47 protein-coding genes (2 of these 47 cut by a window edge) are annotated in these 57,671 nt (G+C 37.5%); 32 read left to right on the top strand and 15 right to left on the bottom strand.

All coding sequences use genetic code 11. The features are described from left to right. From LPB89_RS16805 to LPB89_RS16780, 6 genes are all read left to right on the top strand, one after another. A protein-coding gene (locus tag LPB89_RS16805) for an alpha/beta hydrolase (protein ID WP_230702844.1) crosses the window boundary here: on the top strand, nt 1–100 show its end. It extends 782 nt beyond the left edge of the window; the window shows 100 of its 882 coding nt (coding positions 783–882); its start codon lies off the left edge, out of view; its stop codon occupies nt 98–100. 713 nt (nt 101–813) lie between these two features. Further along, complete coding sequence (locus LPB89_RS16800; RefSeq protein ID WP_230702843.1) at nt 814–1,128, top strand: hypothetical protein; 315 nt, start codon at nt 814–816, stop codon at nt 1,126–1,128. Nucleotides 1,129–1,273: 145 nt separating this feature from the next. Next, a complete protein-coding gene (locus tag LPB89_RS16795; RefSeq protein ID WP_230702842.1) occupies nt 1,274–1,846 on the top strand; it encodes a 2'-5' RNA ligase family protein in 573 nt (190 codons plus the stop codon). Between the two features lie 162 nt (nt 1,847–2,008). Next, entirely contained in the window at nt 2,009–2,932 is a 924-nt protein-coding gene (locus LPB89_RS16790; protein ID WP_230702841.1) for an AraC family transcriptional regulator, read from the top strand. 161 nt (nt 2,933–3,093) lie between these two features. Next, a complete protein-coding gene (locus tag LPB89_RS16785; protein WP_230702840.1) occupies nt 3,094–3,819 on the top strand; it encodes an SDR family oxidoreductase in 726 nt (241 codons plus the stop codon). A 147-nt stretch (nt 3,820–3,966) separates the two neighbouring features. Then, nucleotides 3,967–4,731, top strand: coding sequence for an SDR family NAD(P)-dependent oxidoreductase (locus LPB89_RS16780; protein WP_230702839.1), 765 nt, complete (start codon nt 3,967–3,969; stop codon nt 4,729–4,731). Nucleotides 4,732–5,001: 270 nt separating this feature from the next. Here LPB89_RS16780 and LPB89_RS16775 read toward each other — a convergent pair whose 3' ends face one another. The 3 genes from LPB89_RS16775 to LPB89_RS16765 form a co-directional block, all read right to left on the bottom strand. Then, nucleotides 5,002–5,475, bottom strand: a complete 474-nt coding sequence (locus LPB89_RS16775) for a hypothetical protein (RefSeq protein WP_230702838.1) — start codon at nt 5,473–5,475, stop codon at nt 5,002–5,004. A gap of 89 nt (nt 5,476–5,564) precedes the next feature. Further along, nucleotides 5,565–6,263 (bottom strand): LytTR family DNA-binding domain-containing protein, encoded by a 699-nt coding sequence (locus LPB89_RS16770; protein ID WP_230702837.1) that lies wholly within the window; start codon nt 6,261–6,263, stop codon nt 5,565–5,567. Continuing rightward, nucleotides 6,260–7,300, bottom strand: a complete 1,041-nt coding sequence (locus tag LPB89_RS16765) for a sensor histidine kinase (RefSeq protein ID WP_230702836.1) — start codon at nt 7,298–7,300, stop codon at nt 6,260–6,262. Before LPB89_RS16765 ends, LPB89_RS16770 begins: the two co-directional genes overlap by 4 nt. Nucleotides 7,301–7,465: 165 nt before the next feature. On the opposite strand from LPB89_RS16765, the gene LPB89_RS16760 reads away from it, so the two are divergent. The 4 genes from LPB89_RS16760 (at nt 7,466) to LPB89_RS16745 (ending at nt 15,142) form a co-directional block, all read left to right on the top strand. Then, entirely contained in the window at nt 7,466–8,851 is a 1,386-nt protein-coding gene (locus LPB89_RS16760; RefSeq protein ID WP_230702835.1) for a TolC family protein, read from the top strand. A gap of 12 nt (nt 8,852–8,863) precedes the next feature. Beyond that, entirely contained in the window at nt 8,864–12,160 is a 3,297-nt protein-coding gene (locus LPB89_RS16755) for an efflux RND transporter permease subunit (RefSeq protein ID WP_230702834.1), read from the top strand. A 73-nt stretch (nt 12,161–12,233) separates the two neighbouring features. After that, a complete protein-coding gene (locus LPB89_RS16750; protein WP_370635560.1) occupies nt 12,234–13,322 on the top strand; it encodes an efflux RND transporter periplasmic adaptor subunit in 1,089 nt (362 codons plus the stop codon). Nucleotides 13,323–14,149: 827 nt separating this feature from the next. Next, nucleotides 14,150–15,142 (top strand): T9SS type A sorting domain-containing protein, encoded by a 993-nt coding sequence (locus LPB89_RS16745; protein ID WP_230702832.1) that lies wholly within the window; start codon nt 14,150–14,152, stop codon nt 15,140–15,142. Nucleotides 15,143–16,698: 1,556 nt separating this feature from the next. Here the strand turns inward: LPB89_RS16745 and LPB89_RS16740 are convergent. Further along, nucleotides 16,699–16,923 (bottom strand): hypothetical protein, encoded by a 225-nt coding sequence (locus LPB89_RS16740; RefSeq protein WP_230702831.1) that lies wholly within the window; start codon nt 16,921–16,923, stop codon nt 16,699–16,701. A gap of 233 nt (nt 16,924–17,156) precedes the next feature. On the opposite strand from LPB89_RS16740, the gene LPB89_RS16735 reads away from it, so the two are divergent. The 12 genes from LPB89_RS16735 to LPB89_RS16680 all read left to right on the top strand — a co-directional run bounded on the left by LPB89_RS16735 (nt 17,157) and on the right by LPB89_RS16680 (nt 29,210). Then, nucleotides 17,157–17,570, top strand: coding sequence for a hypothetical protein (locus tag LPB89_RS16735; protein WP_230702830.1), 414 nt, complete (start codon nt 17,157–17,159; stop codon nt 17,568–17,570). A 60-nt stretch (nt 17,571–17,630) separates the two neighbouring features. Continuing rightward, a complete protein-coding gene (locus LPB89_RS16730) occupies nt 17,631–18,056 on the top strand; it encodes a response regulator (RefSeq protein ID WP_230702829.1) in 426 nt (141 codons plus the stop codon). A gap of 262 nt (nt 18,057–18,318) precedes the next feature. Beyond that, nucleotides 18,319–18,912, top strand: coding sequence for a TetR/AcrR family transcriptional regulator (locus LPB89_RS16725; RefSeq protein WP_230702828.1), 594 nt, complete (start codon nt 18,319–18,321; stop codon nt 18,910–18,912). Between the two features lie 244 nt (nt 18,913–19,156). Beyond that, complete coding sequence (locus LPB89_RS16720; RefSeq protein WP_127336675.1) at nt 19,157–20,371, top strand: efflux RND transporter periplasmic adaptor subunit; 1,215 nt, start codon at nt 19,157–19,159, stop codon at nt 20,369–20,371. Between the two features lie 11 nt (nt 20,372–20,382). Further along, on the top strand, nt 20,383–23,547 hold the full coding sequence (locus LPB89_RS16715; RefSeq protein WP_127336676.1) for an efflux RND transporter permease subunit: 3,165 nt from the start codon (nt 20,383–20,385) through the stop codon (nt 23,545–23,547). Nucleotides 23,548–23,678: 131 nt separating this feature from the next. Further along, entirely contained in the window at nt 23,679–25,097 is a 1,419-nt protein-coding gene (locus LPB89_RS16710) for a TolC family protein (protein WP_230702827.1), read from the top strand. Between the two features lie 672 nt (nt 25,098–25,769). Next, nucleotides 25,770–26,375, top strand: coding sequence for a Crp/Fnr family transcriptional regulator (locus LPB89_RS16705; protein ID WP_230702826.1), 606 nt, complete (start codon nt 25,770–25,772; stop codon nt 26,373–26,375). A 63-nt stretch (nt 26,376–26,438) separates the two neighbouring features. After that, entirely contained in the window at nt 26,439–27,167 is a 729-nt protein-coding gene (locus LPB89_RS16700) for a GNAT family N-acetyltransferase (RefSeq protein ID WP_230702825.1), read from the top strand. A 470-nt stretch (nt 27,168–27,637) separates the two neighbouring features. Next, entirely contained in the window at nt 27,638–28,018 is a 381-nt protein-coding gene (locus LPB89_RS16695; RefSeq protein WP_230702824.1) for a DoxX family protein, read from the top strand. An 11-nt stretch (nt 28,019–28,029) separates the two neighbouring features. Then, a complete protein-coding gene (locus tag LPB89_RS16690; protein WP_230702823.1) occupies nt 28,030–28,239 on the top strand; it encodes a hypothetical protein in 210 nt (69 codons plus the stop codon). A gap of 68 nt (nt 28,240–28,307) precedes the next feature. Next, complete coding sequence (locus LPB89_RS16685) at nt 28,308–28,685, top strand: glyoxalase/bleomycin resistance/extradiol dioxygenase family protein (protein WP_230702822.1); 378 nt, start codon at nt 28,308–28,310, stop codon at nt 28,683–28,685. Nucleotides 28,686–28,703: 18 nt separating this feature from the next. Then, nucleotides 28,704–29,210, top strand: a complete 507-nt coding sequence (locus LPB89_RS16680; RefSeq protein WP_230702821.1) for a DinB family protein — start codon at nt 28,704–28,706, stop codon at nt 29,208–29,210. 167 nt (nt 29,211–29,377) lie between these two features. On the opposite strand, the gene LPB89_RS16675 is transcribed toward LPB89_RS16680, so the two are convergent. Next, nucleotides 29,378–29,539, bottom strand: coding sequence for a DUF1328 family protein (locus LPB89_RS16675; protein WP_047777346.1), 162 nt, complete (start codon nt 29,537–29,539; stop codon nt 29,378–29,380). Nucleotides 29,540–29,938: 399 nt separating this feature from the next. Here LPB89_RS16675 and LPB89_RS16670 point away from each other — a divergent pair, with 399 nt between their 5' ends. From LPB89_RS16670 to LPB89_RS16640, 7 genes are all read left to right on the top strand, one after another. Next, on the top strand, nt 29,939–32,209 hold the full coding sequence (locus LPB89_RS16670; RefSeq protein ID WP_230702820.1) for a glycosyltransferase: 2,271 nt from the start codon (nt 29,939–29,941) through the stop codon (nt 32,207–32,209). Nucleotides 32,210–32,489: 280 nt separating this feature from the next. Beyond that, nucleotides 32,490–33,248, top strand: coding sequence for an ABC transporter permease (locus tag LPB89_RS16665; protein WP_127336683.1), 759 nt, complete (start codon nt 32,490–32,492; stop codon nt 33,246–33,248). A 2-nt stretch (nt 33,249–33,250) separates the two neighbouring features. Continuing rightward, nucleotides 33,251–34,030: an ABC transporter ATP-binding protein gene (locus LPB89_RS16660; RefSeq protein ID WP_230702819.1), complete on the top strand. Its 780-nt coding sequence runs from the start codon at nt 33,251–33,253 to the stop codon at nt 34,028–34,030. A gap of 24 nt (nt 34,031–34,054) precedes the next feature. After that, entirely contained in the window at nt 34,055–34,882 is an 828-nt protein-coding gene (locus tag LPB89_RS16655; protein ID WP_230702818.1) for an MlaD family protein, read from the top strand. A 122-nt stretch (nt 34,883–35,004) separates the two neighbouring features. Further along, entirely contained in the window at nt 35,005–37,815 is a 2,811-nt protein-coding gene (locus LPB89_RS16650) for an AsmA family protein (RefSeq protein ID WP_230702817.1), read from the top strand. A 5-nt stretch (nt 37,816–37,820) separates the two neighbouring features. After that, entirely contained in the window at nt 37,821–38,309 is a 489-nt protein-coding gene (locus LPB89_RS16645; RefSeq protein WP_230702816.1) for a low affinity iron permease family protein, read from the top strand. Then, the gene (locus LPB89_RS16640) at nt 38,306–39,505 is read left to right on the top strand and encodes an FAD-binding oxidoreductase (RefSeq protein WP_230702815.1); all 1,200 of its coding nucleotides are present in this window, start codon (nt 38,306–38,308) and stop codon (nt 39,503–39,505) included. The genes LPB89_RS16645 and LPB89_RS16640 overlap by 4 nt, the downstream gene beginning before the upstream one ends. Before the next feature lie 326 nt (nt 39,506–39,831). On the opposite strand, the gene LPB89_RS16635 is transcribed toward LPB89_RS16640, so the two are convergent. Then, nucleotides 39,832–40,782 carry a bifunctional helix-turn-helix transcriptional regulator/GNAT family N-acetyltransferase gene (locus LPB89_RS16635; RefSeq protein WP_230702814.1) on the bottom strand — a complete coding sequence of 317 codons (951 nt, stop codon included), beginning with the start codon at nt 40,780–40,782 and terminating at the stop codon, nt 39,832–39,834. A gap of 170 nt (nt 40,783–40,952) precedes the next feature. Then, nucleotides 40,953–41,978, bottom strand: a complete 1,026-nt coding sequence (locus tag LPB89_RS16630) for an AraC family transcriptional regulator (RefSeq protein WP_230702813.1) — start codon at nt 41,976–41,978, stop codon at nt 40,953–40,955. Nucleotides 41,979–42,178: 200 nt separating this feature from the next. On the opposite strand from LPB89_RS16630, the gene LPB89_RS16625 reads away from it, so the two are divergent. Continuing rightward, the gene (locus LPB89_RS16625; protein ID WP_230702812.1) at nt 42,179–42,676 is read left to right on the top strand and encodes a DNA-deoxyinosine glycosylase; all 498 of its coding nucleotides are present in this window, start codon (nt 42,179–42,181) and stop codon (nt 42,674–42,676) included. A gap of 251 nt (nt 42,677–42,927) precedes the next feature. After that, nucleotides 42,928–43,362, top strand: a complete 435-nt coding sequence (locus LPB89_RS16620; protein ID WP_230702811.1) for a DUF6526 family protein — start codon at nt 42,928–42,930, stop codon at nt 43,360–43,362. Between the two features lie 215 nt (nt 43,363–43,577). Here LPB89_RS16620 and LPB89_RS16615 read toward each other — a convergent pair whose 3' ends face one another. From LPB89_RS16615 to LPB89_RS16590, 6 genes are all read right to left on the bottom strand, one after another. Next, the gene (locus tag LPB89_RS16615; RefSeq protein WP_230702810.1) at nt 43,578–45,596 is read right to left on the bottom strand and encodes a glycoside hydrolase family 97 protein; all 2,019 of its coding nucleotides are present in this window, start codon (nt 45,594–45,596) and stop codon (nt 43,578–43,580) included. Nucleotides 45,597–45,621: 25 nt separating this feature from the next. After that, nucleotides 45,622–46,866, bottom strand: a complete 1,245-nt coding sequence (locus LPB89_RS16610) for a glycoside hydrolase family 71/99-like protein (RefSeq protein ID WP_230702809.1) — start codon at nt 46,864–46,866, stop codon at nt 45,622–45,624. Nucleotides 46,867–47,110: 244 nt separating this feature from the next. Beyond that, entirely contained in the window at nt 47,111–48,622 is a 1,512-nt protein-coding gene (locus tag LPB89_RS16605; RefSeq protein ID WP_230702808.1) for a RagB/SusD family nutrient uptake outer membrane protein, read from the bottom strand. A gap of 28 nt (nt 48,623–48,650) precedes the next feature. After that, nucleotides 48,651–51,650, bottom strand: coding sequence for a TonB-dependent receptor (locus LPB89_RS16600; protein ID WP_230702807.1), 3,000 nt, complete (start codon nt 51,648–51,650; stop codon nt 48,651–48,653). A 29-nt stretch (nt 51,651–51,679) separates the two neighbouring features. Continuing rightward, nucleotides 51,680–52,762, bottom strand: coding sequence for a hypothetical protein (locus LPB89_RS16595; protein ID WP_230702806.1), 1,083 nt, complete (start codon nt 52,760–52,762; stop codon nt 51,680–51,682). 8 nt (nt 52,763–52,770) lie between these two features. Beyond that, complete coding sequence (locus tag LPB89_RS16590) at nt 52,771–53,292, bottom strand: DUF5004 domain-containing protein (protein ID WP_230702805.1); 522 nt, start codon at nt 53,290–53,292, stop codon at nt 52,771–52,773. A gap of 481 nt (nt 53,293–53,773) precedes the next feature. Between LPB89_RS16590 and LPB89_RS16585 the strand changes: the two genes are divergently transcribed. Then, nucleotides 53,774–55,372, top strand: coding sequence for a DUF6377 domain-containing protein (locus tag LPB89_RS16585; RefSeq protein WP_230702804.1), 1,599 nt, complete (start codon nt 53,774–53,776; stop codon nt 55,370–55,372). Nucleotides 55,373–55,519: 147 nt separating this feature from the next. On the opposite strand, the gene LPB89_RS16580 is transcribed toward LPB89_RS16585, so the two are convergent. Continuing rightward, nucleotides 55,520–56,743 carry a sterol desaturase family protein gene (locus LPB89_RS16580; RefSeq protein WP_230702803.1) on the bottom strand — a complete coding sequence of 408 codons (1,224 nt, stop codon included), beginning with the start codon at nt 56,741–56,743 and terminating at the stop codon, nt 55,520–55,522. A gap of 127 nt (nt 56,744–56,870) precedes the next feature. Beyond that, nucleotides 56,871–57,671, bottom strand: the 3' portion of a protein-coding gene (locus LPB89_RS16575; RefSeq protein ID WP_230702802.1) for a Glu/Leu/Phe/Val dehydrogenase. 486 nt of this gene lie beyond the right edge of the window; only the last 801 of its 1,287 coding nucleotides appear in the window; the start codon falls outside the window, past its right edge — the gene reads right to left on this strand; it ends in the stop codon at nt 56,871–56,873.

Raw genomic sequence — 57,671 nt, 5'->3', positions numbered from 1 at the left:
ATATGAAAATGGCGGTCACGGTTTCGGACTGGGAATTGGAGACACTAATAAATACTGGACTAAACAATGTGAAGACTGGCTGAAAAGCAATAAATTTTGAGTACAGGTTTAATCGGTGAATCGTTTGATCGTTTATTTGTTTTATTGGGTAATTGTGTAACCGAAAAATTAAACCACTAAACGAACAGATGCCTCAACCATTAAACGATTAAACAAAAAAAAGTCTATAGATCCGGCTAAACAAATAACCAGATCGATAGACCACAGAAAAATAGACTTTCTTGTATTTTTGCAAATTTATACAAAGCTACCCACGATCAGATGAATGTGTCAATTTTCCTTTAACTAAATTGTTTTTCTCCAAAAAAACATTCACACAGAAACCTCAGTACTGACTGAAAAGGCAAAAAACATAGATCAGCTTCAGCTCCTGTGACGCAAATTTACATGGTCTTTTAGTGAAATAATTACGGCTTTCCACATTCTAACAAAATATTTCCAATACTTTATAATTTTACAATTGTAGTTTCCTCTAAAAGATCACGTTAGCACTTTTGCAAACACATCAATTTTTCCAATAATTATTAAAAAAAACTGAGACCGATACAAAACCCTAAACCCTAAAACCTGAAACTCCAAACTCCAAACTTGAAACCTGAAACTTGAAACATGAAACTTGAAACATGAAACTTGAAACATGAAACTTGAAACTTGAAACTTGAAACCTGAAACCTGAAACTTGAAAAAATCTTAATCCAGGTTAAGTTCCAATTGCTTTTAAACCAATAAATTTGTGCATCAAACTACTTGATTATGAAAACACTCGAATTCCTAATACTCGGAAAAAATGAAGCCATTTTAACCATACTGCTAAGACTTGTCAATGCTAATGAAAACTGGAATGCCGTAGGCTTTAATGATGAAAATGCGGCTCAGGACTATTTCCTGAAAAACAAAATTGATATGGTTTTACTGAGTTCCGCCATCGAAGATCATGTCGAAAAAGCGTTCACCACTTTTTGTTTAAAACACCAGCCCGAAGTAGAAGTAATAGAACATTTTGGCGGTGGCAGCGGATTACTGCAATCCGAAATCTACCACAGGCTACATCTGAAAGGAAAATTATAGCTGAGTTCGGAGTTTCATGTTTCAAGTTTCATGTTTCAGGCTCAAAATTCCCATTTTCAAATTATCCAATTATCTCATTTTCCAATTATCAAATTATCTCATTTTCAAATTATCTCATTTTCAAATTCCAACCAAAACCCCTCAGATGGAGAAAAAGTATTCTGTTGCAATTTATCCCTCACAGGAGGTAATTGACGCTGTCAAAAAGCTGAAAGATTATCTGGAAACCAAAATTGGCTGGTACAACAGTAAAAATTCGACGGGCCATATTACGATCTGTGAATTTACGATTGACGATTCTCAAATAGAAATGTACAAACAAAAACTTTTGCAAATCTGCGATACCTTCACGCCTTTCCAGGTTTATCTGGATCATTTTGCGTCTTATGAAAATAGCGGCGCCTTTTTTATTGCTCCGAATCAAGATTCCAAAAACAATTTAAAGCCTGTTATGAGAAAAACGCAGGACGTTTTAAAACCTTTAAAACCTTCAAAATTTAAAACAAGCGATGATCCTCACCTGTCTGTTGGCCGAAAATTAACTCCTGAAAATCTTAAAATAGCATCGCAGCTTTTTACCACCATTGGTATTGATTTTTTATGCTGTGAAATTGTTTTGCGGGAATTGGATCCTGTTAAGAGACAGTTTTTTGTCATTGATACTTTTTCTTTTGGCAGCAATCCGCAACCGGAATTAGTCCAGGGGAGTTTGTTTTGAAATTGGATAATTGGATAATTGGATAATTTGAAAATGAGATAATTTCGAAAACCCGAAACTTCAAACCTGAAACTTTAAACTTTAAACTTCAAACTTGAAACATGAAACTTCAAACCTTAAACCCAAAACAAATTTCGTATATTTGAATTTTACAATTCACTTATGAAATCACTAGATTCATTTTACCAGGACATTACCGAAGGCTCAGCTGTTGAGCCGAGTTCTTTATTACCCAACGACATTAAAAAGGAAATTGGTCATTTTAATGTGTTTAATATAAAAGAATTATTAGACAGGCTTCAGGGGAAATCCATTATGCCCTATGACCGGAGGGCTTATTATAAAATAAGTTTAATAAAAGGAAAAAACAGGGCTGAATATGCCGACAAAATCATTGAAATAGAGCAACATGCACTCTTGTTTGCCACTCCAAAAATCCCTTATAATTATCTTCCGCAGGATACCAATCAATCGGGACAGTTTTGTGTGTTTACCGGTGAATTCCTTTCTAAAAACAAAAGCGGAATCGACCTTGATGAACTTCCTATTTTTGCAACGGACGGTTATCCTGTTTTTCAGCTTTCCGATGAGGAAGTTATAGAAGTCGAACTGATATTCAATAAAATACAAAAAGAAATCAATTCAGATTACGTCTACAAATATGATTTGATCCGGAATTATGTTGCCGAATTAATTCACTTCGGGCAAAAACTACAGCCATTAACAGCCTTATATTCGAAACACAATTCTGCTGCAAGGGTTTCTTCTTTATTTGCTGAATTGTTAGAACGACAATTTCCAATAGAATCACCACATCAGCGACTGGTGCTCAGGACAGCCAAGGATTTTGCCGACCGGTTGTCTGTACATGTCAATCACTTAAATAAGGTTTTAAAAGAAAACACCGGAAAAACGACCACGGAACTAATCAGCAGCCGACTGACCAACGAGGCCAAAATCCTTTTAAAACAAACCGACTGGAACATCTCTGAAATAGCGTATTCTTTAGGATTTGAAGAACTCGCACATTTCTCTAATTTCTTTAAAAAGCAAACTTCCTTTACGCCCTTAGCTTTCAGAAGTTAATTTTAGATTGAAATTTTGAGTTTGGAGTTTGGAATTTGGAATTTGGAATTTGACATTTAAAACTTCCTGATTTGAATTTCGCAAACTTCGGTTTGATATTTACAATTTCCCTTTACTACTTTGCTCCTACCTTTGTCTTATCAATTTAAAAGATCGAAAAGATGAATTTATCAAACAACAAAATTTTAATCACCGGTGGAGCAAGCGGCATCGGGCTTGGACTTACACAACGATTTATTGAAGAAAACAATACGGTCATTATTTGTGGCAGAAGAGAATCGGTTTTGAATGAAGTTAAGGCTCAGTTTCCATCTGTACTAACTAAAGTATGTGATTTGTCTGTTGAAGCAGAGCGTGTGGCCCTTTACGAATGGATTAAGGAAAATCACAGCGACTTAAATGTACTTATCAACAATGCAGGAATTCAAAAATGGGTTTCGGTCACAGATCCCGGTTTTTACGAAAGTATGAAAGCTGAAATCACTACCAATATTGAAGCACCCCTGCATCTGACTTCCTTATTTGCGAATCTAGAATCACTTACCGCAGTGATGAATGTAACTTCCGGGCTGGCTTTTTCACCTTTTGCAAAAATTCCGGTGTACTCGGCAACAAAAGCTTTTTTTCGTTCGTTTACCCTTTCCCTTCGTCATATCCTGAAATCAAAGAATATTGAAGTGATCGAAATCATTCCGCCTGCACTGAACACGGATCTTGGCGGAGTTGGGCTGCACGATGCACATCCGAGCGTGAGCAGTTTTATCGAATCTATATTTGAGCAATTGAAGGAAGGAAAAGATGAACTGACTTTTGGAACCAGCGAAACACGATTACACGCAAGCGCTGAAGATTTGAGAAATTATTTTAAGGCCATGCATTCTAATTAAGAAACATTCTCTATGTGTTTGTTTCTCTCGCAGATTGGGCAGATTCAGGGGATTTTTTAAGATTTAATTCTATAATCTATAATCTTTACTCTATAATCTACCCTATTACATTCATACAAATAATCAAATTTTAAAAACAAATACAAAATGGCAGTAAATACAAAAATCGCTCTGGTAACAGGCGGAAGCAGAGGTTTGGGGAAAAATATGGCTTTGGCTATAGCAAAAAAAGGAATCAACGTGATTCTGACATACAACAGTAAAAAAGAAGAAGCGGAAGATACCGTAAAAGAAATCGAAGGTTTGGGACAAAAAGCCGTTGCAATTCAGTTGAATGTGGCTGAATCAGGCAGTTTTGATTCTTTCTTTGAAGAAGTAAAAACAGCTTTAAAAAGCACTTTTTCCACCGACAAATTTGATTTTCTGGTAAACAATGCCGGAATCGGAATTCATAAACCTTATATCGAAACTACGGAAGCAGATTTTGATGAATTGAGTAATATTCAGTTGAAAGGACCGTTTTTCCTAACTCAAAAAGCATTAGCCATCATGAATGATGGTGGTGGAATCGTAAACATTTCTACCGGTCTGGCAAGATTTTCTTTCCCGGGTTACTCGGCTTATGCTTCTATGAAAGGCGGAATCGAAACGCTGACTAAGTATCAGGCAAAAGAATTGGGCGAAAGAAAAATAAAAGTCAATGTAGTAGCTCCGGGCGCCATTGAAACTGATTTTGGACATGGAGCCGTGAGAGACAACGAGCAATTAAACCAGCATATCGCTTCTCTAACCGCCTTAGGAAGAGTTGGACTACCGGATGATATTGGCGGTGTGGTTGCCTTTTTATGTACGGAAGATGCCCGCTGGGTAAACGCGCAGCGTATTGAGGTCTCCGGCGGGATGATGTTGTAAATTGTTAGATGTTAGATGTTAGATGTTAGATGTTAGATGTTGATGTTTTTAAACCCGACAGGTTTTTCAAACCTGTCGGGTTTGATAATCTAAATGTATTTCTAAGTGTTTTAAAACACCAACGTTTAAACCTGACAGGTTTTAAAAACCTGTCAGGTTTAACACCTAAATCTATTATTCCGTATCCTAATTACAAAACAAAACCCGTCAGGTTTTAAAACCTGACGGGTTTGTCATTTGAATATATTGAGTTAGTAAGAATTCCTGTTTTTAATCTTTTTGAATAATGACATCAAAACCTCCGTTTTTATCGAAGACCACATCATAAAATTTGTTTTCCTTTTCTATTCCGACTTCGTAGGTTGTTTTATTTTTATAGTCAACGACTACTGCGATTTCCCGAATGGCCTGTGCGGAATAATTATTTTTCAGGTACGCCTGCGCTTTTGGCGGAAGCTGGCTCAGCGGAATTTGTAGTTCATACGCTTTTAAAACTCCTAAATTGTCATAAACAGCTAATGCTTTGGCGGTACTGGTGGCATTAAACTTAGCTTCATACCGGATTTCATCATTATCGTCTCCCACATATTCTATCGACCAGACCGGAACTTTGCCAGGATATTCTTTTTCAAAAGTAAACCTGACTTTTTCAGGCGGGGTAATTACTCCTGTTGGCATGATTCCGTTTTGTGCCATCCCGAAACTGCTGCAAAAAAGGGTGAAGGCAAAAATTAAGTTTTTCATGATTTCAATTTTTAAATTAAATCCTCTTTTAAATGCGTACTAAAACTACTACTTTTAAATGAATTTAAAATGAATTTCTGTAAAACTTTTTATTTTTTTAACCGATCTGATAGTTCCCGTTTATACGTAATCCCGATTGGCAATTTCTCTTTTTTTATAATGACAAAATCTTTCTCCGTCGCTTCAATTTTATCAATAGCTACGATATACGATTTGTGAATGCGCATAAAATTTTTCTCCGGCAGGCATTTCTCCAGTTCACTTGTTGTAATAGAAGCCAGATACGTTCTTTTGGTTGTATACAATTTTACATAATTTCCGAAACTCTGGGCATACAAAAGATGATCCAGCTCCAGATCTACATGGTATCCGTCTACTTTCACGCTAACGGAATTGACCACCACTTCTTCTTCCTTTGCTTTTACATTTTCAGTGGCAAAAAACCGGTCAATCGCTTTCAGGAATCTCGGGAAATAAATGGGTTTCAACAAATAGTCAATAACACCGTAATCATAACTTTCGAGTGCAAATTCAGAATAGGCAGTCGTTAAGATCGTTTTAGGATGCACAGGAAGAATCTTTAAAAGTTCCATACCCGAAATCTCCGGCATGTTGATATCCAGAAACATCAGATCGACTTTGTTTTCGCGAAGGTAATTCATGGCTTCAATGCCATTATACCCCTGGAAAACAAGCTCCAGATTTGGATTTTGCTTAATATAATTCGCCAGCACATAATGCGCTGCCGGTTCATCATCTACAATAATACATTTTTTGGATTCTATCATTCTCCGAACTTTTTCAGCTGTAATTTCAAATCAACTATATACGTATTTTTATTGTCCTGAATATTCAGTTTATAGTCTTTCCCATAAATCAGGTTCAGACGCTCGATTGTATTTTTCAAACCTATTTTCGTCGACACCACATCCGTTTTCTTGGTTGGAATCGAATTGACTACATGCAGGTGCAGCAAGCCGTTTTCGACCGTAACAATAATGCGTACAAAACATTTTTCGATGGCGCAGGTTCCGTGTTTAAAGGAATTTTCAATAAAAGCAATCAACAGCATTGGTGATACTTTATAGGCGTTTTCGTTGTCAATTTTACAGTCGTAGGTAATGTCACAACGATAGCCCACCCTTTCTTTTTCAAGCTGTACATAACTGTTTATAAATTCCAGTTCGTCTTCTAAAGATACACATTGTTTATTATTACTTTCCAGCTGATAACGCATTAGCTGTGAAACTTTCATAATCAGGTCCGGTGTCCGGTCCGGAAATTCCAGGCTGATTCCGTATAACGTATTGAAGGTATTGAATAGAAAATGCGGATTCAGCTGCCCTTTCAGTGAGTTCAGCTGCATCTGGTTGAACAACAATGTTTCATCGGTTTGTTTTCTGTGAATTCTGTAGAACTTAAAAACAATAATCGGGCTCAGTATACAAACAAGTGTTCCTAAAACGCTGGCGAGCTGGTACACATAACTTCTCTGATGTGAATTCTGGTACAAACGGCAATTGCTGAACATATCCAGCATGGTTATTTCGTATAAGACAATTGAAAACACAAACACTCCAAACAGCGTCAGTAAGATGTAGCTTACGGGTCTTCTGGTTTTGAAAAGTATGGGCAACAGTAAAAAACGGTTGAACTGGGCGTGCATGTATAAAATAAAATAGAAAAACACACCCATTGAGATGGAAGTAAAAGAACTAAATAACATCCAGTCATTTTTTAACGTATAGATCGTAAATGAAAAGGCAACAACGGCAATTTCCTGCCACCATTTGTTATCCAATATGTTATCAAATTTTTTATTCATTTTTTAAACTTAAAATAGTGTACAAATTAACCACAAATTTTTATTTTATTTTTTTAATAAATGACCAATTCAATTGGTCATTTATAATCGCAGTACATCATTTAAGATGACAAAAATCATTGCAAGTAAAATAATTTTGTTTCATAATTTGATACCACGAATTTTATGTACTTCAAAAAAATTACTTTATTATTTTTCTTGATTTTTGCCGCTCTTGGTTATTCACAAACCCTGTCTTTAAAAGAAGCTATAAAAACGGGACTCGAAAACTACGGTTCAATCAAAGCAAAAAACAACTACACCAATGCTTCGCGGGAGACGCTCAAACAATCGAAACGCGATTATTTACCCAACCTGAACCTTTCGGCTCAACAGGATTACGGAACCATCAACGGACAAAACGGTGCCTTGTATGGTTTCAACGGATTAGGAACGGCTTCTTCAGGACCGGCTTTACCGGATCAAAACTGGAATTCGGCTTTTGGGGCACTTTATTTAGTCAATATGAACTGGGATTTTTTCACTTTCGGAAAAGCGAAAGAAAAAATCAATCTGGCTAAAATAGACGTTCGTACCAAAGAAACCGATCTAAAGCAGGAAATGTTTCAACAGGAAATCAGGATTTCTGCTGCTTACCTTAATTTACTCGCAAGTCAGCGTTTATTAATTTCACAGCAAAAGAATTTAAGCCGCGCAGAAGTTTTCAAAAGAACCGCTGCTGCAAGGGTAAAGAACGGATTATTGGCCGGAGTTGATTCTACTTTAGCGACAGCCGAAGTTTCGAAAGCTAAAATTGCGCTGAACCTCGCGAGAAATTTCGTGAAGGAACAAAACAATAAATTAGTCGATCTGATGGGTGTTGCTCCTCAGGATTTTGCTGCCGATACGCTTTTTGTCAACAATATTCCGAAAGCATTATTACTGGCTGAAAAAACGACTGACAGCCTTCATCCGTTACTTCAGTTATACAAAACCCGAATTGATTACAGCAATCAGCAGGCAAAATTATACAAACGCTTTTATTACCCTACCATGACCGCTTTTGGTGTTCTGCAGACAAGAGCTTCAGGATTTCAGTCTGATTATATTACCGATCAGACGGCTTTTACCAGAAATTACTGGGATGGTGTAAATCCCGACCGCTCTAACTATCTGGTTGGAATCGGAATCAGCTGGAACCTTACTACCCCGTTTCGAATGAGCAAACAGGTAAGCGCCCAGAAGTTTGTTTCGCAGGCTTTGCAGGAAGAATACAACCAGGCAGACCGCGAACTGAAGTCGCAAATGAATTTTGCCGATGATAAGATCAAAATTACGCTGGACAATTATGCCGAAGCACCAATTCAGGTAGATGCGGCGAAAAAAGCCTACCTGCAAAAATCGACTTTATACAAAAACGGATTAACGGATCTTACCGATTTAACACAAATCATGTATACGCTAAACCGGGCCGAAATTGATCGTGATATTACGAACAACAATGTGTGGCAATCGTATTTGCTAAAAGTGGCCGCAACAGGCAATTTTGACTTATTTATAAATGAATTTTAATTATAGATCGTAATGAATTTAATACGTTTCGCACTCCGCAAACCCATCTCCATCCTGGTAATGGTTGCCGGTTTATTTTTCTTCGGAATTGGCGCCATCAAGGACATTAAGGTAGATATTCTTCCTAAAATGAACCTGCCGGTAATTTATATTGCGCATCCTTTCGGAGGGTATACCCCGGACCAGATGGAAGCTTATTTTGCTAAAACATATGTCAACATTTTACCTTTTGCCAATGGTGTAAAATCGGTAGAGACCAAAAATATTCAGGGGTTAATGATCATGAAATTAACCTACTATGAAAACACCAACATGGCGCAGGCAGCGGCCGAGCTGAGTTCCCTTTCAAACAGGATTCAGGCCGCCTTTCCTCCGGGAACGCAGCCTCCGTTTATCATTCGTTTTGATGCTTCTTCCTTACCGATCGGACAATTGGTTCTGAGCAGTAAGATCAGGTCGAATAACGAATTGCAGGATTTAGCCAACGTTTACGTTCGTGCCTCGTTTACGTCGATTCCCGGTTTATTATCTCCGGCACCTTTCGGCGGAAGCCCAAGAACCATCGAGGTGAACGTAGATCCCGATTTATTGCGTTCGCACAATATGACTCCGGATCAGATAGTTGAGGCAATCCGCATCAACAACCAGACCGCTCCTTCGGGGAATGTCAGAATGGGTGATGTCAATTATATTACGCCAACCAACAATACGATTAAAGAAGTTAAGGATTTTGAACAGATTCCATTGTTTAAAGGCGGCGTTCAAAACCTGAAATTAGGCGATGTTGCGACTGTAAAAGATGGTGCCGATATTACGGCCGGTTATGCTTTGGTAAACGGAAAACGTTCCGTGTATATCAGTATTGCGAAAGCGGGAGATGCTTCGACCTGGGATGTGGTACAGAAATTGAAAGCGGAATTGCCTAAAATTCAGAGTACACTACCGGAAGACGTAAAATTATCTTATGAATTTGACCAGTCGGTGTATGTAATCAATTCGGTAAAAAGTTTGATTACAGAAGGAATTATCGGAGCAGTTTTAACCGGATTAATGGTTTTACTTTTCCTTGGTGACAGACGTGCGGCTTTAATTGTAATCTTAACCATTCCAATTTCGATTATTTCGGGAGTTTTATTCCTTAAATTATTCGGACAAACGATCAACTTAATGTCTTTAAGCGGACTGGCACTGGCAATTGGTATTTTGGTGGATGAAAGTACGGTCACGATCGAAAATATTCACCAGCATCTTGACATGGGAAAACCGAAGGCACTCGCTATTTGGGATGCCTGTCAGGAAATTGCTTTGCCTAAGTTATTGATCTTGCTTTGTATCCTTGCCGTTTTTGCCCCTGCCTTTACGATGGTGGGTATTCCCGGAGCGTTGTTTTTGCCTTTGGCGATGGCAATTGGATTCTCAATGGTGATTTCGTTTTTACTTTCCCAGACTTTTGTTCCTGTAATGGCGAACTGGCTGATGAAAGCACATCCGAAACACGAACACGGACCAAATATTACAGATGATGAAGCCGAATTTAACGATTGTGGCTTAACACCGGAATCGGAGAAAGACCTGATTACGCAGAAAAAAGCATATGTTGCAAAGACAGATACGGACAACAATGGAAAAATTGGTGCTTTCGAACGCTTCAGAATCCGTTTCATGAGAACGTTAGATCGTTTATTCCCTTATAAAAAAATAACCGCTCTAGTCTATCTTATCGGAATTACGGTGCTGGCCGTGGTCTTTATTTCTTTTATCGGAAAAGATGTTTTCCCGAAAGTAAATTCAAGCCAGTTTCAGTTAAGAATGCGTGCTCCCGACGGAACCCGTCTGGAACGTACCGAAGAGAAAGCTATTATTGTACTGAAGGAATTGCAAAAAATGGTGGGCAAGGAACATATCGGAATCTCTTCTGTTTATGTGGGGCAACACCCGTCTTTATTCTCGATCAACCCGATTTATTTGTTCATGGCAGGTTCGCATGAAGCTGTATTTCAGGTAAGCTTAAAAGAATACCATACCGATATGGATGACTTTAAAGACGACTTCAGAGCGCGAATTAAAAAAGTGCTTCCGGATGTAAAACTTTCTTTTGAGCCAATCGAACTGACCGACAAAGTGTTGAGTCAGGGTTCCCCTACTCCAATCGAAGTCCGTATTGCCGGAAAGGATAAAAAACGAAATGAATTATACGCCAATCAGATTGTAGAAAAGCTGAAAAAATTCGCTTATTTCAGAGATGTGCAAATTGGTCAGCCGATTCACTATCCGGCCATGAATATTGATATTGACAGAACCCGTGCCGCTGAACTGGGTGTGGATATGAATGATATTTCAAGATCACTGGTCGCTTCAACTTCATCTTCCAGATATACCGAGAAAAATACCTGGGTTGACGAAAGAGCCGGATTATCATACAACGTTCAGGTGCAGGTGCCTTTGAACAAAATGAAAAGCAAAACCGATATTGGAGAAATTCCGGTATTGAAAAATTCGCTTCGTCCTGTATTAAGTGACGTTGCCAAAATTACACCCGGATTTGTAAGTGGTGAAAATGACAATTTAGGGGCCATGCCATACATTACCGTTACAGCCAACATTAGCCAGACCGATTTAGGGACAGCAGTAAAAGATGTGGATGCAACAATAAACTCATTGGGAGAATTACCGAGGGGGTTATTCATCACCCCAATTGGAATGAGTAAGGTATTGGTAGAAACATTAAGCAGTTTACAGGTAGGATTATTGGTTGCCATATTTGTAATCTTCTTAATGCTGGCCGCTAATTTTCAATCGTTTAAAGTGTCGCTGGTGATCTTAACCACAGTTCCGGCGGTTGTTTTAGGAGCGTTATTGATGCTGACGCTGACAGGTTCAACGTTAAACTTACAATCGTATATGGGTATCATTATGTCGGTTGGGGTTTCTATCGCCAATGCCGTTTTACTGGTCACCAATGCAGAACAATTGCGAAAACGAAACGGAAACGCCCTAGAATCGGCCCGTGAAGCAGCAGCATTGCGTCTTCGTCCGATTATCATGACTTCTGTGGCGATGATTGCGGGAATGTTGCCAATGGCTATCGGACACGGAGAAGGCGGCGATCAGGTGTCCCCTTTGGGTAGAGCCGTTATTGGCGGATTATTATTCTCCACCTTTGCGGTATTGTTAATCCTCCCGCTTATCTTTGCCTGGGCGCAGGAACATACCACGACACAATCGGTTTCCTTAGATCCTGAAGACGAAGAAAGCATCCATTATATCTCATCCTTAAAATCAGAAAATGAAATCACCGCTAAAAAATAATTTGTTGAAAACAAATACCAATAAATTAAAAGGTGATCACATTAATGACCTTTCTAAAATAACTTTTCCATTTATGAAAAATAAAATTATACAATCGACCGCATTATTTTTTACAGCTGTATTTTTTCTAGCCAGTTGTAATTCGAAGAAAGAAGAAACGGTTACTCCGGAACTGGAGCCAAAAACAGAAACTTTCCTGTTACAAAAAGAAAAGCTAACGACAGAATTGCGTTTACCGGCGGAATTAACCGGTTTTCAACAAGTAGATTTATATGCCAAAGTAAGCAGTTTCGTAAAACTACTGAAAGCCGATATTGGAACTCAGGTAAAAAAAGGACAGCTTCTGATTGTTCTGGAAGCGCCTGAAATCAGCTCACAACTGGCTGCAGCCGAATCGAGATTAAAATCAATGGAAGCTATTTACACGACCAGCAAAAGTACCTACAACCGTTTGTACGAAACGAGCAAAGTGGAAGGAACGATTTCTAAAAACGATCTGGAAATGGCCAGCGGGAAGAAAAACTCCGATTATGCCCAATATCAGGCCGCAGTGGCAGCACACAAAGAAGTGTCGATCATGAGAGGCTATCTTGAAATCCGCGCGCCTTTCGATGGTGTTGTGGCAGCAAGAAACGTGAATTTAGGAACCTATGTCGGTCCGTCAGGAAAAGGCTCTGATTTGCCTTTACTAACGATTCAGCAACAAGACAAATTGCGTTTGGCCGTTTCGGTTCCGGAATTGTACACGGGCTATTTGCACAATGGTGACGAAATGAGCTTTAATGTGAAATCGTTACCGGAAACATTCAAAGCTACGATCACGAGAATGTCGGGCGCTTTAGATTTAAAATTGCGTTCGGAACGTGTAGAAATGGACGTTCATAATACGACTAAAAACTTATTACCGGGAATGGTGGCCGAAGTGCTTTTGCCGCTTAACGCGAAAGACAGCACGTTTGTAATCCCAAAATCGGCGTTGGTAAATTCTGCCGAAGGTACTTTTGTAATCAAAGTCCTGAATCATAAAGCCACACGCGTTGACGTAAAAAGAGGAAGAGAAATCGATGATAAAATTGAAATCTTCGGCGATCTGAATCCGCAAGATAAACTCGTGAAAATTGCCAGCGAAGAAACTAAGGAAGGCGACATTATAAACGAATAACCTGCGTTTTAGTCTTCATTTTAGTGATTACCAAAAACTGTACGCAATCAAGTGCGGCATTTTAGGTCAGTGATGATTTAAAATGCAAATTTAATTTACATAAGGGACAGCACCAACCAAAGTGCTGTCCTTTTTTTTGGGCGGGTTTCGCAGAGATTCACAAAGTTACACGGAGATTCGCAAAGTTTTAAGATTATTCCTCAAACGCCGATTGTCACCCTGAGCGAAGTCGAAGGCTTATGAAACCTAAAGATTCCTATAATGGTACCCGATTGTCAATCCGAGCAAATTCGAAAGATCATGAAAGTAACTTTGAAAAAATCACGCAAAGACGCAAAGGCGCAAAGTTTAAAATTATTTCTCGATCCCTATTTGTCACCCTGAGCGAAGTCGAAGGCTTATAAAACCAAAACCTAAACATTCCTATAATGGTACCCGATTGTCAACCTGAGCGAAGTCGGAGGTTTATGAAACCAAAATCTTAAGTTATTAAATCACTTCAATAGTTTATAATAAGGCAGTAAAAAAGGCTTTAGCCAAAAACTTCCATATTGAGATCAAGCAGAAACCTATTCATAAAAATAGTTAAAGCACTTGGATCTTTTCTTAAAATCTATTTAGTTGTTATTTCCTGCAATACAACCCTTTTTTTAAACGTTTTTCCTATAAAAAATATCTTTTTTTTTGAAAGAAAAAAAATCCAAATAACTATTCTTTAAAGCATATTACATTGTAAGGAAACTTTGTATAAATTCTTTAATTAACATTTTTTTATACTGTTAAAATTTCTAAATTGCGGTACAAAATTTAATCCTAAAAACATTTCTATGAAAATGAAAATTACTCTTTCTACATTTCTTTTACTGGCAATTTCAGCAGTACAATCGCAGAACATTACAATCCCGGATGCAAAATTCAAAGCCTTTTTAGTTGGAAAAACAGAAATTAACACAGATGCTGATGCTGAAATAAGCAAAACCGAAGCGGAAGCGTTTACAGGATATATGGATTGCAGCTGGTCATCAATTGCAAATTTATCCGGAATTGAAGCTTTTATAAACCTTACCGGATTAAATACCAATTATAACAACTTAACGGTTTTAGATTTAAGCAGTAATACAAAACTGGAATCAGTATATGCTGTTGGAAATTATTTAACTGCGTTGAATACGTCAGCACTTGTGAATTTAGAAACGTTGGAGTGTGGGACTAATAAAATTACCTCATTAAATCTTGCTAACAATACTAAACTGGAAAGATTAAGAACAGGATCAAACCTGCTTACCGCATTAGATTTATCTAAAAATTTAGCGCTTTACGATCTTGGTTGCGAGAATAATAAAATTGTGGATATTGATATTAGTTTAAATGTGAAACTAACTTCTATTGATTGCAGAGCTAATAAACTTAGGTCTTTGAACTTGGACAACGGAAAAACACTTTTCTTTAATTTAATGAAAGCCAGTGGAAACGCGGAGTTAAGCTGTATACAGGTTGATGATCTGAATAGTGTTAGAACTACAACATGGGTTTACGATAAAACTGTAAATTTCAGTATTGATTGTAAATACAATCTGGGTCTGAATGATGTTGTTTTAAATAATACCATCAAAGTTTATCCAAATCCTGCAAGCCACACGGTTTCTATTAGTTCTCCGGATCCTATCGATGTAGTAAAAATTTATTCTTCTACGGGTGCTTTGGTAAAAACTATAGCGAATCCTACTCAGGTAGAAGTATCCAGCTGGTCTAAAGGGGTTTACTTTTTTGTTTTCCAGGTTGGAGATCAATATTTAAACAAAGAAATTATTGTAAAATAATTCATAATGTACATAGCTGCATTTTAAAAACTAATCTTAAAATGCAGATTACAATTTTCCTGAAAGGGCGATACTTTATATGTATCGCCCTTTTTTCATGGAAGGTTTCACAGAGATTCGCGAAATGGCGCGGAGATTCACAAAGTTTCTATTCCGTTTTTTAAAACAGCTTTGAATAAATCACGCAAAGGCGCAAAAACGCAAAGTTTTAAGCTTATTCCTCAAACCCCAATTGTCAACCTGAGCAAAGCCGAAGGCTTATGAAAACACAAATAAATAAACAAGTGGAGCAATTTTAGAAAAATCCCGCAAAGGCAAAAGGCGCAAAGCTTAAAGATTATTCCTCAAACCCCAATTGTCACCCTGAGCGAAGTCGAAGGCTTATGAAAACAAAAAATAAACAAACAAGTGGGAGCAATTTTAGAAAAATCACGCAAAGGCGCAAAAACGTAAAGCTTTAAGCTTATTCCTCAAACCCCAATTGTTACCCTGAGCGAAGTCGAAGGCTTATGAAAACAAAAATAATCCCGCAAAAGACACAAAGTTTTTATTCTCAATGTTTGTCATTTCGACGAAGGAGAAATCTTCGCAAGTGGCTCGACAAAGATTGGATTCTCGTTGCGGAGTTACCTAGTAAAGTTTTTTCTATCATATAAGTGATAAAAGAAAATGTAAGTTTTATCCTTTTTTAAGGTTCAAAAGGTTCAATAGCCTCCAACTTTAGCTGAAGGGATTTTGTATGGCGTGAATCAGGGCCTTAGCCAAATGCGCGTATTTTGGCTAAAGCCTTTTTACTACTTCGTTATAAACCTCCAGCTAAAGCAGGAGGCTATTAAAAAATGATACTGTTTAAAATGATTTTCTTAAACATTTTATATAAGAGTCGCAAAGTTTTAAGCTTATTCCTCAAGCCACAATTATCACCCTGAGCGAAGTCGAAGGCTTATGAAAACAGAAAATAAATAAACAAATGGAGCAATTTTAGAAAAATCACGCAAAGGCGCAAAGTCGCAAAGTTTTAAGCTTATTTCTCAAACCCCAATTGTCACCCTGAGCGAAGTCGAAGGATTATGAAAACAGAAATAATCCCGCAAAGACACAAAGTTTTTATTCTCAATGTTTGTCATTTCGACGAAGGAGAAATCTTCGCAAGTGGCTCGACAAAGATTGGATTCTCGTTTCGGAGATACTAGTAATTTTTTTTTCTACCAGATAAGTGATAAAAGAAAATTTAAGTTTTATCCTTTTTTAAGTTTCAAAAGGTTCAATAGCCTCCAACTTTAGCTGAAGGGATTTTGTATGTTGTGAATCAGGGCTTTAGCCAAATGCGCGTATTTTGGCTAAAGCCTTTTTACTACTTCGTTATAAACCTCCAGCTAAAGCAGGAGGCTATTAAAAAATTGATACTGTTTAAAATGATTTTCTAAACATTTATTTAGTAGCTATTTCTTGCGCTGCATTCAATAATAAAAAACAAATATATAATTTGCCAAAAAACCTCGACCATATTAAAGATCGAGGTTTCTCATTTTAAAAATAATACCAAAGAAAAAACCTTATTCAGCCTCCAGATAAGGATTTAAAATTTCGGCTAATTCATTCAGCCAGTAAAAGTTGTTTTCAATTCCGTTTTGGCGAGTTTCCTTTTCCCGCATCACACCTAAGGCGAGTGTATAATTTACCTGTCGGATTACCTTAGCCATATCCTTCGGTGCTATGGTGTGGTGAAAAAAATCAATTAGCCTTGCTTCAGCTTCTTTTGAAAAAGTGTTTGTACTCATATCTTCCATTTTTAGTGAATATAAAAGCTGTTTCCAGGCAATTTTAATATTAACCCTTTGATGAAAATGTGACAAATTTTTTCTTTTTATTATTTTGTCACAGCTTCAAAAGTTAGCATTTGGAATAAAGTAGTAATCGTTAGCTATCCACAAAGACTTCTTCTCTTCAATCTTTTTCATAACTTCGCTTTAACTCTAGTGATGTACTATCTTTACTTAAAAATCAAAACCAAATGATCAGAATTGAATTTGAAGAGCCTAATGTAGAAGTTTGCAATTGCTGCAATAATGAGATTATTAGACTCACTCGATTTGTTTTTAAAGATGAAGATGCATTTGCTGTTTATTATTTAAAATTTACGAAAGGGCATAATGATAAATTTGTAACCGGAATAATTAGTATTGGTGACTGGGGAACAGATTATCCTAAAAATAGATTTGCATTTCCATTTAGAATCTGGACCAATGATAATAATTATGAGGTAGGTTTAATGGATAAAGATGAATCAGAGTGGCAGCAAGATTTACTTGGAATTATTTTAGACAGGAAAGATGCGTTAAATCATCCTTGGATCAAGGAAGTATTCCACATTACAGATCATATTGTAGATGAAGATAAAGTGTTGATTGAATATTTTAATGAATAAAGCACAAATTATAAAAATTGTGTACTCAATTAAATAAACTACCTTCACCAAAAACACCAAATGAACAAAGGCGGGCCGATTATTATTATAGAAGACGATTTAGATGATCAGGAAATTTTAACTGATATTTTTACAGAGCTTAATTATAAAAATGAAATCATCTTTTTTGCTGAAGGCGAAAAAGCTTTAGAGTACCTGACCTCTACAGATATTGAGCCTTTTATTATTTTCTCTGATATCAATATGCCCAAGTTAAGCGGTATGGAATTACGGGAAAAAATTCATGAAAATGAAGATTTAAGACTGAAATCAATTCCGTATTTATTTTTTTCTACGAGTGCAGAACAAAAGCATGTTATTGATGCTTATTCAAAATCTATTCAGGGATTTTTTGTTAAACCTTCGGACTATAAAGAGATAAAGCAAACCATCAAAACAATTGTAAGTTACTGGGAAATGTGTGTGTCACCAAACTATGTTAAGTAGATAAACTTCTTTTGTAACTTTTTAATCAATAAACATTCCTTAAAAATCATATTGAGGACATGAATTTGTGCCGAAATTTACATTTCAATTGCTTGTCCTCAAAATATTATTTTTTATACAAACTCCTATTTATAAGGCTTTCCAAGCTTTCTCATCTCACTCTATACCACAATAAGAAAATATTATAATGAAATTATATGATAATCAGAAAAACTGCCATACATTTGCCTAACGGTGTTAAACAATTTAATACTTAATCAAAATGGCAAGTAAAGATCGTATTTTAAGACAAAAAGAAGAGACAAGAACTAACATTCTTGAGGCTGCTTACGCTATCGTCAAAGAAGAAGGATGGCAGGGTCTGAGTATGAGAAAGATTGCTGACAAGATTGAATACACTGCTCCTATCATCTATGAATACTTTTCGAATAAGGAAGCAATTTTAAATGAACTAACAGGAAAAGGTTTTATTAAGTTAGCAAAAGAACTGCAGGAAGCCCAGGATAAATTTGAAAAACCGGAAGAACAGTTAGAAGCCATGTGGATGGCGTATTGGGATTTCGCCTTTACAGATACCGAAATGTATCAGGTAATGTTTGGGGTACAAATGAACTGTTGTTCCCAACAATGCTCGGCTCAGGAAAGACCATATAAATTATTTACTTCCGTTATTGCTGAAATTATGAAAGACAGCAATCCAAGTGAAGAAATCATCAAACAAAAGTATTTTACTTTCTTTTCTGTTATTCATGGTTTAATTGCCATTAACATCATTAACAAAAGTGATATCATGGCAACTATCAATGCACAAATCTTAAAAGATGCCATTAGTGGTATCATAAAATCAATACAATAAAAAAAATTTCATTTTTACTTAACAGTGATAAATGATTTAATAGGTAATTTAGCAAACTATTTTTTTACTACTTTACTTAACAGTGTTAGAAAATTTAATAGAGTAATATAGGGCTTTTTTTCTGCATTACTTAACAGTGATAAATAATTTAATACCTATTATGAAATAGATTTAGCAAGCAAAGAATATATGGAATTTAACACCAACTTACTTAACGATGTTAGAAAATTTAATAACCTTAGAAATGAATTCAGATAATACCCAAAATAAATTTTTAAAAAACGAGAATGTCCAACAAATTAAAACCAATATTAAAATGAAAAACGTAATTATAACCAGCTTTATCCTGGCACTGGTACTGAGTAGTTGTGCTGATAAATCCCAGGCACCAGCTGCTGCACCTGCACCGCTTTTACCTGTTTCGGTAATCACAAGTGCTAACACAACTACTGATGCTGAATATCCTGCTGCTATACAAGGAACTGTAGATGTAGAAATCCGTCCACAGGTAAGTGGAAACTTAGACCGCGTCCTGGTAGATGAAGGAGCTTATGTTTCTAAAGGTCAGACTTTATTCAAAATAAACGAACGTCCTTTCCGTGAGCAGTTAAACAATGCTTTGGCCAGCCTTCACGCTTATGAAGCTGCTTTGATCAACGCTCAGTTAGAAGTAGATAAATTGACTCCTTTAGTACAAAACAAAGTAGTTTCCGACTATCAGCTGAAAACGGCAAAAGCATCTCAGAAAATTGCCGCTGCCAACATCGAGCAGGCAAAAGCAATGGTAGCATCAGCTAAAATCAATTTAGGTTATACGAATGTTACAGCTCCTGTAAGCGGTTACATTGGAAGATTGCCTAAAAAACAAGGAAGCCTCGTTTCTGCCACAGATGTTGAAGCTTTAACAACGCTTTCTGATGTACATGAAGTTTTTGCTTACTTCTCTTTAAGTGAAACAGATTTCATCAACTTTAAATCGCAATATGCCGGAAACAGCATTGGAGATAAAATCAAAAAATTACCTCCGGTTTCTTTAATATTAGCCGATAACAATGCCTACCCGCAAACCGGAAAAATTGATATGGTGGATGGTCAGTTTGATAAAACTACCGGTGCTATTACCTTAAGAGCTACTTTCCCAAATGCAAACGGAACTTTACGTTCTGGAAATACGGGTAAAATTAGATTAGGACTTCAGCATGACGATGCTATCTTGGTTCCGCAGTCGGCTACGATTGAAATGCAGGATAAAGTTTTCGTCTTTACTGTAGGAACTGACAATAAAGTAACCAAAATGCCAATTACCGTAATCGGTAAAAGCGGTACCAACTATCTTATTAAGGATGGTGTAAAATCGGGTGACCAGATTGTATTGAGCGGTATCGACAAACTTCAGGAAGGTCAGTTGATTCAGCCTGAGAAATCTGCCAAGGTTGCACAAATAACTAACAAAAAATAATTTTTACGAAAATGTTCAAAATATTTATACAAAGACCCGTACTGGCAACCGTTATCTCCATTTTACTGGTGATCCTGGGAGTACTTGGACTTACAAAGTTGCCTTTACAACAGTTTCCTGATATTGCGCCGCCATCAGTTTTGGTAACGGCGGTTTATCCGGGAGCGAATGCAGAAACGGTTTTACGTTCTGTAGCCCCTTCTCTGGAAGAATCTATAAACGGGGTTGAAAACATGACATACATGAGTTCAACAGCCAGTAATGACGGTACTTTAGCAATTACAGTTTTCTTCAAACTGGGTACAGATGCCGATCAGGCTGCTGTAAACGTTCAGAACAGGGTTGCACAGGCTACCAGCCAGCTGCCTTCAGAGGTGGTACAGCAAGGTGTCATCACGGCCAAACAACAAAACAGTTTTATTATGGCAATCGGTATGTATACCGAAGACGAAGCCAAATACGACCAGACTTTTGTTGCCAATTATGCACAAATTAATATTATTCCTGAAATCAAACGTATTCCGGGTGTAGGTTCGGCTGCTATTTTTGGTGGTACTAAAGATTACTCCATGCGTGTCTGGTTAAACCCTACACAAATGTCGACTCATAATGTTACGCCAAATGAAGTGATGGCCGCTATTCAGGACAAAAGTTTAGAGGCTGCTCCGGGTAAATTTGGAGAAAGAAGTAAAGAAGTTTTCGAATACGTTATTAAATACAAAGGAAAATTAACGAAACCGGAAGATTACCAAAACATTGCCATTCGTTCGAATGCTGATGGTTCGGTGCTTCGCCTGAAAGATGTGGCGCGAGTAGAACTTGGTGCTTACTCGTACAACAGTTTAACACGTCTTAATGGTAAAAAAGGAGTTGTAATTGGTATTATCCAATTGGCAGGTTCGAACTCTAATGATATTCAGGTTGCGATCAACAAATTGATGGTTAAAGCCTCAAAAGATTTTCCTTCGGGAATAAAACACAATATTTTCTATAGTACAAAAGTTTCTTTGGATCAGTCTATTGAGCAGGTGGAGCATACTTTGATTGAAGCTTTTATCTTGGTATTTATTGTGGTATTTATTTTCCTTCAGGACTTTAGATCGACATTAATCCCGGCGATTGCTGTTCCGGTAGCAATTTTAGGAACGTTCTTTTTCATGCAGTTATTCGGATTCTCGATTAACCTTCTGACACTTTTTGCTTTAATCCTGGCGATTGGTATTGTGGTCGATGATGCTATTGTGGTCGTCGAGGCCGTGCATGCTAAAATGGAGCATAAACATCTGTCTCCAAAAGCAGCAACTCATGAAGCAATGCACGAAATTACGGGTGCTATTATCTCGATTACGCTGGTAATGGCTGCTGTATTCCTGCCGGTAGGTTTTATGGAAGGTTCGACCGGTGTATTCTACCGCCAGTTCGCTTTCACAATGGCCATTGCAATTGTAATTTCAGCTGTAAATGCCCTTACATTAAGCCCTGCCCTTGCCGCTTTATTCTTAAAAGATAATCATGCGGCACACGACGGAGAAACTCCATATGTTAAACAAGGATTCAAAGAAAAATTCTTTACGGGATTTAACAACAGTTTCAATGCTTTAACCAACCGTTATGTGGGTGGATTAAAATTCTTAATCCGTAACAAATGGGTGAGTTTAGGAGGTTTGGCTTTAATTACTTTCGCTACAGTTGTAATGGTTAAAACAACTCCTGCCGGATTTATTCCGACAGAAGATCAGGGATTTATTGCGATTGCGGTGAATACGCCTTCAGGAACATCACTTGATGGAACCCAGAAAGTAATGACGCAGGCAGAAAATACGTTAAGAGGTCTTGATGCTTCAAGATTTGTAACGGCAATATCCGGTTTCAACTTATTGACGAATTCTACAAGTCCTTCTTCAGCAGTTGTTTTCGTATTGCTGAAACCAAATGAAGAACGTGGGGATATCAAAAATATCGACGAAATCATGAATCAGGTTCGTGGCAAATTAGGCGCGATTTCAGGAGGAAGTTTCTTCGTATTCAGTTTCCCAACCGTACCGGGTTTTAGTAATGTTGAAGCTTTGGATTTAGTACTACAGGATAAAACCGGCGGTAAACTGGATAAGTTTAGCGGAATTTCACAAACGTTCATTGGAGAATTAATGAAACGTCCGGAAATTGCTGTAGCCTTTACCAGTTTCAAAGCTGATTATCCACAATTACAATTGGATATCAACGATGAGAAAGCCGATCAGTTAGGCGTAAAAGTCAAAGATATACTTCAGACGATGCAGGCTTATTTTGGTAGTGCACAAGCCTCCGACTTTAACCGATTTGGTAAATATTACCGAGTGGTAGTTCAGGCAGATATTGCCGACAGAGCAGATCCGTCCGCTATTGACCGTGTATTTGTCAAAAACAAAAACGGAGAAATGGTTCCGATCAATACTTTGGTAAAACTAACCCGTATTTACGGTTCGGAAACCGCTTCAAGATATAACCTGTTCAACTCCATTTCAATCAATGCGATTCCAAAACCGGGATTTAGTTCGGGAGATGCCATCAAAGCGATTGAAGAAGTGGCAGCACAGCAATTACCTGCAGGGTACAGTTATGAGTTCTCAGGACAAACCCGTGAAGAAATTTCTTCCGGAGGGCAATCGGCAACCATTTTCTTATTGTGTCTGATATTCATCTATTTCTTACTTGCTGCACAATATGAAAGTTACATTTTGCCTCTGGCCGTAATCTTATCCATTCCTGCAGGTATTTTTGGAGTATTCGTAGCGATTGGTTTAACCGGAATCGAAAATAACATTTACGTACAGGTTGCACTGGTAATGCTTATCGGACTGCTCGCCAAGAATGCGATTCTGATCGTCGAGTTCGCGGTACAAAAAAGAAAATCAGGTCAGGCATTGGTCAAAGCTTCCATAGATGCCGCCAAACTGCGTTTACGTCCGATTATCATGACATCATTAGCTTTCGTTGTTGGATTGATTCCGATGATGAGTGCCAAAGGCCCATCGGCTCAGGGTAACCACTCAATTAGTATTGGTGCCGCCGGAGGTATGATTTCGGGAGTAATTCTGGGCTTGTTTATCATCCCTGTTTTATTCATCGTATTCCAGTATTTACAAGAAAAAGTTACCGGAAAACCGATAGCTGTAATTCATAACGAAGAAAAATAAAAAATGGAAAATTATATAACGACAATACTGGTGACCATTATTACGGGCATCGCTTACATATCCTATAAAATTTCAAGAGATCTTGACACCAGAAAAGATACTTGTAAAGAAATTTAATGACAACATATAAAATGAAAAAGTATATAACCAAAATCGTGATGGTCGCTTTCCTGATCGTTACAGTAATATCCTGTAAGGTTTCGAAGGATATTGAAACTCCAAAAGATGCATTTCCTGAAAATTTCAGGAGTGCATCGGTTTCAAACGACACAACAAGTATCGGCGATGTGGAGTGGAAAAATTTCTTTACGGAAAAAGATATTATCGAATTAATCGATAGTGCAGTGACCCGAAATAATGATTTACAAATCGCTGTTAAAAACATCGAAATTGCACAGTACAGATTCACACAATCGAAATGGAACAATGTTCCTCAGGTAAATTTATCCGTAACAGCAAGTACCAGTAATCCGTCTGACAATAGTTTTACAGGAAAAAACCTGAGTCAGGCTTTAGGACAGAAACACATTGACGATTATTCTGCCGGAGCGACACTTTCCTGGGAAGCTGATATCTGGGGTAAAATCCGTAGTCAGAAAAAAGGGGCTTTCGCCAGTTACCTGCAATCGGAAGAAGTAAAAAAAGCATTGCAGACTACTATTGTAGCCAATGTTTCTAAAGGATATTACAATCTTTTGATGCTGGATGCGCAATTGGAAATCGCTAAGAAAAATGTACAATTGAATGACAGTACCACAAACATCATCAAATTAAAATACGATGCCGGACAGGTTACTTCATTGGCCATTCAACAATCAGAGGCACAGAAGTTAATTGCAGCGCAACTGGTTCCTCTATTGGAACAAAATATTGCGATTCAGGAAAATGCTTTAAGTGTATTGACAGGATCTTTTCCGAATGCTAAAAGAAGAAGTATTCTTTTAAGTTCAATTGAAGTAAAAAACAATACCGCAATCGGAATTCCGTCTTCACTAGTAAGCAGAAGACCAGATGTAAAAAGTGCCGAATTAGCTTTAAAAATAGCCAATGCCAATGTTGGAATTACAAAAGCCGACTTGTATCCATCCCTTAAGATTACGGCTCAGGGCGGCGTGAATTCTTTCGAAACCAGTAACTGGTTCAACATTCCGGCTTCTTTATTCGGAACTGTTGCAGGAGGTTTAACCCAGCCTTTACTCAATAACAAAAGAGTAAGAACACAATACAATATTGCAAAAGCCGAAAGAGAAAAAGCGGTTTTGAGTTTCAGACAAGCTGTTCTGGTAGCTGTCAGCGAAGTATCTGATGCTTTGGTGAAAGTGGAGAAACTGGAACAACAAAAAACTTTTCTTGAGGAACGTGTCAAAACATTACAGCTGGCCATCAAAAATTCGAATCTGTTATTCAAAAACGGAATGGCCGAATATTTGGAAGTCATCACGGCACAGGCTAATTTATTGCAAAGTGAATTAGAACTGGCTAACTTAAAAAGAGAACAATTAGCTGCCAATACCGAGTTATATCGCGCATTGGGCGGAGGTTGGAGATAATACCCGTTTTTTAATTATTTATTTGAGTGACGCTGCAGGATTTCGGTTCTGCAGCGTTTTTTTTTTGCTGTTGACAGGGCACGCGGATGACGGGTCTTCGACTTCGCTCAGACTGACAATCGAAACTTCAATTAAATACGTTTTTTCAACACAATTTTGTCATCCTGAGGAACGAAGGATCACAACAGAAACGCTGCAATCAAAATCTCGTGTGTCATCCTGAGCGAAGTCGAAGGAACGGTGGTTACTCCATTGCGGGTCTTCGACTTCGCTCAGACTGACAATCGAAGCTCAACTAAATACGTTTTTTCAACACAATCTTGTCATCCTGAGGAACGAAGGATCACAACTGAAACGCTGCAATCAAAATCACGTGTGTCATCCTGAGCGAAGTCGAAGGAACGGTGGTTACTCACATTGCGGGTCTTCGACTTCGCTCAGACTGACAATCGAAACTTCAATTAAATACGGTTTTTCAACACAATTTTGTCATCCTGAGGAACGAAGGATCACATCAGAAACGCTGCAATCAAAATCACGTGTGTCATCCTGAGCGAAGTCGAAGGAACGGTGGTTACTCACATTGCGGGTTTTCGACTTCGCTCAGACTGACAATCGAAGCCCAACTAAATATTATTTCTTTATTTTTGATACGTAAAAAAACTTCTTCAAATGTCAATCGACCAAAATAAACACCTTCAAAACTTAAAAACAGAATTTAACAGCTACGCTCCTGTCTCTGATAAATCCTGGAAATTGATTGAAAACATCATAGCATTTCAGTCAGTCAAAAAAGGAGAATTACTTTTAAGAAATGGTCAAATAGCCAAAGAACTTTATTTTATCTGCAAAGGCATTTTACGGGCTTATATTACCGACAAAGAAGGAAACATTTACAACAAAAATATTTTTACTGAAGGTTCGTTTGCAGGCTCTAAAGCTTCATCCTTACAGCAAATCCCTTCGGATTTTTCGATAGAAGCCCTTGAAGATGCGGTTCTTATCCGAATTGATTACCAAAAATACCGCGAACTGATTTTTCAACAGGACGATCTTAAAAATTTCTATATCGCTTATCTGGAAAAAAACTGGGTGATCGAAAAAGAACAAAGGGAAATCTCTTTAGTTATGGAAAATGCCACTGAAAGATATCTTCAGTTTCTCTCTAAGCATCCCGATATTTCGAACCGGATTCCCCTGCTCCATATCGCTTCGCATTTAGGGATCACGCCAACCCAATTAAGCCGGATCCGAAAAAGTCTGGAAAAAGATTTCTAATCAACATATGTAAAGGTTTTAGACAAAAACGAAACTTACCTTTACGCTATAATTTATTACGAAATGAAAAATAGCACTCTGATCCGCGAGAATATTGATAACCTGACCGGTTTATGGAAAACGGTTGGAACTCCTTTTGAATCCTATCATAAAAATGAAAATTTAGAATACTGCCAAATCGAAAATTCAGGCTGGCCCAACAAGTTATGGTTTCGTACCGATATTTCAGAAAGCGATGCCGAAAATGCAATCGAAATTATGCAGGAGAATCCAGGTCTGGTCCTTCCCTATTTTGATATCCATCACAGCAACTCAGATAAAATTCTGGAAGACAAAGGACTGACGGTCAAAACAGAACAAGTGGCCATGGTTTTGAAACTAGATCAAAAATTTAGCTACGAGTCCAATTTAGTTTTCAAAAGGGTTACTACTAAAGACGACGCCGAAATCTGGGCAGATTTATATCCGAACGCTTTTGGTTATGTCATTAGTAAAGAAATTCTGGTTGAAAATTACCATCAGGTTCAATTTTATTTATTTTCACTGGATAAGCAACCCATAGGAACCTGCATGTTATTTCAAACCGGAAACACTATTGGAATTCACGGTGTCGGAGTAATTCCGGAAATGAGACGAAAAGGTTTTGCCGAAGAAATTATGAAATTTGCCCTTAATCTTTCCATCGATCTTAAAGCCGAGTATGCTTTACTGCAGGCTTCCGCAATGGGGAAAGACATTTATACGCGATTGGGCTTTGAAGATTTGTTTGTCATCAAAAATTATATTTTTTAATTAAATTCCAAACTTTAGAAAAAATTCCAAATTTTAAATTCCAAATTCCAAGTCAGCGCCCCGAACCTTTGAACCTTTGAACCTTTGAACCTTTGCAACTTCAAAAAAAATTCCAGGTTACAAATTCCAAATTCCAACTCAGCGCCCCCCGAACCTTTGAACCTTTGCAACTCTGAACCTTTGCCTCTTCAAAAAAAATTCCAGGTTACAAATTCCAAATTCCAACTCAGCGCCCCAGAACCTTTGAACCTTTGCAACTCTGAACCTTTGCACCTTCAAAAAAAAATCCAGATTACAAATTCCAACTCAGCGCCCCCGAACCTCTGAACCTTTGAAACTCTGAACCTTTGCACCTTCAAAAAAAACTGTCTTAAATGCCCCTAAAATAGTCGCAAATACGTATTCGAAAAAAGAATAACAATAGTAGATTTGTATTAAATATTTAACTTAACTATTTAAAAAACAAACCAATGAAGAAAGCAAAAATTATTTTCTGGATTACCACTATTATTATTTTTCTATTTGAAGGCGTGATGCCGGCTCTTACTTCCCAGTCCGAACTGGCAAAAGAAGGGATCAGGCACTTAGGCTATCCGGAATATTTCGGTAATGCTTTGGTGGTTTTTAAAGTACTGGGTGTTTTGGCGCTGGTTATTCCGCAAGTGCCAAACAGAATCAAGGAATGGGCATATGCCGGTTTTACTTTTGACTTTTTATTTGCCTCCATAAGCCATTTTGCAGTAGACGGATTTGGATTTCAGTCGTTTTTCCCATTAATCATTCTGGTTATCCTGCTGATTTCTTATTTCTACTATCATAAAATTGAGCGACATAAAAATATCGCGTTATAAACTTCCAGACAATGATCGAAGTTTTTAAAACAAATGTTCAGGAAACGGAGCAGTCAAAAATGATTGTGATGAAGCTTCTTGAACATTTTCCAAACAGCGTCATTAATTTTGACCTTGAAGATTGCGATAAAATTTTGAGAATTCATGCAGTCTCTATTTCAAACAAAAGAATAATTGAAGTTCTTAACTCGTATGGATATCAATGTGAAGTATTGTTATAACTTACCAAATCGTGCTTTTAAACACTCATTTAAAACGTTACCTGTTGTTAATCCTTAATGCTATAACTATGAAATTACCTGTCGGCCATCAGACCATAATGCCTTATTTAATTTTAGAGGGCGCATTACAATTTATAGATTTTACCAAAAATGTTTTTAAGGCCGAAACATCCGGTCAGCAATCGCTTCGGGACGACGGAACTGTAATGCATGCCGAAATACGTATTGACGGAAGTACTATGATGGTTACAGACGCCTCTGAGGACTGGAAAAAACAAACGGCAAACTTATTTGTATACGTACCGGATGCCGATGCAACTTTTGAAAAAGCAGTACAAGCCGGTGCAACAGTTCTTATGCCGCCAGGTGATCAGGATTATGGCAGAGCCTGTGGGGTAACGGATCCGTTTGGTAATGTCTGGTGGATTACAGCTGTAAAAAAATAATTTCTAAATCAGAAAAAAATGAAAACAGAAATTCAAAAAGATATAATCGAAACCTTCAAAGAGCTAAACCATAAACTTGGTTCTTTTTCTGAAACAGAATTAAATACGATCCCTTTTGAAGGAAGCTGGACGGCCGGGCAAGTCATACAGCACTTGATTATGGGATGTTCCGGATTTCCGGAAATGTGTGCAGGAAAAACTGAGAAAACCTCCAGAAAGCCAGACGAAAAGATAAAAGAGATAGAAACGCTTTTCTTTAATTATGACATAAAAATGAAATCCCCGGAATACATTATTCCACCGGATATAACATACAACAAAAATTCACTGACCCTATCCTTATTAAAAATAGAAAAAGAATTATTGACTGTTTCCGAAAAGTATGATTTAACCTTAACCGCTCTGGACTCTGAAGTTCCCGGATTTGGCAAATTCACCCTGTACGAATGGGTAAGCTTTGCGCTCATTCATATCAAAAGACATTTAAGTCAGCTGCAGGAAATTTCGAAGATGGTGATAGCATGAGGGGGAGTTTAGTCTCAGTCGCAGTTTTCAGTCACAGTCACAGTTTTCGGTAAAATTATCCCATTATCAAATTATCTAATTATCTAATTCTCCCATTTTACAAAAAATTAAAAGCGTCGTAAGTAAAACTCACGACGCTTTTAATTTATAAGGTTAATGAATTATCACTAAACTTTTGTTCTTCCGCTTATTAATGAGATAACGAATAACACTAAAAATATGAAGAATAAAACTTTTGCAATACTAGCTGCTCCGGCGGCAATTCCACCAAAGCCAAATATTCCGGCTATTATAGCAAGAATAATAAAAATGACTGTCCAACGTAACATATGATTTGTTTTTTTAGTTTATAAAATGACTTATGAGGTCTGATTTGTTATATCAAATTTCATTTTAAAAAACAGCTTCGTTTAACTCAATCCGTTTTTTTTTTATCGCAATCAACTATTAAACACAATAATTCTTAAAATTCGGCAGGATTATCAGAATTTCTCTTTTTGCCTTACAGAATTCCCATGTAAACGCTTTAGAGTTAATTTTTTAGTGGATTGGATTAATCGTGGCTTTGGCTTAGTTTTAATTTTAATCATTATTAAATTAAAAGCCACAAAAATGGAATTGGCTATAAAACAATACGTTAAATGCAACAGCTGTTTTAAAACCGATGCCAAGAATGGGGTGCCTCTGAACCTTTAAAGATTTATTAAACGAATTAAAAAATAATCCCAATGAAAGCAATATCAACTAAATCAAAAATAGTTTTTCTATCTACTTTCCCACCAACACAATGTGGAATAGCTACTTATACGCAGGATACAATCAAAGGAATTACCGATGTTTTTGGTAAATCGGTTACTTGTGAAATTTGTGAACTGGTCGACAAACCAAATACAAAATCAAAACAGGCCTTTACCTTAAACACAAAAAACAGAGAAGAATATACTTCAGTTGCTCAGAAAATAAACAAGGACGACAGTGTAAAACTAGTTCATATCCAGCATGAGTTTGGCTTGTTCGGAGGAAATTACGGAGATCATCTGCTGGATTTTCTTAACGAGATCAAAAAACCCGTGACTTATACTTTTCACAGTGTGATCCCGAATCCAAATGATGAATTGAAAACTTTCGTAAAACTGCTTTTGAACTACAGCAATTCTGTTTTTGTAATGACCAACCAATCTGAAGAAATACTGATCAGAGATTACGGCATTGCAAAAGATATCATTACTTGTGTGCCTCACGGAACTCACGTAGTTGTTTACGAACCTCCTTATATAGCAAAAGAAAAATTCAACATTCAGGACAGACTGGTACTGTCTACTTTTGGTCTTTTGGGTGAAGGAAAGAATATTGAAACAGGCTTAAAAGCATTACCTAAAATTATAGAAAACACGCCAAATGCGCTTTACCTAATCATTGGAAAAACGCATCCTAATAATGTTATTAACGGAGTGGATACCTACAGAAACAAGTTAGAGGAAATGGTAGCCGATTTAAACTTACAGGATCATGTGAGATTTATAAACGAATACCTGGATACAGACCAGCTTTTAGAGTACCTGAAAGCAACTGACATTTATATGTTTACCTCTAAAGATCCTAACCAGGCCGTAAGCGGAACATTTTCGTACGCCATGAGCTGTGCCTGTCCGATTGTAGCATCAAAAATTCCGCATACCAAAGAGGTACTGACTTCTGACTCCGGAATTTTGGTTGACATTGGAGATGAAGATCAATTTGCTGAAGCAGCCATTAAATTACTTTCGGATGAAAATCTAAGAGAAGAAATGGGGAAAAGCTCCTTCAGAAAAACCAGAGCCTCTTCGTGGGAAAATGTAGGGATCATCCACATGAATACCTATAAAAAACTGATGGATAAAACGTATGAAATTAAATACAGCTATCCTTCCATTCAATTGGCTCACGTCAAAAAAATGACTACGGAGCTGGGAATGATTCAGTTCAGCAAAATTTCTGTTCCTGATCTTTCTTCAGGTTATACACTGGATGATAATGCGCGCGCACTTGTGGCACTTTGTATGCATTACAAACTAACCGAAGACAAGGACGATTTACCATACATCTTAATTTACCTGGATTTCATCGAGCGTTGTCAGAAACCAAAAGGTAATTTCATCAATTATGTAGATGAGAACAACAGAGAACATGTGGAGCAAAATGCCGAGGTAAATCTGGAAGATTCTAACACACGTGCCATTTGGGCATTGGGTACAGTGGTTTCACATTCCGATATTCTGCCGGAATCCATTACCAAGAAAGCTTCAAAATGTTTATTAAATTCCTTAAAATGGGCCGAAACTATTCAGTCGCCACGTTCGATTGGTTTTGCGACAAAAGGATTGTATTTATATCACAGCACCGTTCCGAATTTATATGTTGCCGCCATTATCAATAAATTGAATGCAAAACTGCTTTCCAATTATGAACTTTGCGCTACAAAAGACTGGAAATGGTTTGAAAATTATCTGACTTACGGTAACGGAATCCTTCCGGAATCAATGTTATACGCTTATTTAGTGACTAACAAACCGATTTACAAAAAAGTGGCGTTGGAATCTCTTGATTTCCTATCCTCTAAAATGTTTTTCGACGACAGTTTCAGGGTAATTTCAAACAATGGTTGGTATCACAAAGGGTCAGAACCGGAACAATACGGAGAACAGCCAATTGATGTATCGTACACGATCCAGACTTTGAATTCATTTTATAATGCATTCAAAACTCCGGAGTACAAACAACAGATGAAAACGGCTTTTAACTGGTTCTTAGGAAAAAATCACCTCAACCAGATTATGTACAACCCGATTAGCGGAGGCGGATATGATGGTCTTGAAAAAGAAAATGTAAACCTGAATCAGGGTGCCGAATCAACGGTTTGTTTTCTGACTGCCCGATTAATCATGGAAAATCTTAAGTTATCGGACAGTAAAGTAATCCCGTTAATGAAGGCGAAAACGAATATTGCCATTAACTCCTAAAATATATTTAACTACACTTTTAACCAGATCAACAGATTAGCTGTTATTACGCTTAAAATCCCTTTTATACAAAGGGATTTTTTGTTTTTGGAAAGTTTTTTGAGGCAACGCAGACTTATTAGAATTATTGTACTGTTATGTTAATTATATAAACATCGCAAAAAGTTGTGTAAGAATTTTTCTTAACTAATAAGGTAATTTTATTGCTAATAATAAAGGAAAATACAGATATGTTAAAATATTAATTTTCAAAAATTTAACTAACTAAAACAGTAGTATTTTGATTCTCACTTTAAAAAATACATTCGAAGAGATAGGTAATGCAACACTGTTTGCAAAGCAGTTTTTTAAGGAAGTTTTTGTACCTCCTTACGAGGCAAAACAATTCGTGAAGCAATGCTATATTATCGGATATAAATCATTACCGCTGGTTGCCATAACCGGTTTTATTATGGGCCTGGTGCTTACCCTGCAATCAAGACCGACTCTGGTAAAATTCGGAGCCGAATCCTGGCTGCCGGGAATGGTTGCACTTTCGCTGATCCGTGAAATTGCTCCTGTAATTACAGCCTTAATCTGTGCCGGTAAAATATCGTCCGGGATTGGTGCAGAATTAGGTTCCATGAAAGTAACCGAGCAAATTGATGCAATGGAAGTTTCAGCCATTAATCCATACAATTATCTTGTGGTAACCCGCATTTTAGCCTGTACTTTAATGGTTCCGATATTGGTCTTTTTTGCGGATGCCATCGGAATTGTTGGCGGATACATTGGTATTAACATTCACGGTGATGTAAATTTTTACCGTTATCTGACACAAATTCTTCAGTCACTGGAATTCCTGGATTTATTTCCGGCCACTATTAAGACCTTTTTCTTTGGCTTTTTTATTGGAATGATTGGCTGTTATAAAGGGTTTAATGCTTCCAACGGAACAGAAAGTGTTGGAAAAGCAGCAAATTCTGCCGTGGTAACTGCTTCACTGGCCATTTTTATAATTGATATGGTAGCTGTTCAAATAACCGACTTATTTTTTTAGCGATGATTAAGGAAGAGAAAAATACAGAGAAAAAACCAAAGGCAAAAAGTAAAACTCCCATCATAGAGATCAAAAATTTGCACAAAACATTTGGCAAAAATAATAAAATTTTAAAAGGGGTAAATCTTACCGTAAATCAGGGCGAAGACCTGGTAATTCTGGGGCGTTCAGGTTCAGGAAAATCGGTAACCATCAAATGTATCGTTGGTTTAATTGAACCCGATAAAGGAGAAATTAAAGTATTTGATGAAAATGTGCTCAACCTGAGTAAAAAAGACCTGAATGAAATCAGGGTAAGAATAGGCTTTTTATTTCAAAGCGGGGCATTGTACGATTCAATGTCGGTGCGCGAGAATTTAGCTTTTACGCTAAGAAAACACAAAAGGGATTTAACTCCGGAAGAAGTGGAAGCCGAAGTTGTAGAAGCATTGGATAATGTAGGCTTAAGCGATGCCATCAATAAAATGCCATCTGAATTGTCGGGCGGAATGCAAAAGAGAATTGGTCTGGCGAGGACTTTAATCCTTAAACCCGAAATTATTTTATACGATGAGCCTACAACAGGACTGGACACCATAACATCGAGAGAAATCAGTGAACTGATCTTAGATATAAAACACAAACGAAAAACCACATCAATCATTATTACACACGATATGGCCTGTGCCAAACTTACTGCCGACCGCATTATGGTTTTAAAGGACGGTGTAATACATGCTGAAGGAACATACGAAGAACTGGAAAAAAGCGAAGACGACTGGGTGCGCTCTTTTTTTGAATAAAATTTAAAAATAAAAATAGAAATCATGGATAAGCAATCTGGATATACTTGGAAATTGGGAATGTTTGTAACAGTAGGATTGTTGCTTTTTATAATGGCAATTTACTTTATCGGAAAACAAAAAAATCTTTTTGGATCAACATTTCATATCACATCACAATTTAAAACGGTCAGCGGTTTAGAAGTTGGAAATAACGTTCGTTTTTCAGGAATTAATATCGGAACCGTTGAAGAAATCAGGTTAATAAACGATTCTTCTGTTGTGGTTTCGATGGTTATAAAAGATGACGTTCGCGAATTTATTAAAACAGATGCCCGTGCCAGTATTGGTTCTGACGGTTTAATGGGCGATAAAGTCCTTACTATTTCTCCGGGAGTTAAATCTACCAAAGTCGTTGAAAATAACGGTGCAATTGCCTCTCTTAACGGAATTGAGATGCAGGATTTAATGAAAAGCGTTAAAAAAAGTGTTGATAATGCTGCCGTCATAACCGATGAACTTGCGATTTTCAGCCATAGTATGAATAATGGAAACGGAGCTTTGGCAAGATTGGTCCGTGACGATAAAATGGCCAGCAGCGTTTCCAAAACACTCTCTAATCTGGAAAGCGGAACCAAAGGTTTTAGTGAAAATATGGAAGCCGCAAAAAGCAATTTCCTGCTGAGAGGTTACTATAAGAAAAAAGAGAAACAAAAAAAGAAACAACAGGAAGAAATAAAAGAGAAAAAAGAAGAGCAACAGGAAAAAGCTGAAAAAGAAAAAGAGGAAAAACTAAAAGAACAAAAAGAGAAAGAGGAAAAACAAAAAGAAGAAGACGCTAAAAAAGCGGAAGCTCAAAAAGAGAAAAAATAATTACTTATCAAATGTTATTTGTGAATGTACCAGAACTTTACTTTTTCACGCCTTTTTAAAATTAAAACCTTCGATTTTAAATAACTCTTCATCCTGAATATGAATTTTTAAATCAATTGTACATGCCATTTTCATTCAAACATACCGCTCTTAAGTTTTTAAAAATAACAGGAATAGTAATAGCAGGAATCCTGCTGTTACTATTCCTGATTCCGCTTTTATTTCCCGGAAAAGTCGCTTCCGAAGTAAAGAAAATTGCCAATGAGCGTTTGGATACCAGGCTGGATTTTACGAAATCACGGCTTTCCTTTTTTACACATTTTCCCTCTTTAACAGTCTCCTTAGATGATTTGTCGATGACAGGCTCTGCCCCTTTTGGCAATGATACTTTATTAAAAGCCGAGCAGGTCGCTTTTGGAATCAACCTTAAAAGACTGATTTTCGACAACGAAGTAAAAATCAATAAATTATACGTATCCAAAGCCTTAATAAATGTAATGGTCAACCAAAAAGGACAGGCCAATTACAATATTTATATCGCTCCTGAAGATAAAAAAAATCAAAAGGAAGAGGCAGAAGAAGGAACTGCAATCAAACTGGAACGAATTGACTTTGAAGACTGCCACATCAAGTACAACGATCGCTCCGCCAAAATTCTGGTAGATGCCAAAGGTTTTAATTATATTGGAAAAGGAAATTTAAGCGAAGATATTTTTGATTTAAATACAGATGCAAAAATTGACAGTGTCGATTTTTATTACAACCGGACTGCTTACCTCAGAAAAAAGGAAGTCCGTGCTGATTTAATTACCCGAATCAATACACATGCACTTTCGTTTATTCTTCAGAAAAACGAATTAAAAATAAATAAACTGCCGCTACAATTTACCGGTTTGTTTACCATTTTACGAGATGGATATAAAATCAATATTAAGGCAGCATCCGAAAAAACGACCTTAAAAGATTTATTCTCTGTAATGCCCCCGGAATATTTAACGTGGATGAACGAAACCGAGATCTCGGGCAACAGTGATTTGCTTTTTACTTTTAAGGGAGATTATAACGTCGCCAAAAAGCTAAAACCGGATCTGGCTTTTAATCTTAAAATAGACAAAGGTGCCATCAATTATCAAAATGCCCCCGCTCCGCTGACGGATTTCCAGATGAACCTGAATGCCATCATGCCTTCACTTGATGTAGAAAAACTGCTCATTAATTTAAATACCCTTAAATTTAAAGTAGGCGAAAAAGATTATTTCACAGCGTACCTGCACAGCAAAGGCTTTACAGAAATGGATGTCAATGCGAGTGTAAAAGGCGCTTTGGATCTGGCTACGGTTGATGCTGCACTGGGCCTGACTTCACTTGAATTAAAAGGAATCTTAAAAACCAATATTCAGGCCAGGGGAACTTTCAGTACAACAAAAAAATTATTCCCCAAAACTATTGGCGGAATTTCACTGCGAAACGGCTGGCTTAAAACAGAATCCTATCCAAATCCGATTACCGATATCACTTTTGTGGCAAATGTGCTCAACAAGGCCGGGACATTCAAAGACCTGATCGTTTCTGTCGCCCCTGCTTCTTTTGCTTTTGAAGGAAATCCTGTGTATGTCAATGCGACACTTTCCGACTTTAGTGATTTGGCTTATAATGCTAAAATAAAAGGGGAACTGAATGTGGGACGCATTTATAAAGTCTTTTCCCGAAAAGGTGTCGATGTAACCGGCTATGCAAAAGCCGACCTGTCCTTAAAAGGAAGACAAAGTTATGCGACAAACGGACAATATGATAAATTAGACAATAAAGGAACTATAATCCTTAAAAACATTAAAGCCACCTCTGAACTTTTCCCAAAAGCTTTTTTTATCAAACAGGGAAATTTTCGTTTTCAAAATGAGAAAATGTGGTTTGAAAAATTTGATGCTTCTTATGGAAAATCAGATTTTGCCATTAACGGATATCTGCTCAATACTATTAATTACTTCCTGGAATCAAACGGAACACTGAGCGGGGATTTTAATATGAAATCCAGACTCATCAATGTCGATGAATTTATGGCGCTGGAGAAGGGAGAGAATAAGGATCGTAATATTGAAGTGGATTATGCCAAAGAAGATCATCCTAAAATGAGCGGTGTCGTTATTATTCCAAAAAACTTAAATGTCGGACTTCAAACAAATGTGGATAAAGTGGCGTACAATGGTTTAGTTCTCAACAAACTTACCGGAAAGATCGGAATCACAAAAGGGAATTTTTATTTAGAAAAAACCACTTTCAACATTATTGACTGCATTATGGGGGTTGATGCCAACTACAAGGATGAATCTCCAACCTCAGCTCATTTTGATGCTCATTTTACAGCTAAGGATTTCAGTGTTCAAAGGGCTTACAAAGAAATTCCGATGTTTCATGAGATGGTCAGTGCTGCCGAAAAAGCGCAGGGAATCATTTCTGTAGACTACAATATCAAAGGTGACCTCAACGGAAACATGGGACCTATATATGAATCACTGGAAGGTGGCGGAGTCATTACTTTACGTGATGTACAGGTAAAAGGACTGAAATTATTTGACGGGATAAGTTCCCAAACAGGCCAGAAGGGATTAAACAATCCTGATATGAAAGGCATTGAAATTAACTCAACCATTGATAATAATCTTGTTCACATTGAGCCCTTTACTTTTAATGTAGCAGGTTTCAGACCCACTATAAAAGGAACGACCAGTTTTGACGGACTACTGGATTTACGAATGCGCCTGGGACTCCCGCTTTTTGGCCTTATCGGATTTCCTATTGTCATTACCGGAACGCATGAAGAGCCGAAAATCAAGATTTTCAGTAAAACCGGACAAAAGATAAACGACGCCGTTTATGACGAAAAAAACAATAAAGTGATACGGGAAGAAAAAGTCAGTAAAAAGAAAAGCTAAATAAAATGAAAAATAAAAAACAGAAAGGCACCAGTGCATTCGAAAAATTCGCTTCACGTGTTTCTAAGGCAGCAGGAAGTACTACTGCTTTTTTAACAGCTTTTTTAATTGTTGTGGTATGGGCTATTTGTGGCCCCCTTTTCGATTATTCCGAAACGTGGCAACTGGTAATAAACACCGGAACAACAATTATTACTTTTCTGATGGTCTTTTTAATTCAGAAAGCACAGAACAAAGATTCTCTGGCAATACAGCTGAAATTAAATGAACTGGTAGCTTCAAACGAATATTCGAGCAACAGTCTGGTTGATATTGAAAGCATGACCGAGGAAGAAATGATTATAGTGCAGAAATACTATCACCGCCTTAGTGAACTTGCCAAAAAAGACGAAAGTGTAAGAACATCGCATTCTATTGCTGAAGCGCATGAGCAACATGAACGAAAAGATAAAAACAGGACAAAATTTCGTACCAAAAACATCACAAAAAAATGAAGCTACGTTCAACAGAAACTTTCTGGCCATTAAAACATGCAATGGAAATAAGTTATCCGTCAATAGATTCAGATTTAGAGACTGAAATTTTAATTATTGGCGCAGGAATTACCGGAGCCCTGATCGCTTACAAGCTTATCAACGAAGGAAAAAAAGTAATAATGGTGGACCGCCGTGATATTTGTAACGGGAGTACCGCCGCAAGTACCGCGCTGCTTCAATATGAAATAGATGTATCCCTGCATGAATTGGTAAAAATGAGAGGATTGGAATGCGCCGTTGACAGCTACAGAAATGGAAAAAAAGCTATTTTTGACCTGCGTACTATCATCGATACCATAAAAAGCGACTGCCAGTTTGAATTCAAAAAAAGTATTTATTTCTGTTCTTTAAAAAAAGATCTTCCTTTCCTGAGAGCTGAATTTAAATGCCGAAAAGAAAGTGGTTTCGATGTAAGCTGGCTGGAAAAATGGGATCTTGAGAAATTAGGGCTCAATGCCCTGGCGGCTATTGAATCTAAAACTGCAGCAGTTATGGATCCCTATAAACTGGCCCAGGATTTAATACGGTATTGCGAGAAAAAAGGAATGCAGATTTTTGACCGTACCAACATTACATCCACTCATAATCAAAAGGAAAAACTTATTGCACATGCCGAAAACAGGCATACTATTACTGCTGACCACATCGTGTACTGCAGTGGCTACGAAAGTACCGAAACCATCACCGAAAAGATCGTTGACCTGAAAAGTACGTATGTAATCGCTTCGGAAAATCTTCCCGATTTACCAAAATCTTTTAAGAAAGCTGTGTTTTGGGATACCTCGTCCCCGTATTTATATTTCCGGGGCACACAGGACAACCGAATTATTATGGGCGGTGGCGATGAAGAATTTAAAGATTCTAAAAAGCGTGATAAATTACTGCCTAAAAAAGAACAGTTTTTACTGAAAAAATTTCAAAGAAAATTTCCCAATATTGATTTTAAAATCGATTATTCCTGGGCAGGAACTTTTGGTGAAACCAAGGATGGCCTGCCTTATTTCGGAAAACCAAACCCGAATAAAAACGAGCATTACGTTTTAGGTTTCGGAGGAAACGGAATTACTTTTAGTGTTATCGGAATGAATTCGATTTTATGTTCTATTGAAGGTAAAAAGCATAAGGATTTGGATTATTACAGGTTTCATAGGTAAAAAAGGTTCAAAGTTGCAGAGGTACAAAGGTTCAGAGGCTAAAAATTTGAGCATTTTTTATAACTTTCAATAAATAACCAACTCCATATTCTAAATAATAAAGTTGCAAAGGGACAAACGCTGAGCCGTATAAAGCTTTGCAACTTTGTCCCTTTGAACCTTTGCAACTAAGTTACAGAGGTACAAAGGCTCAGAGGTTAAAAAATTTGAGCATTTATAACTTTCAATATAAATAACCAACTCCATATTATAAATAATAAAAGTTGCAAAGGACAAACGCTGAGCCGTACAAAGCTTTGAGCCTTTGTCCCTTTGAACCTCTGGACCTAAACAACCAACTCCATCTGTATATTACAACGCTTATAAGGTGTTGCCAGTCCTGATACTTTTTGGAATCCCAGTTTATGATACAAATTAATTGCGGGTTTAAGGATGGTATTACTTTCCAGATATATTTTCTTTGCTCCTTGTTCTTTTGCGCTGCTTACAATCGCCTGACCCAGTAACCAGCCTATATTTTTTCCCTGTGCTTTTGGGGAAACTGCCATTTTTGCCATCTCGAAATCATAATTTTCATCTTTCATCTTGATCATAGCGCATACGCCGACAGGCTCATCATGGTATAAAGCCACGAAAATCTTGCCGCCTTTGTCCAGAATGTATTCCTTTGGATTGTCTAACGCTTTATAATCCGCTTCTTCCATTTCAAAATAGGTTGAGATCCATTCGACATTAAGGGCTTTAAAAGCATCCAGATATTTGGGTTCGAAGGCTACAATCTGAACGTCCTGACTTTCCCGTATTTTTTTATTTTCAATTACTCTTTTCAAAAGTGATTTTTGCTGCAGTAAAAACTCCCATTCTTCAAGTGCCGCCCACAAATTATGGTTTGATTCTGTTATCAAAGACTCTACAGCAGCTTCAACATCAATCCACTGCAGTTTTAGTTCTCTCGAAAGCAATACACCCTGTTCCGTAAGAGCAACACTGTTTCTGCGTTTGTCGGTTGTTTTTAAATTTTCCCGAACAAGGCCGGCTGTCGTCATTTCCTGGATAATTTTACTTACCGAAGGTTGTGAATGGCCAATCTCATTAGCAATTTCGGTGATGGTGATTTCTCTTTCCTCCATCAGCATATAAAAAACGGGAAACCATTTTGGCATAAAAGTAATGCCATACAATTCATAGATTTTGGCTGCATCATCGGTAATCGTAGCAGTCATTAATCGAAGACGGCTTCCTAAAGCCACCTTGCCTACTTTATCAAAAAAATCCATTTTATAGTTGATTACATAATTAGTTATGCAAATATATGTATTTTTCTATTAGTTGCAAAGTAGCAAAGGTGCAAAGTGACAAAGTTTTTATTTTCCTTTAAAAATATCTGATTACGCAGTATACTAAAAACCCTTGAACCTTTGTTGCTTTGTAACTTTGAACCTATTTTTTAAGCTGTAATAGCCAACGGATTCAAATTGAATTTATATTCTTTCGGACTGCAATTGAATTTTTGCTTGAAGATTTTGGAGAAGTAACTTCTGCTGGTAAAACCGATACAGTACACGATTTCAGAAATATTTAAGTCGGAAGTTCTGATCAGGATTTCGGCCTTTAAAACACGCATATGTGTGATGTAGTCATTCACGGTGCGATTGTGTATCATCTTAAAACCTTCCTGCAGTTTATTTGGAGAGAGACCGGATTTTTTGCTTAATGATTTTATGGTAAAAGCTTCTTCAGGGTTTGCTTTTATAGCTTCTGAAAGTTCTTTTATTTCTTCCATTTCCCGTAAAGTAAGGCAATTGGCATCTCTTGATGTGGCTGCTAAATCGTCTGTATGCTGCTGAATTTCCATAGCCAGAATAATACGTAAAATACCTTCTTTCAGTAAATTGCGAACAATACCCGTTTGAGTTACAGCATTTAATTGCTCTATCTTTTCACCAATTCTCAGATTATAAGAACCCAGGTAAAAGAAATCTTCACGTAAATTATTCTCAAAAAATGTTTCTTTTACTTTTACATTAAGGGAATTAGGCTGGTTTTTATCGGCAAGTTGAGTTCCGACAATGATAAGCGTAAACTTTGTTTTAATATCTTTTTCAAAAAACAAAACATTTTCATCCTCTCTCTTAGAAGAAAGTATAGCAGTCTGAAACGTTTTTAGTTTTCTTTCCTCTCCCAGAATTCCAAAACTATGGGACAGGTTTCCTTTCGAACAATAGGCAAAATAGACAGGAGATGATTTCGGATTTGAAATATTCATTCTTACGTCTGCAGAGAAAGTCATATCAAACTGAACATAAGAAATATCATCATTAAATGACGATCCAATTATCGATCCTTTGGCAAAACTATTATTGAAATCTAAAGTATATTCGTCTAAATCAAAAGTTACTTTACCTCCAATATTCAAAGCCAAAGCTTCAAAAATATCTTTAATTTCCTCTGTATTTATAGTAACTACTTTCATTTTGCTGTATTTTAAAATTCGATAATCTTGCTTTACTTATCCTCTTTTAAAAAATTTCAGTTTGTACCTAAATTCCTTAAAATTGATAAGCCAAAGTTCCAATAAACAGCAACGAAAATTGTTATATAATTTTTGTAAATTGTTTTATAATTAACTTTAAATGATTATTTTAAATACCACATTTATATTACCATAAAAGTATGAAGAGTTTTTCTTTCTCCCCTGTAAGCGCACAAGATGCTAAGCTGCTACTATTGGGAACTATGCCCGGCACAAGGTCACTGGAATTAAATCAGTATTACGGTCATGCCCAAAATAATTTCTGGAAGTTTATCTTCACGGTTCTTAAAGAAGACCCCACACTGGAGTATGAAGCTAAAAAAGCAATCCTGATCAGACATCAAATCGCTTTGTGGGATGTTTTGCAATTTTGCGACAGAATCGGTAGTCTCGACAGCGCCATTAAAAATGAAATTGCAAATGACTTCGAATTATTCTTAAAAGATCATCCCCATATAAAGACGATCCTTTTCAACGGACAAAAAGCGGCCGCATTTTTTAAAAAATACGTGCGGCTCGAAAAAACATACCAATTGATAACGCTGCCTTCATCAAGTCCCGCAAATGCCAGTAAATCGTTCGAATCTAAACTAGAAGAATGGAAAATTATAAGTTCCCTGCTTAAAGAAACGAAGTAATATTTGAATTGTATAAGATTATTCTTTTAAAATGTAACAATTCCGTTAGGTAATCCAATAATTTTACCAAAAGGTTTTAAGGTATTGAAATAATTTAAACTCTTACGTATTTATAAAAACTCACTATTATAAATTCATTTTCTAAGATTAAATTATAAAATATTTGGTTGTTAGTTTATTTTGAGAAAAAAGCTATTCTTTTATTAGAATAGCTTTTATACTTTTACGATATATCTCCAAACCCAAAAATTATGAAAATTCAAACGTACAAGAATCATATACGGTTTTATCCGCCACATCATTTTGTATACTATCCCATTCTGACTGCATTTATCATTAGCAGTATTTACTTTACCATTACAGAGCAGGAAAAATTAATCTGGGCTTTCATTAGTGTTGGTTTTATCTTCTTATTTTGTCTTGCTTTTATGCTCCGTCAGCATTATGCCTTAACGCTGCAAAACAGGATCGTCAGACTGGAACTTCGTTACCGTTACTTTACACTTTCAGGAAAAAGATTCGAAGAATTTGAATACAAATTAACCGACGACCAGATATTCGCTCTTAGATTTGCACCCGATGACGAATTATTACCACTCGTGGAATATGCTCTTAAAAATAGCCTGACCGGATCCGCAATCAAAAAAGCAATTGTACACTGGAAAGCAGATTATAACAGAGTCTAGAAAGAAGAAAGAAGAAAGAATATAGAACAAAGAATATAGAATTGTGGCCAGAGCGAGAAGGCAATTCAACCACCAAATTTCTTTATATGTTAAACCTCTGAGCCTTTGAACCTCTGAACCTTTGAATAAACCTCTAAACCTAAAAAAAACAAACCCGGCCTCTTTTCAGAAACCGGGTTTGTTGCTCAAAGATAACTCAAATAAACTCAACTAACTTACTTTTCAACTGGAGTAAATTTTATGGCTGTTCCTCCTCCAGCTGCCAGTTTAATAGTTAAAACTGTTTTATTATTTACTTTTTGCTTCGAAATGGTAACAGGATACGGATTTGTTTTATAGTTTGCTCCTGCTCCATCTGCGTATACTTCCGCTTCGTATTCTTTGTTTTTATCCAAAAATGATAACGTTACTTTCAGGTCACGGGCATCACTGTTCGTAATCGAACCCAGGTACCAGTTTTTTTCATTCCAGTCTTTACGGACAATGGTGGTATATTCTCCAATCTTAGAATCCAAAACTTTTGTCTCTGACCAGGTGCAGGGTACGTCTTTAATAAACTGAAATTCGGTTTTTCCTTCGTAATTCTCAGGCAGGTCGGAAGCCATTTGCAACGGACTGAAAATAATTACATATAAAGCCAGCTGATTGGCTAACGTAGTTTGTACCCTGGCTCCCGAAGGCGTTTTATAATCAAAATTGAAATTCCCCGGGGTATAATCAAATGGCCCTGATAACATTCTGGTAAAAGGCAAAGTCGTTAAATGCTCCGGAGTATTTCCCCCATCTGCAGACCACGCATTGTATTCCTGTCCTCTTCCGCCTTCCTGCGACATGAAGTTTGGATAGGTACGTTGAATTCCGGTTCCTTTCATCGGTTCGTGATTATCGATCATGATGTGATATTTCGCTGCCGTTTCAATTACTTTTCGGTAATGACGTGCTCCGTACTGGCTGTCGTGCCACTCTTTTTTATCTAAAAATTTATTCACATAACCGGTCTTCACTGAATTTACGCCCATTTTCTGATACAATTTAAAAGCATCCTCCAACTGGCTTTCGTAGTTTTTAGTGGCTCCGGCAGTCTCATGATGTCCTATTAAACGAACATTTTTCATGGCTGCATATTTGGTAATTTCTTCCAGATTAAAATCCGGATATGCCTTTACAAAACTAAAAGCAGATCCGTCGGCAGTCCAATCACCATCCCAGCCTTCGTTCCAGCCTTCTACCAGAACACCTTCAAAATTGTTTTTCGCAGCAAAATCAATGTATTCTTTAGTATTTTTAGTGGTAGCACCGTGTTTTGCACCTTGCCCCCAGGTAAATTTTTCCAAATGCATGCCCCACCAGATCCCAATATACTTGGAGGGTGTGATCCAGGATAAATCTTCAATTTTGGAAGGCTCATTTAAGTTCAGCATAATGGTTGAAGTAGCCACATCGCCCGGCGTTTTACCGACTACAATCGTTCTCCATGGGGTTTTAAAAGGTACTTCTGCATATACTTTTACACCATCAGCCCAGGCCACCAAATCGCTTTTGTATTGCTTGTCGGATGTTTTCAATAAGGTCATTGAGGCAAAATCGGTCAGGTTCGCTTCGTGAATGGCAACATACAATTTGTCTTTCGTTTCAAAAGTGGCGGGTGTATTGATCGTATCGGTTTTACTCATTAAGGTTTTGCGATAGGTGCTTTCGTAATAGCTGTTTTCGCGGTGTACCGGAATCCACCAGACTTCATTATTCTCTTTGAAGGTAAACTGGGTGATTTCATTAGAGATTTTTACTTTCCCTAAATGGGGCTGCTTCGGAAATTCATATCTGAACCCCAAACCATCATCAAAAACCCTGAAAATAATATCTACCAAACGCTCTTCACCTTTAGATTCTTTCAGATGAACAATCATTTCGGTATGATGATCCCTTACTTTTTTGAATTCCCCCCAGGGCTGTTCCCAGGTTTCATCAGCCGTTTTCTCTTCGGTTGAAACGACCTCAAAATCCTCTGTCATCTTCCGGATTCCCTGAAATTCAAACCCCAGTAACGAAGGTTCAATTACTGATTTCCCATTTGATGAGAAGCTGTATTGAGGCTGCCCTGAAGCCGTTAATTCAAAAACCAGTTTAGAACTGTTATCAGGCGAGCTTATGGTATATGTTTTTTTAGTATTGCACGCAAAAATCAGCATGGAAGCTAAAGTAATCAGGCAATAGCTATATCTTATGTTTTTCATTATCTAATTGTATTAATGACAACTCTTATTTAATTTCATTTAGTACCTGTTTTGCTTTAGCGGACTGCATGGAAACAAAGTAATTAAAGGCTTGGTCTAATTTTTTCTGGGCATCGGCATTGCCTTTCTTTTGTATGCGTAAATTGTATAACTGGCTAATATCGGGGAATACATTTTCAGTGCTTTTCATTCCTGCAAAAGCTTTCACTTTTTCGATATAAGTGTATCCGAATTCTACTGTAGGTTCGAACATCGTACCTTCACCAAAGTCGTTCCAGGTAATTAATTGGAGATAATTCAGATTGGCATTTTTGGCCATGGCAAGTGTTTCGTCAAGGGTAGCGCCATTATTGGGCTCAATGGTCCATCCAATTGCTGCTCCGCCGCCGCCCTGAGCATAAAAATCTTTAAAGCCCGGATAGGCACTTCCTATTGCCACACCAAGTTTTGGTTTTGTATTGGTATAAAAATTAGTCAGATAGGTACTGTTCTTATACACCCAGGCATATTCGCCTGAAGCATTTTCCCCGGCTTCAACCGATTGGTCCCAAAGGGTAATGAAGGTCGGTTTTGCGGTCAGGGTATTAAAAACGTTTGTCCATTCTGCCGGTGTCTGTAATACAATTGGCCCGAAATTCAGGAGTAAAGGTTTACCGTTTACCTTGATATAATTTTTATCATCGAAATAATTTTTCTCCATGTAAGCCAAATCGGTTTTAGCGGCGCTGGTCACTGAAATGGCTTTTCCCGCATCGACAGCACTTTTTGTTACCCGGTCTTCATACACAATAGCATATTCCAATCCCACCTTGTCCAGCATGGCAATAAGCTGTTCTGTATTTTCTTTTACCATTCGGTAGTCGTAAACATCATACGTGCCGTACCAGTCAATCAAAACACCATCAATTCCGGAATATTTCATCAATAATAAATGATTCTCAATCACATTTTTATCGCCCGAATGATAGGGACCGATAAGCGGGTAATAATAAGACGCTATTTCCCTGCGGTTATTGGCATCTATGTTATTTGGATTTTTGTTGGCCATCGTCCAGTGATACCCCCATTTTTTATCGGCACTGCTTTCATTGGTTTCAAACCAGGGCATATAATGCACGTAAATCTTGGTGCTGTTTGTTTTTTCAATCGCAACGGGTGCAACGGTTTCCGGCGTTGTTGGTATATCTGAATTTTTATCGTCGCTGCTGCAACCGAGTGCCACTAAAAAATTCACAAGTACACATAAGAATAATGTGATGTATTTTTTCATTTGAATTGATATTTGTTTTTATACCTCGTCTTTGCTCTGCTTAAAAATGTCTGCCAAAATTTAGTCTGTATCTTTTTTGCCACTGATTAAGAGATGAAAAAAGATTTTATATAGTGTTTTCTTAACTTTAGAATCTGTGAAAATCTTTTAATCTGTGGCTAAAAATATATTTTTGTAAAAATTGAGTATTAAAATATGTCAGCCTTCCACGACTAACCAACACGGAAGACTGACATTCAGGAATCTAATTTACAGGATACCCGGGATTCTGATTCAGGTTTTTATTTGTCGTTATAACACTGCTCGGAATCGGGAAAATAGCTCTGGTTTTATCGGTAGCCCCTTTTTCCCACCAAGGCAAAAAGAAAGTTCCGAAACGAATGTTATCAGTTCTTCTTCTTCCCTCGAAAGTAAATTCCTTAAGCAGCTCCTGATCGATAAAATGAAGATCTATTGTGGCCGGCATTTCTTCTCCGGCACGCGCTGTAATTTGTTGCAAAAACGGTCTCGCTAACTCTGGCGAACCCAATCGCACATAACATTCTGCCTGCATCATAAGGATTTCTGCATAACGAATCAGGACAAAATCGTGATCACGCTCCCAGTTTTCCCCGGCTTTCATTTCATATTTACCTAAACGGATTCCTTCGTTTTCTTTGGCATCGCCTAAACTCGTCAGGTTCTCTGTATAAGTAAGCGGTTCTCCGTTATCCATAATAATTACGGATCCTGTTGCCAGATTGATCTGATCACCCGCGATCATACATTTTTTTCTTTTGTCTGTATCGGCAAAGGCAGAATAAACGCCCGGTTGTGCACACATTCCGTTGGCACTCCAGGGATAATTTCCTGTTGGGGAAAGCGTCAGTTTATGCAAATAATGACAAGACATTGAACTCATATAATTCCCTACTGTCCCCGCTTTTGAATCATACGGAATGGCGAAAATAATTTCGGTTGACGTCTGATTTTCCGTGGCAAAATTGGCAAAGAAATCCGGCGTCAAAGTATAACCCGTCACTTTCTGGCACATCGAAAGACAATCCTGCCAGCGCGGTGTTCCGATGAATGCTTCTGAATTAAGATACAATCTTGCCAAAATAGAATAGGCTACATTTTTGGTCAGTTTAGAATACACTACATTCGAATTCAGATGCGGAATGGCATCCAGTAATTCTTTCTCTACAAAATCATACACCTGTTTTCTTGTCGAATTAGACGGCAAATCAAGATCCTCAAAATTGGTTACAATCGGCACATTGCCAAACATATCCAAAAGGTTATAATAGTAGTATGCTCTTAACGCTTTTAACTCCGCATAAATCGGTGTTTTTGCCTGAGTGGTCAACGATGATTTGTCTATCTGATAAATGATCGCATTGATTTTGGCAATTCCGGTGTAGTTGTAACGCCAGGCCGAAAGAATCATTCTGTTGTCGGGTTTCCAGGTATGTTTTTGCGCGTCCTGATATTGTCCGCCATCGTACCAGTTTGTTCCTCTGGTCGGAATAGTAGCTTCATCAGAAACCACTTCATTCAAAAAGAAAACATATTCACAAGTTGGGTAATTATTGGAGATCCCGTCTGCAAATCCTCTTAAAGAAGAATAAGCTCCACCTACCAGCGCATCAATTTCTTTTGGAGTGTTTCCAAAATTTCCGTCTTCTACTTTATCATATAAATCTTCATTCAAATTTGTACATGACACCGTAAAAAGCATGCTTAAAAGTATCGCTGCTGTTATTTTGATTTTCATTTTTAATATTTTATGGTTATCAATTCGCTTAGTTATTCAGCGTAAAATTTAATCCAACAGAAATCGTTGTTGGTCGTGGATAATTGTTGTATCGGTCAATTCCGGGCGCAGCCAGTCCGGTTTGGTCTGCACCATCCTGTGCATTTAGGCCAATTTCCGGATCTACACCTTTGTAACTTGTAAATACAGCAAGGTTTTCACCCATTAAATAAATTCTGAGCTTAGAGCCTTTGTATTTCAGCGGTAATGTATATCCCACAGAAAGGGTCTGAAGCCTGAAAAAAGAAGCATCTTCTATCCAGTAGCTGGAATATTTCGGTGCAGAAGTGATTCCGCTTGACAGGAAATCATCCGGAACGTTGAAAGCCGGAAGCCTGTTCGGATCGTTCAGCATCATATTGGTCGCATTTAAAGCTTTTTGTCCAAACATTCCATATCCCGAAATACCCAGATCAAAATTTCCGTAGGTAAAGTTCATTCCGATTCCTAAAGTCAGATCCGGCTGTACATTTCCTAAATCTTTTTTATCCGCATCTACCAAAGCACTCTCTGCTACCGTCTCCCCTGCTGCATTGTAGTACAGCATTTTTCCATCGGCATCAAGTCCCGCACTTTGAAAACCCCAGAACGTTCCAACCGGATATCCTTCGGCAATCACCTGAGAATATTGTCCGGACATACCGGCTAATCCGTGTAAAGATCCGCTGTAAATTACATCTGTTTTATAGGTTGGATTTGATAATTTTTCAATTTTCTGAATGTTGTGTCCAAGCGTCAGATTCGCATCCCAGGTAAATTTATCTCCTTTAATGATGTTGGCATTCAAAGTAAGTTCCACTCCTTTGTTAGACATTTCACCCACGTTGGCCAGCATAGTTCCCACTAAATAAGGAGGCTGCGGTACTTCGTACGTATACAATAAATCTTTTGTCGTTTTGGAATACCATTCGAATGAACCTGTAATTCTGTTGAATAAACCGAAATCTACCCCAATATTAATTTGTTGTGTGGATTCCCATTTCAAATCAGGATTCGGGTTTTGTTTTGGTGAATAGGCCAGACTCCAGGTCTTCGTAACCGGATCGTAGTAACTGTCGTTTCCAACTCCTAAAATAGAAAGTGATTTGTACTCGCCAATTCCGTCCTGATTACCCGTAACTCCGTAACCTGCTCTTACTTTCAGGTTGTCTAACCAGCCTTTGGAAGCATCCATAAATTCTTCTCCTGAAATTTTCCAGGCAGCAGAAGCAGACGGGAACGTTCCCCATTTATTGTTTTCACCAAAGCGGCTTGAACCGTCACGTCTCACCGTAGCCGTAAGAAGATATTTTCCGTCGTATGAATAATTCGCACGGGCAAAAAACGAAACCAGGTTTGATTTTCCTTTATACGAATACACATCGCCCAAACGATAATTGTAACCGGCGCCTAAATTGTTATATCCGAAAGCATCGGTCACGAAACCGCTTCTTTGTGCTCCGAAACCTTCGTAGATATTTTCGAAATATGAATATCCGGCCAGGGCCCCAATAGTGTGTTTGTCTAAAGTTTTGTTGTAATTTACAAAGATTTCACCCTGTGCATTGGTGTATTCCGCATAGGTTCTTTGCGCATAACCGTCTTCTGTTCTTCCTTCCATAACCGCGTACGATGGTTTGTAAGTCCCTCCTTTTACGGCATTATGTTCAAGTGAAATATTTGCTGAAGCTGTAAAATCTCTCAGAAATTTAACCTCTGTTTTAAAATATCCCAAAAGTCTGTGTCTCTCGTTGTCAACGGTTCTGTTGGTTAGGATTTCTACCGGATTTTCGTAGATATTTCCACTCACGGAAGAAAAGTTTCCATTGGCGTCATATACCGGAATCGTTGGATTTAAATTGTAAGCACGTTCAAAAATTCTGTAATCGATAGGATTCCATTTGTCGATATTGGCAAACAATCCCATATCGAATTTTACGTCTTTGTTGTCGCCAAGATATTGGTAAGCACTAACATTACCGCTGATTCTTTCCAGTCCTGATTTTTTTATCACTCCTTCATTATTCAAATAGGAAATGGAAGTTCTGAAACCGCTGTCTGCTTTTCCGGAATTGATACTTAAAGTGTGTGATTGTGAAATAGCCGTTTGTTCTATGGCTTTCTGCCAGTTGGTATTTCCGCCGTAATCGACAGCATCCGTATTTCCGGTCTGACGTACATGGCCTCTCCATTGATTAGCCGATAAAAGATCTAAATTATCTGCTACATAACCAACACTTGATAAGCCGCTGTAAACGACAGAAACTCCTTTTGTTCCGGATTTGGTGGTAATCATGATCACCCCGTTTGCCCCTCTTGAACCGTAAATAGCCGTTGCCGAAGCATCTTTTAAAACGTCTATCGATTTGATATCCGAAGGCTGAACGACGTTGATATCCACTCCTGCAATACCATCGACCACGATCAGCGGACTGTTACTGGCGGTCAGGGAAGTTCCTCCACGCAAACGCAGCGTAGCTCCTGCAGCCGGATCACCGGAAGGACGGATGATATTCAGTCCCGCTACTTTTCCCTGCAAAACCTGCTCGGTTGAGGAGATCGTTCCTTTTACTAAATCATCTGCCCCAACTGTAGAAATGGCACCGGTTAAATCTGATTTTTTTACTTTTCCGTATCCGACAGAAACCACCTGAACTTCTGCCAGTGTATACCCGTCATTTTGCAGACGGACATCCAGATTAGCAGTTGTTGCAGTGATCTGAACTTTTTGGGTCGTAGATCCGATGAAAGATACTTCGATCGCACCTCCTACAGCTACCTGCAAAGTAAATTTTCCGTCGAAATCTGTAGTGGTTCCGTTTTTGGTACCCACCTCAATAACAGAAGCTCCCGGCAGTACACTTCCGGTATTGTCGTAAACGGTTCCTGATACCTGCTTTTTCCCCTGGGCAAAAACGCCTGCCGAAAGAAAAAGCATGAAAATCATCAATACCGCCGATTTAGTAGTCCACATAAGATGCAGGACTCCTTTTTTATTTTTACTATTCATTAGAATTGGTGTTTTAATTTGATAGTGAATTATTTGTCTAAAGTTTTAAGCGGAATCGAAGTATCCGAAATCGTCTTATCCTTGTTATCTTTTACCAGGACATGGATTTCAGTTAAATTCGGAACTCCGTTTAGTTCTGAAACTAAATTGACAAATCCTTTGATTTCAGCAGTTCCTCCCATAAACTCACCAGAAATTGTTTTACTGCCGGCTGTAATCGTGTAAATCAATTTGTTTACACCCGATTCATTATTTTTTCTTGACATTCCTAAAAAGTCTCTCTGACTGATTTGCAAAGGGAAAAAAGCAAAAACCGGTGGCGGTGGCGGCACAAATTCGCCTGCATAAATAATCTGATCACCCGAATTCGTAGTCCAGTCTTTTGCTACCATTAAAAACGTTATGTTTTCCATCACAAAACCAGGTTCCGTATTATAATATTCCTGTGGAATCAAATCCATTCTGTAAAAACCATTTCCTAAATCCTTTAGTTTTGTTTTTTCGGAAACTTCCGGAAGCCAGGCCTGATATTCCTGCAGCACCGCCCAGTTGTTTAAACCACTATGGAAGTGAACACTTGGAACGCCTGCGAAACCGTCTTTTAAATTAGAATTAAATAAAATACTTACCGGTTTATCAATTGTTGGTTTTGCAGGATAAGACATGATTAGTTCGTTTGCGGTATAAAAGGACGAAAAATCAGTATAGGTCATGTTGGCCACATCGCTTTGCTTCGATCCGTTTTTGTTTTTTAAACGGAACCAGAATCCTGCACTTGCGGCGATTTCCTCCGGAGTTTTAGAAAAATAAGCGGTCGGGGTCAGCTTAAAACTCCAGATTTTATCGCCCTCGTATTTTAATTTTGCAAAATCAGAGGAGTTTTCCCAATTGCCTGCGTCCGGCTCAGAGGGTGACCAGATCCAGATATAAAGTTCTTCTGTTTCTGCAAAGGTGGTTCCTGAAAGATCAAAGTACCAGGTTACTTCTTCATCATATTTGTACACTACCGGATAGGATGACATGGGCCCTACAGCTCCCGCATTTTCCTGCGCCGTTACAAAATTTGGAGCCATCAACAGGGCAAGTAAAATTGTATATATAAACTTTTTCATATTACTTTTTAATTAATAGCATTTAATTTGAATACATAAGAAACAAAATCAGCTCCGCCGGAAGTACGCATCAGCTGAAGCTGCATTTCTTCATTTTTACCCGGAACAGAAATTATTCGCAGCTCATCTGTTTTTTGAGTTTTCTGAGCATCGCTGTACAAATAGATTCGAATTGCACTGGCATTTGTCTGTTGAAAGTCTGAGCTTAATGCCCAATATCCTTTTGGAGCAAATAAGGGAGGAACATTTCCGGTAACCTCATAACTTGTAGGTCTATTTTGCGCGTCTGTTACGAAATTGATTTTAAAATCCTCGTAATTAAAATAGGTACTCAAGTTTTCTTCGCTTGGTTCGATTTTATTTGCTTTCGCAAATTCATCAACCATTTTCAGATTTGTTAATCCCCAGTTTCCGTTTACTTTTTCATAAATGGTAATGGGATCAACGTGGCTTCCGTCGTCAGTGTTGTCACAGCCAATTGCCGTTAAACTCATCACAACAGCCAACCAATAAATACTTTTACATCTCATAAATTTGTGGTTTGATTGTTAGTTTTTTTATCCTTAAAGGACAGAGCGAATCTATAAGTTAAATAAATCTTAAAAAAAATATCTTTTAAAAATCAAGATAAAAATCAAACGAATTTTACAACAAAAGACTAATTATCAATTATTTACGAAATTTTTAAAGTAAAAAAAATCAAGACGTTGTTTAGATGAAAAACAGCAAATAATTAATGGTAGAAATGACAATATCAAAATTAAAGCGGATATTTTTTTCACTATGTATATATATAATTGCTTTTTATTGTATAATTGCAAATTATTAAACTACTTTTAACATTTAGGTCCCATTTTGAAACAGACTAGCCCTTGTTTTTAAACGTATTACACCTAAATTTGTTAAATCCTAAAAGTTACAAGCGTAAGCGCTTATGCTTACTTTGAATTAAAAACGAATTAACTCAAGCCAGCCAAAAAACTATTTTTTACCCTAAACCAAAACATGACCATGCAAAAAATATTAATGCTATATTTTTTCATTGCAGGTTTTTCTCTCGCTGCGAAAGAGACAAATCCTGTTCTGGAAGAATTAGATAAGGTGCTCCTTAAAAAAGAGGTATATCTTAAAAAGAAATATCAAAAAATAGAAGCCTTAAAAAAAAATGTATCAAAATTTACATTGAGCCAGAACAACACAGCACTATACAATTGTTATATGTCGTTGTTTGAAGAGTATAAATCCTTTAAATATGATTCTGCCTATTATTATTTAGAAGAAGCAAAAATCAAGGCAATTGTATTGAAAGACCCTAAGTATCTGGCCAAAAGCCGTATTAAAGAAGGGTTTGTGCTCCTTTCCTCCGGTTTGTTTAAAGAAGCAATCGATACTTTGAATGTCGTTGACGACAAAAAACTGGACCTGAGAAACAAATTTGAGTATTACAATATAAAAGCCCGCGCTTATTACGATTTAGCCGATTATAACCGCGATCAGCGCTTTAATATCCATTACGTACAACAGGGCAATCATTTTCTGAAAAAGGCACTGGAATTAATCGGAACGAACACCAACGAATACTGGGCCGCCGAAAGTTTAAAAAGACTGAAACAGCAGGATTGGCGCGGTGCCGAGTTTGCGTTTAGCTACTGGATTAATAATTATGACCTGCCTCCGGATTATTACGGAATTGCCACTTCAAGCCTTGGTTATATTTATTCCGAAAGAGGATACACCAAAAAAGCCATTCATTACCTGGCACTTGCCGCTATTGCCGATGTGAAAAATGCAACCAAAGAAACCGTTGCCTTGCGAAATCTGGCCAACGAACTCTTTAAAATGGGGTATCTGGACAAAGCCAACGAATACATCAACATTGCCATGGATGACGCGACTTTTTATAACGCCAGACACCGCAAAATTGAGATTTCGTCGATTCTGCCGATTATCGAAAAAGCACAACTGAACAATGTAAAAGAGAAGAATGATAAACTCGAAAGAATCATTATTCTGTTAACGATACTGACCGTGATTATTATTTTGTTCTCGATCATTATTTTCAAACAATTAAAAGAAAGAAATAAGGCGAGAAAAATAATGGCTTCTTCGTACAGTCAGCTGCAGGAAATGAACATCAGCCTGAGTGAGGCCAATGCGATTAAGGAAGAATATATTACCTACTTTATCAAAGCAACTTCGGCATTCATTAATAAAATAGATCATATCCAAAAGAGTACGCTTCACAAGATCATTACAAAGAAAACCGACGAAGTTATTGCGAGTTTAAAACGGTATAATGTAAAGGAAGAACGCGAAAATTTATTCCATCAGTTTGATGAAATCTTCCTGAAGTTATTCCCCACTTTTGTAACCGATTTTAACCATTTATTTCCAAATGACCATAAATGTATTGTAAAGAAAGGCGAGCTTTTAAACACTGAACTTCGAATTTTCGCACTCTACCGACTGGGAATCCAGGACAGCAGCCAAATGGCAGAATTTCTCGAACTTTCTGTAGCTACAATTTACACGTACAAAACAAGAATCAAAAGCAAATCTGATTTTAAAGACACTTTTGAAGAGAAAATCATGGCGATTAAAACGATATAACTTAAAGAATACATGCCACAGATTGCACAGATTCGCACAGATTAATATCTTTAAAATCCTTTATCCCGATAGCTATCGGGAGTGGCAAAAAAAAAGCGACACCCATTCGGATACCGCTTTTTTTCTATGCTCTTTCTTCTATGCTCTTCACTCCGAAGACTCCAACTGCAACACTACATTCTGATACCTTTTACTCAGCGAGAACAGCTGTTCCGCGAAAATCATAATTCCCAGTGGTATAAAGAAAAAAATCATCAAGCCCTCTTCGTATAAAAAATACACCGCGATCATATAAATTCGGGCATATTCCAGGTAATAAATCCATTTTCGCTGTTCCAGTAAAGCCCCGCAATTAATAAGTGTAATCAGGATAATGGACAGTACAAAAACTTTATCGAAGCCACTTAAAAATTCAAAATAATAGGTAAAAACCGTCAGCAATAAAGTCGAAATTCCCAACTGGATGTAAAGATAATTTTTGAATCGAAGACGCTGATTCGGATTGGCCTTATCCTGTAAAAAACGTTTTTCCAATATTGGCCGAATGTCCTGATCCATGTGTGCGGGACTTCCAAAAACCGCTTTCCATTTTGCTTTGAACCCTTTCGAGCGTTTCATTAATTCATAAATTTCAAAGTAATAGTGAAAATGCTGCCATAAGAAACTGTAGCTTTTCAACGGATGCGTCAAGCCGTATTTTGGTTTTTCTTCTTCCGTCTGGAAAGTTCCGAAAAGACGGTCCCAGAAAGTGAACATATCCCCATAGTTTTTATCGAGGTACTTCTCGTCGGAAGCGTGATGTACTCCATGAACAGAAGGCGTTACGAAAACATATTCCAGCCATTTTATTTTTCCGATGAGCTGTGTATGCGTAAAAAAAGAATAAGCGCCATGGACAATCAGCATCGTGATCACCATTGTCGGATGAAACCCAATATAAGGAAGAACACACCAGAATCCGGTGCGGATAATGGCCTGAAAAGTGGTAATTCTCGCAGCAGCGCTAAAATTAAATTCTTCGCTATGATGATGGACAATGTGTGCTGCCCAGAAAAAATTGACTTCATGTCCTAATCTGTGGTACCAGTACCAGACAAAATCGGTGGCGAGAATTAGGGCAAACCAGACAAAGGCATTCGCCGGAATATCAAAAAAGCGATAATTATTATAAATGAAATAATACGCCTGATAAAAACTCGCAGTGATAAATAAATTGATTAATCTTTCGGCAATACCAATACTAATATTCGAAACGGAGCTTTCATAATTGAAAATTTCCGGTCTTTTTTTTCGTTGTGCGATCTTAAATTCAATAAATAAAAACAGAAAAAAAGCAGGCATTGCGAAAGCAAGAAAATTAATATGTTCCATTTAAAAATTACTTTGTTTATTCATAATAATTCAAAAAGAAAATATTTTCACCAATCAATCCCTTCTTTTCCCTTTAAAAAAGCATCGATTGATGAAAATTATCTTCCTCTTCGTTTAGCGTAAATTTTTAATTCTGTTTGTATTTAGGGGCATCGGCTGCCACCTCTTTTACCGATTGTGTTTCAGCTACTTTTTTCAAAGCAATAATGTAAGCAGCAATACGCGGCGTTACCTTATGTTTTGCCGCAACCCTAAAAACCGTATCAAAACCCTTTTCCAGTATATCTTCCAGACGCTTGTTGATCTGGTGAATTCTCCATGACTCCAAAAGTGAATTCTGAAGCCATTCAAAGTACGAAACGGTAACGCCGCCCGCATTTGCCAGAATATCAGGAACCACAAGGACATTGTTTTCGTGCAGTATTTTATCCGCATCAGAAGAAACAGGACCGTTTGCGCCTTCCACAATAATTTTAGCACGAATGTCATTGGCATTTTTTCCCGTAATCACGTCTTCTTTTGCAGCCGGAATCAGGACATCAACATCCAGAAGCAATAAATCCTCATGTTTGATGGCTACAGAATTCGGATATCCTTTTATGGATTTATTATTCAGGTTGTAATACAAAATCAGTTCGGGGATATTGAGTCCGTCGGGATTGTAAAAAGCTTCCGAAACATCGCTTACGGCTACAATTTTTAATCCTTTTTCGAACAAAAACAAAGCCGAATGCAAACCCACATTTCCAAATCCCTGAATCGCAGCCGTTGCTTTTGCAGGTCTGATTTTCAGTTTCTCCAATGCCAGAATGCTTATGATGCTAACGCCACGCCCGGTCGCTTCTACCCTGCCCAGAGAACCTCCGGAATGCAGGTGTTTTCCGGTCACTACGGCATGAATTGTTTTGCCGTGTACCAATGAAAATTC

This window comes from Flavobacterium sp. ENC (assembly GCF_020991415.1).
GTDB lineage: Bacteria > Bacteroidota > Bacteroidia > Flavobacteriales > Flavobacteriaceae > Flavobacterium.
Note: the sequence above shows the minus strand (reverse complement) of the source record. Positions and strands in the feature narration are given on the sequence as shown.

What these genes read in the sequence shown, in the direction of transcription:
- LPB89_RS16800 (WP_230702843.1), top strand. Translation starts at nt 814, where the DNA reads ATGAAAACACTCGAATTCCTAATACTCGGAAAAAATGAAGCCATTTTA.
- LPB89_RS16795 (WP_230702842.1), top strand. Translation starts at nt 1,274, where the DNA reads ATGGAGAAAAAGTATTCTGTTGCAATTTATCCCTCACAGGAGGTAATT.
- LPB89_RS16790 (WP_230702841.1), top strand. Translation starts at nt 2,009, where the DNA reads ATGAAATCACTAGATTCATTTTACCAGGACATTACCGAAGGCTCAGCT.
- LPB89_RS16785 (WP_230702840.1), top strand. Translation starts at nt 3,094, where the DNA reads ATGAATTTATCAAACAACAAAATTTTAATCACCGGTGGAGCAAGCGGC.
- LPB89_RS16780 (WP_230702839.1), top strand. Translation starts at nt 3,967, where the DNA reads ATGGCAGTAAATACAAAAATCGCTCTGGTAACAGGCGGAAGCAGAGGT.
- LPB89_RS16775 (WP_230702838.1), bottom strand. Translation starts at nt 5,475, where the DNA reads ATGAAAAACTTAATTTTTGCCTTCACCCTTTTTTGCAGCAGTTTCGGG.
- LPB89_RS16770 (WP_230702837.1), bottom strand. Translation starts at nt 6,263, where the DNA reads ATGATAGAATCCAAAAAATGTATTATTGTAGATGATGAACCGGCAGCG.
- LPB89_RS16765 (WP_230702836.1), bottom strand. Translation starts at nt 7,300, where the DNA reads ATGAATAAAAAATTTGATAACATATTGGATAACAAATGGTGGCAGGAA.
- LPB89_RS16760 (WP_230702835.1), top strand. Translation starts at nt 7,466, where the DNA reads ATGTACTTCAAAAAAATTACTTTATTATTTTTCTTGATTTTTGCCGCT.
- LPB89_RS16755 (WP_230702834.1), top strand. Translation starts at nt 8,864, where the DNA reads ATGAATTTAATACGTTTCGCACTCCGCAAACCCATCTCCATCCTGGTA.
- LPB89_RS16750 (WP_370635560.1), top strand. Translation starts at nt 12,234, where the DNA reads ATGAAAAATAAAATTATACAATCGACCGCATTATTTTTTACAGCTGTA.
- LPB89_RS16745 (WP_230702832.1), top strand. Translation starts at nt 14,150, where the DNA reads ATGAAAATGAAAATTACTCTTTCTACATTTCTTTTACTGGCAATTTCA.
- LPB89_RS16740 (WP_230702831.1), bottom strand. Translation starts at nt 16,923, where the DNA reads ATGAGTACAAACACTTTTTCAAAAGAAGCTGAAGCAAGGCTAATTGAT.
- LPB89_RS16735 (WP_230702830.1), top strand. Translation starts at nt 17,157, where the DNA reads ATGATCAGAATTGAATTTGAAGAGCCTAATGTAGAAGTTTGCAATTGC.
- LPB89_RS16730 (WP_230702829.1), top strand. Translation starts at nt 17,631, where the DNA reads ATGAACAAAGGCGGGCCGATTATTATTATAGAAGACGATTTAGATGAT.
- LPB89_RS16725 (WP_230702828.1), top strand. Translation starts at nt 18,319, where the DNA reads ATGGCAAGTAAAGATCGTATTTTAAGACAAAAAGAAGAGACAAGAACT.
- LPB89_RS16720 (WP_127336675.1), top strand. Translation starts at nt 19,157, where the DNA reads ATGAATTCAGATAATACCCAAAATAAATTTTTAAAAAACGAGAATGTC.
- LPB89_RS16715 (WP_127336676.1), top strand. Translation starts at nt 20,383, where the DNA reads ATGTTCAAAATATTTATACAAAGACCCGTACTGGCAACCGTTATCTCC.
- LPB89_RS16710 (WP_230702827.1), top strand. Translation starts at nt 23,679, where the DNA reads ATGAAAAAGTATATAACCAAAATCGTGATGGTCGCTTTCCTGATCGTT.
- LPB89_RS16705 (WP_230702826.1), top strand. Translation starts at nt 25,770, where the DNA reads ATGTCAATCGACCAAAATAAACACCTTCAAAACTTAAAAACAGAATTT.
- LPB89_RS16700 (WP_230702825.1), top strand. Translation starts at nt 26,439, where the DNA reads ATGAAAAATAGCACTCTGATCCGCGAGAATATTGATAACCTGACCGGT.
- LPB89_RS16695 (WP_230702824.1), top strand. Translation starts at nt 27,638, where the DNA reads ATGAAGAAAGCAAAAATTATTTTCTGGATTACCACTATTATTATTTTT.
- LPB89_RS16690 (WP_230702823.1), top strand. Translation starts at nt 28,030, where the DNA reads ATGATCGAAGTTTTTAAAACAAATGTTCAGGAAACGGAGCAGTCAAAA.
- LPB89_RS16685 (WP_230702822.1), top strand. Translation starts at nt 28,308, where the DNA reads ATGAAATTACCTGTCGGCCATCAGACCATAATGCCTTATTTAATTTTA.
- LPB89_RS16680 (WP_230702821.1), top strand. Translation starts at nt 28,704, where the DNA reads ATGAAAACAGAAATTCAAAAAGATATAATCGAAACCTTCAAAGAGCTA.
- LPB89_RS16675 (WP_047777346.1), bottom strand. Translation starts at nt 29,539, where the DNA reads ATGTTACGTTGGACAGTCATTTTTATTATTCTTGCTATAATAGCCGGA.
- LPB89_RS16670 (WP_230702820.1), top strand. Translation starts at nt 29,939, where the DNA reads ATGAAAGCAATATCAACTAAATCAAAAATAGTTTTTCTATCTACTTTC.
- LPB89_RS16660 (WP_230702819.1), top strand. Translation starts at nt 33,251, where the DNA reads ATGATTAAGGAAGAGAAAAATACAGAGAAAAAACCAAAGGCAAAAAGT.
- LPB89_RS16655 (WP_230702818.1), top strand. Translation starts at nt 34,055, where the DNA reads ATGGATAAGCAATCTGGATATACTTGGAAATTGGGAATGTTTGTAACA.
- LPB89_RS16650 (WP_230702817.1), top strand. Translation starts at nt 35,005, where the DNA reads ATGCCATTTTCATTCAAACATACCGCTCTTAAGTTTTTAAAAATAACA.
- LPB89_RS16645 (WP_230702816.1), top strand. Translation starts at nt 37,821, where the DNA reads ATGAAAAATAAAAAACAGAAAGGCACCAGTGCATTCGAAAAATTCGCT.
- LPB89_RS16640 (WP_230702815.1), top strand. Translation starts at nt 38,306, where the DNA reads ATGAAGCTACGTTCAACAGAAACTTTCTGGCCATTAAAACATGCAATG.
- LPB89_RS16635 (WP_230702814.1), bottom strand. Translation starts at nt 40,782, where the DNA reads ATGGATTTTTTTGATAAAGTAGGCAAGGTGGCTTTAGGAAGCCGTCTT.
- LPB89_RS16630 (WP_230702813.1), bottom strand. Translation starts at nt 41,978, where the DNA reads ATGAAAGTAGTTACTATAAATACAGAGGAAATTAAAGATATTTTTGAA.
- LPB89_RS16625 (WP_230702812.1), top strand. Translation starts at nt 42,179, where the DNA reads ATGAAGAGTTTTTCTTTCTCCCCTGTAAGCGCACAAGATGCTAAGCTG.
- LPB89_RS16620 (WP_230702811.1), top strand. Translation starts at nt 42,928, where the DNA reads ATGAAAATTCAAACGTACAAGAATCATATACGGTTTTATCCGCCACAT.
- LPB89_RS16615 (WP_230702810.1), bottom strand. Translation starts at nt 45,596, where the DNA reads ATGAAAAACATAAGATATAGCTATTGCCTGATTACTTTAGCTTCCATG.
- LPB89_RS16610 (WP_230702809.1), bottom strand. Translation starts at nt 46,866, where the DNA reads ATGAAAAAATACATCACATTATTCTTATGTGTACTTGTGAATTTTTTA.
- LPB89_RS16605 (WP_230702808.1), bottom strand. Translation starts at nt 48,622, where the DNA reads ATGAAAATCAAAATAACAGCAGCGATACTTTTAAGCATGCTTTTTACG.
- LPB89_RS16600 (WP_230702807.1), bottom strand. Translation starts at nt 51,650, where the DNA reads ATGAATAGTAAAAATAAAAAAGGAGTCCTGCATCTTATGTGGACTACT.
- LPB89_RS16595 (WP_230702806.1), bottom strand. Translation starts at nt 52,762, where the DNA reads ATGAAAAAGTTTATATATACAATTTTACTTGCCCTGTTGATGGCTCCA.
- LPB89_RS16590 (WP_230702805.1), bottom strand. Translation starts at nt 53,292, where the DNA reads ATGAGATGTAAAAGTATTTATTGGTTGGCTGTTGTGATGAGTTTAACG.
- LPB89_RS16585 (WP_230702804.1), top strand. Translation starts at nt 53,774, where the DNA reads ATGCAAAAAATATTAATGCTATATTTTTTCATTGCAGGTTTTTCTCTC.
- LPB89_RS16580 (WP_230702803.1), bottom strand. Translation starts at nt 56,743, where the DNA reads ATGGAACATATTAATTTTCTTGCTTTCGCAATGCCTGCTTTTTTTCTG.